Genomic DNA, 55,768 nt, shown 5'->3' with positions numbered 1-55,768 from the left:
TGAGCCCGGCGGCCCTCACCTGCCCGTCCGGCCATCTCTGCGTACAGGTCCCGGGTCAGGTCCTGCCGACGAACATCGCGCCCGGGCTGCCGTACAGCTTCAGCAAGCCGGTCGATCTCGTGACGTACACGAACAACTCCGACGCGACCTTCTGTGTCGACGCCGACCGCAACTTCGCGATCGCGCCCGGCGCATCGGGCGACGGGTCCGTTCACACGGGAGCCGTCCGTATCACCACGGTTCCCGCGGCCGACGCCTGCCCGCTCCTTCCCTGATCCCGGCTCGGAGGCCCACATGATGCGACACAAGACCGGACTGCGGATCGCAGCCGCCCTGTCCACAGCCGCCGCGCTCGGCGCCCTGACCGGCACACCGGCCGGTGCGGCGACCGACTCCGCCGAGGCCGTGCCCTGCCAGCAGGGCTATGTCTGCTACGTCGAATACGGAGAGTTCGTCAGCGAGCGGATCGCCCAGGGCGAGTCCCGTACGTTCGACCCGGCCATCACCATCACGGACATCACCAACTGGACGACGATGGGGTACTGCATCAGCGGCAACCCCAACACCGGTCTCGCGCCCGGCAGATCGCTGACGGTCACCCAGACCATCACGGCGATCCGCGCGGTCCCGGCCGGTGGGGCGTGCGCCACCTGATGAGGTGAGCCCCGGCCGCCGGTCGGGCAGTGCACGGCCCGACCGGCGGCGTACCGTGACCCGATGGACTCAGCTCACGACCAGGAACTCGTCGACGCCGCCACGGAACTGGCGGAGCGTGCGTGCAAGGGCGAGAACCACACGGTCGCGTCGGCCGCACGCACGGCCGACGGCCGGATCGTCTCGGGTGTGAACGTGTACCACTTCACCGGCGGCCCCTGCGCCGAGCTGGTCACGATCGGGGCGGCCGCGACGGCCGGGGCGTACGAGCTGACCACGATCGTCGCGGTCGGCGACGGCGGTCGCGGGGTCATCGCCCCGTGCGGCCGCTGCCGCCAGGTGCTGCTCGACTATTTCCCTCGGATCCGGGTGATCGTGCCGACCGGGCCGGGGTCCGTGGATGCCGTTCCCGTACGGGAGTTGCTGGCCCACGCGTACGTGTGGCACGACCACCAGGAGTGACCGGCCGCGAGGACGGACCCTCGCGGGGTCGGACTCGCGGGGTCGGACACTCGCGAGGTCGGACGCCAGCAAGGACACTCGCGGGGTCGGACTCGCGAGGTCGGACGCCCGCAAGGACACTCGCGAGCTCCGACACCTACGAGGTCAGACGCCCGCGCGTTCCCGTGCCGGCTCCGCCGCTTCCACCTGCTCCGCCTTCGCGCGGCGCGGCAGCAGCACCGCCACGAGGAGCGTCCCGACGCCGAGGATCACCGCGCCGACCAGGCTGGTGTGGGCCACCGCGCCCGAGAACGCCGAGCCGACGGCGTCCGCCATCTGCCCTGCTCCATGGGCGAGTTGCTCGGCCTGGGCCTTGAGCTGAGCGGCCTGCTCGGGCGTCGCGGCCTGGGCCGCCTTGCCCGCGAGGGCCCGCGCCTGCTCGCCGATGCCCTGCGCGACGCCGTAGCCCGCGCCGACCGAGTCCTGGGCGGTGGCCAGTGCGTCACCGGGGAGCTTCGTGCCCGCCGTCGCGTCGGCGAGCTGCGAGGAGTAGGTGCCCGCGAGCACCGAGCCCAGGATCGCGATGCCGAGCGAGCCGCCGAGTTCGAGCGAGGTGTCGTTGACCGCGCCGCCGACCCCCAGCTCCGCCTCGGGGAACGAGCCCATGATCGCGTCCGTGCAAGGCGAGAGCGCGAGCCCGATGGAGATGCCGAGCAGGATCAGCGGCAGCACGAACGTGCCGTACGAGGACGCGGCATCCACCTGCGTGAGCAGCGCGAGCGCCGCCGTACCGCCGACCATGCCCGCGGTCACGGTGACCCGCATACCCAGGCGCGGGGTGAGCCAGCCGGTGAGCGCCGAGCCGACGAACACCGCGCCGGCGAGCGGCAGCATGCGGATACCGGTGTCGAGCGCCCCGTATCCGAGGACGAACTGCAGGTGCTGCGTGAGGAAGTAGAAGGCGCCGAAGACCGCGAGGAAGAAGAGTGCGACGGCGAGGTTGGAGCCGGCGAAGCCGCGGTGCGCGAATCGGCGCACGTCCAACACCGGCTTGGGGTGGCGCAGTTCCCAGACGATGAAGAGGAGGAGTCCTACGGCCGCGACGATCGCCGCCGTGATCGCGTTGACGCCCCAGCCGAAGTGCGGGCCCTCGATGATCATGTAGACGAGCGCGCCGATCCAGATCACGGACAGGACGCCGCCGACGTAGTCGATACGGTCGTGGTGGTCGGCCTTGGACGGCGGTACGAGGACGAGCGCGCCGATGATCGCGAGCGCGGCGATCGGCACGTTGATCAGGAAGGTCGAGGCCCAGCCGTGGTGCTCGAGGAGCAGCCCGGCGACCAGCGGTCCGGCCGCGATCGCCACGCCCGCGGTGGCCGTCCACATCACGATGGCCTTGGCCCGCTCGCGCCTGGGGAAGGTCGCCGCGAGCAGCGAGAGCGTCGCGGGCATGATCATCGCGGCGCCGACGCCCATCACGGCACGGGCGGCGATCACTCCGGTCGAGCTGTCCACGAGCGAGCCCGCCACAGCGCCGCCGCCGAACACGACGAGGCCGAGGATCAGGGCGCCCCGGCGGCTGTACTTGTCGCCGATCGCGCCGAGCAGCAGCATCAGGGCGGCGTACGGAACGGTGTAGCCGTCGATGACCCACTGCAGATCGGCGCTGCTCAGGTGCAGGGACGTGGTCATGTCCGGGGCCGCGACGGTCAGGGCCGTGTTCGCCATGACGATGATCAGCAGGCTCAGACAGAGCACACCCAGGGCCCACCAGCGGCGGGCGTACGGCCCGCTCATCTTCTCCACGGGCTCCTTCATGACCAGCCGCATGACTCGGGCCGCCTTTCCGCTCCACCGATTTGCACAGCGCTGTGCAACTACACAGCAGTGTGCAATTTACGCCACTGCACAGGGCTGTGCAAAATGAGTACATGACCCAGGACCGCGCCAGCCGCGCCGACAGCAACCGCCGCCGCATCCTCGATGTCGCGCGCAACGAGCTGCTGCGCGATCCGGATGCCTCCATGGACCAGATCGCGCGTGCCGCGGGCGTCGTACGGCGCACGGTGTACGGGCACTTCCCGAGCCGCGAGGCGCTGATCATCGCCCTCGCGGACGGGGCGGTCGAGGCCATCGGTGAAGCCCTGGCCGCCGAGCCCCCGGGCGGCGGCGACGACCCGGCCGGCACGCTGGCCCGGCGCACGCTTGCGGTCTGGCAGGTCGCCGACCGCTACCGCCTGCTTGTCTCGCTGGCCCAGCGCAGCGGCGCGATGGAGGACATCAGGGACCGGCTCGCGCCGCACCGCGACCAGCTGACGGAGCTGCTCCGACTGGGCCTGGAAAAAGGGGTGTTCAGCTCGCCGCTGCCCGCCGCCGCACTCGCCCTCGTACAGGAGCAGGTGCTGTTCGGCCTGATGCAGGCGGTCAACGACGGGCATCTGGACGCGCGGAAGGCGGGCCCCGCCGCCGCGGTCACCAGCCTGACCGCGGCGGGAGTACCCGCCTCCGGGGCGACCGCACTGGTCGCCGGACTCTCCTCCTGAGCCGGACCGCCCCCTGGCCGGACCGCCCCCCGACCGGACCCGACTCCGGGCCGGACCCGCCTACGGGCCGAACCCCCTCCGGGCCGAACCCGCCTACGGGCCGAACCCCCTCCGGGCCGGACCCGCCTACGGGCCGAACCCCCTCCGGGCCGAACCCGCCTACGGGCCGAACCCCCTCCGCTCCGACCCTTCCTGCGTGCCGCCGCTCATGAGGAGGTCACCCGCAGCACGAGCGCCGCGACGGCGAGGAGCGCGAGCACCGCGGCCGGCGCGAACGTGTAGTCCTTGACGCGCAGATGGGCGATGACCGCCCCGATGAAGTAGAGCACCACGCCCACCGCGGCCGCCGTCCCGATGAACGGGATCGCGAGCCCCGCGAGCAGCCCGAGCGCACCGGCCGCCTTCAGGGACGCGAGCCCTGGCAGCCAGGAATCGGGTACGCCCACCTTGCCCATCGAGTCCGTGACGGCGGGGTTGCGGGCGAAGGTGAAGGTCGCGGACGCGGCCAGGACGAGGGCGAGCAGGACACCGACGATCACGTAGGCGAGAAACATGAGCACCCCAAGGTGTTCGAGCGCCCTCAACCGTAGAGGGCCCGATATCGTTGAAGGCTATCAATGATTTCTAGAGCTCCACAATAGAGCCCCTGCTACGGTGTTCGTATGGCAGCTCGAGAGGTCACCTACCGCCCCGCCTTCCTGCTCGCGTACCACGGCAACATCACCGACGGGCTGATCCGCAAAGCGGTGGCCACGGCAGGACTGAGCCCCCGGCATGTGGCCACGCTGCAGCTGCTGACCGATGGCCCGGTCTCCCAGAAGGCGCTCGTCGACGGGCTCGGTGTGGACCCGAGTGTCCTTGTCGCACTGCTCAACGGCCTGGAGAGCGATGGCCTGGTCGAGCGCAGGCGCGACCCCGCCGACCGGCGCCGGCACATCGTGGAGATCACCCCGGAAGGCACCGAGCGGCTGCGGAAGGCGGACACCGCTCTGGACACCGTGGAGCAGGAGCTGTTCGGCGGCCTGTCCGAGCGCGAACTCGCCTCGCTGCGCCGCATCCTCGACAAACTCCATACGTCACCGGAGCACTTCAGCTGCGGCGAGTAGCGGGCGGGCCGGGCCAGTTGCCGAACGCACGGAAGCCCGGGACCAGTTCAGGCCCCGGGCTTCCGTATGCGTACGGGCGCAGGCGAGCGGCTCAGGTCGCCACGCGTACGGGCGAAGGCCGGCGGATCAGACCGCCGCACCCTCCTTCTCCGAACCGCCCTTCTGCAGCGGCACGTTCGCACCCTCGGGCGCCAGCTCACCGTGCCCGTCGTCGAGCAGCGTGCGCTCGTCGAACGGTGCGCGGCCGCTCAGCACCTCGTCGACGCGGCCGCGGTCGATCTCCTTGGTCCAGGTGCCGATGAGGACGGTGGCCACCGCGTTGCCCGCGAAGTTGGTCAGGGCGCGGGCCTCGCTCATGAAGCGGTCGATGCCGACGATCAGGCCGATGCCGTCCACCAGGGCGGGCTTGTGCGACTGCAGACCGCCGGCCAGCGTCGCGAGACCGGCGCCGGTGACACCGGCGGCGCCCTTCGAGGCGACGAACAGGAAGAGGAGCAGCGGGATCTGCTCGCCGATCGACATCGGCGTCCCCATGGCGTCGGCGACGAACAGCGAGGCCATGGTCATGTAGATCATGGTGCCGTCGAGGTTGAAGGAGTAGCCGGTCGGAACGGTGATGCCGACCACGGGCTTGCTGACGCCCATGTGCTCCATCTTCGCGATGAGGCGCGGCAGCGCCGACTCGGAGGAGGAGGTGGACAGGATCAGCAGGAACTCACGGCCCAGGTACTTGAAGAGCGTCAGGATGTTGAGGCCCGCGACCATCCGCAGCAGCGCACCGAGCACCAGGAAGACGAACAGGACGCAGGTGATGTAGAAGCCGAGCATCAGGACGGCCAGGGACTTCAGCGCGTCGAGACCCGCGGAGCCCGTGACGGCGGCGATGGCGCCGAAGGCACCGATCGGGGCGGCCCACATGATCATCGCGAGGATGCGGAAGACCAGGCGCTGGATGTGCTCGACACCGCGCAGGATCGGCCGGCCCGCGTCGCCCATGGCCTGCAGCGCGAACCCGGCGAGCAGTGCGACGACCAGGGTCTGCAGGACCTCACCGCCGGTGAAGGCGGAGACGAGGGTGGTCGGGATGATGCCGAGCAGGAATTCCTCGGTGCCCTTGGCCTCGGCGTCGACCTGCTCATGGCCGGTCGCCGCCACGGAGTCGGTGACCGCGAGCCCCGTACCGGGGTCGATGATGTTGCCGACGACCAGGCCGATGGCGAGCGCCACCATCGACATGGCGGTGAAGTAGAGCAGCGCGATACCGCCGACGGCACCGACCTTGGCGGCCTTGCGCACCGAACCGATGCCGAGCACGATCGTGCAGAAGATGATCGGCGAGATCATCATCTTGATCAGGTTCACGAAGCCGGTGCCGATGGGCTTCAGCTCCACGGCGACACCCGGTGCGGCGAAGCCGACCGCGATACCGAGCACCACCGCCACGATCACGGCGATGTAGAGATAGTGAGTTTTGTCCCGCTTGCCTGTCGTCGTGGCTGCCACGGTGCCTCCCTGCACTTACGGCTCAAGTCCCGCCGGCCCGGTCCGTCCCCTGCGCGGTCCGGGCGTTCGGGGCCTTGCCCCGGCGGCGGTCGGTGTGAATATCCATCAGGCCGTGACCGGGGTCACCCTTGCGTACATTTAGTTCGCGCTTATATCCGCAGGCACACTGGGCGGCATGCCCCGGATACCGAAGCCGCGCTCGCTCGCGGGCCAGCTCTTCGCGATGCAGGTCGTGCTCGTCGCGGTCGTCGTGGCCGGGTGCGCCGTGTTCGCGTACGTCACCGCGCACCGCCAGGCGGAGAGCGCGGCCGTACGCCAGGCGACCGCGGCGGCGCGCGCGGTGGCCGACTCGCCCTCGGTGCGGGAGGCGATCAGCGGGGACCGGCCGACGATGTTCCTGCAGCCGTACGCGGAGGACGTCCGTGAGGACGCCGACGTCGACTTCGTGACGATCATGGACACCAAGGGCATCCGCTGGACGCACCCCAACACCGAGCACATCGGCGACAGGTTCCTCGGACATATCGGGCCCGCGCTCGACGGCAGGACCTTCTCCGAGACGTACACGGGAACGCTCGGCCCCTCCGTCCGGGTCGTCACACCCGTCCACGACCGGGGCCGGATCGTCGGTCTGGTCAGCGCCGGCATCAAGATCGAGGAGATCGACGACCAGGTGCAGCGCCAGCTCACCGGGTTGCTCGCGGTCGCACTCGGCGCCCTCGCGCTCGGCGGCCTCGGCACGTACGTGATCAACGCCCGGCTCCGGCGGCACACCCACGGTATGAACGCCGCCGAGCTCAGCCGTATGCACGACTACCACCAGGCCGCGCTGCACGCCGTACGCGAAGGCCTCCTCATGCTCGACGGACAGCGCAGGATCGCGCTGCTCAACGACGGCGCCCGCGAACTCCTCGGTGTGCGGGGCGAGGTGGTCGGCCTGAACATCGCCGACCTCGGTCTGCCCGCCCCGCTCACCGGCGCCCTGCTCGCCACCGAGCCGCGCGTGGACGAGGTGTATCTGACCGCGGACCGCGTGATCGTCGTCAACACCTCACCGGTCTCCGGCGGTGAGCGGCGCGGCACCGTCGCCACCCTGCGCGACCACACCGAACTGCAGGCCCTGACCGGCGAACTCGACCACGAACGCGGCTTCACACAGGCGCTGCGCTCCCAGGCGCACGAGGCCGCGAACCGGCTGCACACCGTGGTCTCCCTGATCGAGATGGGCCGCGCCGAAGAAGCCGTCGACTTCGCCACGTCCGAGCTGGAACTGGCCCAGGCGCTCACCGACCAGGTGGTCACCGCGGTCGGCGAACCGGTGCTCGCGGCGCTCCTGCTCGGCAAGGCCGCCCAGGCCAACGAGCGCGGGGTCGAACTCGAGGTCTCCCCCGACAGCCGGCTTGACGACGGGCTGCTACCGGATACGCTGCCCGCCCGTGACCTGGTCACCGTGCTCGGCAATCTGATCGACAACGCCGTGGACGCGGCGACCGGCACCCCCGGCGGCGCGGTGACCGTCACGGCGGTGGTGGTGCGCGACGAACTGCTTCTGAACGTGTCCGACAACGGGCCCGGTGTCCCCGCCGACACGGATGTGTTCGCCCGCGGCTGGTCGGGCAAGGGCCCGGGCCGCGGCCTCGGCCTCGCGCTCGTCCGGCAGACGGCGCACCGCCACGGCGGCACGGTGGCCGTGACCGAATCCCCGGACGGGGGCGCCGAGTTCACCGTCCGGCTGCCGTTGAGGAAAGAGGTACGGGTGTGACCGGTGCGGATGTGAGTCGTGCGGGCGCTCGTGTGACCCGCAAGGCTGTGAGAGGTGTACGGGTGTGAGCGAGCCGATCCGCGTGCTCGTCGTCGAGGACGACCCTGTGGTCGCCGACGCGCATGTCATGTACGTCAACCGGGTCCACGGCTTCCAGGCCGTGGCCAAGGCGCACTCCGGTGCGCAGGCCCGCCGCGTCCTCGAGCGCACCCCGGTCGACCTGCTCCTGCTCGACCTGTACCTCCCCGACGGGCACGGTCTGCAACTGGCCCGCAGCCTGCGCGCGGCCGGCCACCAGGCCGATGTGATCGCGGTGACCTCGGCCCGCGATCTGGCCGTGGTCCGCGAGGGCGTCTCGCTGGGCGTGGTGCAGTACGTGCTTAAGCCGTTCACGTTCTCGACCCTGCGCGACCGCCTCGTACGGTATGCGGAATTCCGTACGGCGGCGGGCGAGGCCTCCGGCCAGGACGAGGTCGACCGTGCGCTGGCCTCGCTGCGCGCACCCCGCCCCGCGTCGCTGCCCAAGGGGCTCAGCGCCCCCACCCTGGACCGGGTGATCACCACACTGCGTGCGGCACCCGAGGGCCTGAGCGCCGCGTCGGCCGCCGAGTCGGCGGGCCTCTCGCGGATCACGGCCCGGCGCTATCTGGAGCATCTGGTCGAGTCGGGCCGCGCGGTACGGGCTCCGCAGTACGGGCAAGTGGGGCGGCCCGAGCTGCACTATCGCTGGGTCACCCAGTAGGCCGCGCTTCCCGGGCCGCCAACTCGCCCTCGTAATAACAACGTTGTCACGGGATCGATCTCGGCGGGCGCACGGGCATTGACCCTCGATGAACAACGACCGTACGTTCACCGGACAGCCCCACCCAACGCCTTAACGCATTACGCCGTAGCGCAACCCCGCAGCCGCCCCGCAGGCTCGTAGGAGGTCGTACCGTGCGTCGTCCCAAGCGTTCCACCGCGCCCCTCGTACTCGGCGCAGCAGCCCTGTTCGCCGCCACCACGCTGACCGCCTGCGGTGATGACTCCGGGGACGACCCGGACACCCTGAAGGTCTCGTTCAAGCAGTCCATGGACAACAACGTCAAGGTCATGGACAACTTCCTCGCGGACATGAAGAAGCAGTTCGAGAAGGACAACCCGGGCAAGAAGGTCGAGCTCGTGCCGATCAAGGCCCCGGACGCCGAGTACTACACCAAGCTGCAGCAGATGCTGCGCTCCCCGAAGACCGCCCCGGACCTGGTGTACGAGGACACGTTCCTCATCAACTCCGATATCACCAGCGGGTACTTGGAGCCGCTCGACAAGTATCTGGACAAGTGGCCGGACTGGGACAAGTTCATCGACACGGCCAAGGCCGCCGCGAAAGCGGAGAACGGCAAGACCTACGGCGTACCGGACGGCACCGACACCCGTGGCCTCTGGTACAGCAAGGCGGTGTTCAAGAAGGCCGGCCTGCCCGAGCAGTGGCAGCCGAAGACCTGGGACGAGATCCTCGACGCGGCCCGCACCATCAAGGAGAAGGTGCCCGGCGTCACCCCGCTGAACGTCTACACGGGCAAGCCCGGCGGTGAGCAGTCGACCATGCAGGGCTTCGAGATGCTCCTGTACGGGACGGGCGAGGACCCGCTGTACGACAAGGGCCAGAAGAAGTGGGTGCAGGGCAGCCAGGGCTTCAAGGACTCCCTTCAGTTCGTCGAGACCGTCTACAAGGACAAGCTCGGACCCGAGGTCTCGGACGCGCTCGACCCCAACTTCGGTCCCACGGTCCGCGGTGAGCTGCTGCCGAAGGAGAAGCTCGGCATCAACCTGGACGGCTCCTGGCTCCCGCAGGACTGGAACGAGGGGGCCGGGCACGAATGGCCCACCTGGTCGAAGGAGTTGGGGCTCGCCGCCATGCCGACGCAGAACGGCCAGGCGCCGGGCAAGGTCAGCATGTCCGGCGGCTGGACCTGGGCGATTCCCAGCAAGGCGGCCAACAAGGACCTCGCCTTCGAGTTCATCAAGACGATGCAGACCAAGGAGAACGCCCAGAAGTGGTACATCTCCAACTCCGGTATCGCCGTCCGTGAGGACGTCGCCGAGGATCCGGCGTACGTGAAGGCGCAGCCCGGCCTCAAGTTCTTCACGGACCTGGTGGAGTTCACGTACTACCGGCCCGCGTACCCGGCCTATCCGAAGGTCTCGGTGGCGATCCAGGAGGCGATGGAGTCGGTCACGACCGGTGACGCCTCGGTGGACGAGGCGGCCGGTACGTACGACGAGGAACTCGCGTCCGTCACCGACAACGCCGTCGTCAAGAAGTGAGCAGCGGTACGTGAAGAGCGCTTCGACACGGGGCCCGCGTCGCAGTCTGATGCGGGCCCTGCCCGTCTCCCCCGCCGTCCTGCTGATGCTCGCCTTCCTCGCCGGGCCCATCGGCTACTGCGTCTATCTGGCCTTCACCGACCTGCAGTTGACCGGCCAGGCCTCCTCCAGCCTCATCGGCTTCGAGAACTTCCGTGAGGCGTTCACCGACGAGGACTTCCTCAACGCCGTATGGCTCACGCTGGTGTTCACCGTCCTGTCCTCGCTCGTCGGACAGAACACCCTGGGCCTGGGGCTCGCCCTGCTCATGCAGCGCGCCTCCAAGCCGCTGCGCACGCTCACCGGCGGCATCGTGGTCACCGCGTGGGTGCTGCCTGAGGTCGTCGCGGGCTTTCTGCTCTACACGTTCTTCCAGAAGCAGGGCACGCTCAACGCGATCCTCGACTTCCTCCATCTGCCCAGCCAGAACTGGCTGTTCACACTGCCGATCCTCGCGGTGTCCTTCGCCAACGTCTGGCGCGGCACGGCCTTCTCGATGCTCGTCTACTCGGCCGCGCTCAACGAGATACCCAAGGAGATCGTGGAGTCCGCGCAGGTGGACGGCGCGGGCGGCTGGCGCCGCCTGTGGCACATCACGCTGCCGATGATCCGCCGCTCCATCGGCACCAATCTGATGCTCAACACCCTTCAGACGCTCTCGGTGTTCGGGCTGATCTGGGTGATGACCCGCGGCGGCCCGGGCAACCGCAGCCAGACGCTCCCGCTGTACATGTACGAGGAGGCGTTCCAGAACAGCATGATCGGCTATGCCACGGCGGTCGCCCTGCTCCTGCTCATCGTGGGCTCGCTCTTCTCGCTCGTGTACATGCGCCTGCTGCGGACGGAGGTCTGAGATGAACCGTCGTAGGCAGCGCCGCCTCGCCGCCGATCTGGGTCTGCTCTTCGCCGCCGCGGTCTTCGTCCTGCCGCTCGCCTGGGTGGTGCTCTCCGCGCTGGATGCGGAGGCCAACCTCAAGGTGAAGGTCCCCGGCAGTCTCACCTTCGACAACTTCGACGCGGTGCTCGTCGACGACGTCACGTTCACGCCGCTGCTCAACTCCCTGATCCTGTGCGGCGGAGCGACTGCGCTCGTGGTCGTATGCGCGGCTCTCGCCGCGTACCCGCTGTCGCGCTACCGCTCGCGCTTCAACCGTCCGTTCCTGCTCACGATCCTCTTCGCGACCTGTCTGCCGATCACGGCCGTGATGGTCCCGGTCTACGCCCTGTTCGTGCAGGTCGACCTGATCGACACCATGCACGGCACGATCTTCTTCTTCGCGGCCTCGGGCCTGCCGTTCGCCATCTGGCTGATGAAGAACTTCATGGACGGTGTCCCGAAGGAGCTGGAGGAGGCCGCCTGGACGGACGGCGCCTCGTCCTTCCAGTCGCTCCTGCGCATCGTGCTGCCGCTGATGGGCCCCGGAGTCGCCGTGGTCACGGTCTTCTCCTTCGTCATGATGTGGGGCAACTTCTTCGTCCCCTTCATGCTCCTGATCGACCCGGCCCAGATGCCCGCCTCGGTCAGCATCAACGACTTCTTCGGCAACCGCGGCCAAGTGGTCTACGGCCAGCTCGCCGCCTTCTCGATCATCTACTCGACGCCGGTGATCCTGCTGTACGTGCTGATCGCGCGACGTCTGGGCGGTGGCTTCGCGCTCGGGGGCGCGGTCAAGGGATAGCGGGACCGGAAGGCGGGGGGCTGGAAGGCAGGGTGCCGCCGCAAGGCAGGGGGCCGCAAGGCAGGTGCCCGCAAGGGTCGGCGGGGCCCGGTCCTGCCGGCCGGGCCCCGCCGCCCGGCTCTCAGACCCCCACGCTCACCGTGAACCGGCGCGGGTTGCCGTCGTGCGCCGCGCCGGACACGTCGGGCTGGCCGTCGGGGCGTACGTCGTCGTACGGGAAGGCGTACCCGATGGGCGAGTTGGCGTGCACGATGCGCGACCAGTGGTTGGTGGTGGCGTCCCGGTAGTAGTCACCGGCCGTCACGCCGTTGGGCTGGTCGGGGTGCGTGAGCATGATGCTGCGGTTGAACCCGGCGGCGAGCCGGGCGAGCAGGCCCTTCTTGTCGTCGGAGTCCGAGGGGTTGTTGGTGAACGGGCCGTGGTTGCAGGTGAAGATGTCCTTCGAGGTCGGCTTGGGGAAGCTGTGCCCGCCGTTGAAGGTGAGCGTGTCCCCGCCGACCCGGCCGGTGAACACGCCCCGGCCGCCCTGCAGATCGATCCGCAGATCGGTGCTCCGGTACTTCTCCCAGACCTGGTCGATGTACCCGTTCCACACATCGCGGAACGGCATCTGGTCGGGCCGGTCGAAGTACGGGGCCATCAGGTTCTGCGGCGAGATGCAGCGAAGCACCTTGCCGCCGCCGTCCTTGATGACGAGCTGGTCCCAGGGCTGTCCGTCGCGGGCCGCCTGCGCCTGGAGGTCGGCCGCGATCTTGTCGACCGCGCCGTCGGGCAGCGGGGCGACGGTGTGGGTGGCGTCGCCTTCGAGACGCAGCCCGATGGGCAGGGCGGTCACCAGGTCGACGTAGCTGATGTTCGCGAACAACTGCACCGTGTTGAAGGTGAATTCGCAGAACGACCAGATCTTGCCGTAGTTCGCGTCGGTGGGGGTCGCGAAGGCCGGTTCGACGAGCCCTGGTCCCGGGTTGAGGAAGAAGTCCAGGGTGTCGTCGCGTACGAAGTAGACGCGCGCGCCGAACATCTGAGGCAGCGTCACGACCTTCGGTGCGGCGCCCGCCGGGTTCAGCGGGATGGCGCAGTCGACGGGCAGCGGGGTCTGGGGGGCGGAGGGCGACTCGGGCCGGTAGATGCCGCCGTCGGCCCTGAGCAGCACCCAGTTGCCGGTGGACTGCTCGTGGCCGGTCACATAGGCACGCACGGTGCCGCTCAACGACTTGTTCTCCAGGGCCAGTTCACAGGTGGCGGGGGCGGCGGCCCCGGCTGTCCAGGACGGCACGGCCAGGGACGCTGCGGCTGCGGCGGCGCTCGCTGTGGCGCCCGCGAGGAACAGTCTGCGCGATATCACGATCGACGCTCCTGTAGTGGGGGGTGTGGGGTGGGCCCACTGTTGCGAGCGGGTCGCGAGGCGTCAAGACTTCACGCAGGGAGCGCTCCCATCTTTTCCTTCCGTACAAGAGTCGAAGGTACGAGCCCCCCACCGGGCCTGGTCCGTACCTTTCCTGGTCAGCGGGTTGCCGACGGTCAGGGAGCCTTGGGCGGCCGGCAACCGTGGGACTCGGCCGAGCGCTCGGCGAAAATTTTCAGGGCGGCGCGTTCCTGGGCGAGGTCGCCGGAGACCAGCGCGGAGGTCTTGTCGTCATGGCGCCCGTACGCGACCAGGGTGAACAGGGCCGTCCCCTCAGGGCACTTGGCCGTGGTCCAGCTGACACTCTCGTCCCGGGCCCGGTGGTGCGCCGGGACACGGCCCGTGGGCAGGTCGTCCTCGTAGGACGCGCGGTTGCCCCGGAAGAAGGACTGGGCGTAGGTCCCGAAACTCGCCTCCAGGCCGTATCGGCGCAGGCGGTCCGCATCGAGGAGCCGGCACCGTTCGTACGGCGCCCCGTCGCGCGCCGTCTCGAGTACGGTGCGCACGCCGCGTAGGGGCTCGATACCGGCGCACGTACCGTCGGCCTCGTCGAGCGGCTCGTACTCGTCCTCGCGTACGGGCAGCGGCACGCTGCGCACCTTGTCGCCCAACTCGGCCTCGCAGCCCCGCACTTCGGATACCTTCCGGGCCGTGGCCTCGGCGATCCGGGTATACGCGGGACGGTTCGCGGGGTCGTCGACCGGGCGCTCGTCGAAGAGCTCGGCCCTGAGGGTGACCATGATGGTCTTCGCCTCGCCGGCCGTGCAGTGCAGCGTGAAGGCGGTCGTCACACCCTCCGTTTCGTCCTCGTCGCCGCTATCGGCACCGAAGAGACCCGACCAGCCGTTGCCGACCGGTACGGCAAGCCCGCGCTCCCTGCCGCCGAGGAAGGGCTCGAAGCCGGCGACGCCGATCGCCGTCTCGTCCGCCACCCGCACGTCGGCCTTGCCGCCGCCGTCCACGACCACCTCGCAGCGCACGTGGTGCGCGGTGCCGTCCCACTCCCGCACGCCGACCTCTCCGTCGCCGAGCACCTCACGCATCACCGCCGGGTCGAGCAGCCCGTCGCAGGCGGCGTCGAGCTTCGCCGCGTCGTCCCAGCGGCGGAAGTCGCCGTGCAGCCAGAGGTACCCGGACACCAGGACGGCGAGCGCGACCACGCCGCCCGCGCTCCGCAGCAGCAGCCGCTTCACCGCCACCCCTCCACCTCTCCGAGGATCTCGGTGTCATGGCAGCGCTGCTGCCTTGGCCAGCCGCCGGGGTCGGCGAGATAGGCGTCGAGCGCTTTGCGGGCCTGCCGCGAGAAGAGGGCGCGTTCGCGTTCGGTCAGCGTGCGGGAGTACCCGTCGCGCTCCAGTGAGACGGTGACCTGGTGCAGGGTCCGGCCGGCGGCGCACTGCCCGCCGGCCCACAGGGCGAGTTCCACCGGCTTGCCCTCTTGGAGTTCCTTGGTGCGCTCGCCCGCGCGAAACCCGTAACTGTCGCCGCTGCGTCCGTACTCGGCGTCGACGGACTCGCCCAGCGGGCCCGCCCAGCTGACGGCCGAGAGGGCTGAGACATCTCCCTCGTCCAGGTCCGGCGGATCCACCAAGGAGTCCTTGCGGTCGTACTGGGTCGCGTCGCAGACACTCAGAAGCCGCGACTCCTGCAGGTCACCGGCGACGGACCAGGTACCGGGGAACTCCTTCGCCAGGCCACGGCACTTGGCGGCGCCGAGGCCGGGAATGTCGACCCTTTCGACCTGTATGTTGCCGCCGTCGGGATCGCTCGTGACCTCGGCCTCGTAGGTGTCGATCACCTTGTCCGGCCGGACAATCGCCTCGCCGCCGCACTTCTGTGCCTTCGTCAGCGCGTTCGCCACCTCCACGGCCGTACGGAACTCCCGCAGCGCCCGCGCCTGGGCACCGAGCTTCCGCGCGCCCGCACCGAACCGGTCGACGGTCGCGGTCACATACATCGCGGACACATCACGTGCGCGGGTACCGAGGCCTGCCGGGCACTCGGCGACCAGCCAGGTGACCGCCGCCTCCCCCGAACGTCCGGTCACGCCGGGCGCCTCGTAGTCCGCGTCCACACCCGCGCTCGCCACCAGCTCCGCCGCCTCCAGCGTCACCGGTTCGGGCAGCCGGGACAGGACGGGCGCGGCGCGCACCTCGACGCGGCCCCGGTCGGGCCAGGTCACCTCGCAGCTGAGCAGAGTGCGGCTCTCCTCCCCGGGCGTGAGCTGCGTGCCATACGCCCGGACCTCGCCGCGTACGTCATCGGGCACCAGGTCCCGCAGCTCCCCGTACGGCAGCAGCCCGCCGCAGGCGCGCTTCAACTGGGCGCGATTGCGGGCGAGATGGCCGCCGTCACCCGCGTCACCGGAAGAAGAGAAGATCACCGCCCCGGCACCGACGAGCACCAGCACAAGCGCGACGATCACCGGCACCTTCAGCCGCGCAGGCAGCCGTGCCATGCGCCCTCCCCCGAGTACACAAACGGTCGATCCGAATCCGGAAACTACCAGAGCCGTAGATTCCTACGATCAGTGATCCTGGGCGAACGCACCGTAGCCACGGGCCGCACCCGGACCTAGCGTGACCGCGTGTCCCAGACCACTCCCCCGTTCAACGCCCTCGCCGCACGCCGGCTGCGCGAGGCGCTCGGCATGGCGCCCGGGCATGTGGCGTACGGCATCCGGGCCAGCTACGGGCTGCCCTATGTCACGCCGGACACCGTGCTCGCCTGGGAGCGCGGGATCGCGGCACCGACGAGCGGCGAACTGACCGCTCTGGCAGGGGCGTTGTGGTGCACCCCCGGCGAACTCCTGGGCGCGGCACGGACCTTGCGCGAGCACCGCCTCGCGCGCGGACTCGCGGCGGAGGACGTGGCGCGGGCCGTGGGGCTCGACCACCGCTCGTATCTGCAGATGGAGGAGCGCGAGGACTGGCGCGGCAACGACCGCCAGACGGCCGCGCTCGCCGAGGTCCTCGCCCTCTCGCCCCGCGCCTTCGCCACGGTCACGGGCCGCGACGCCCGCCTGACGGAGCTCTTGAAGAGTGCGGCGACGGCGCGCTGGCAGCCGTACGTCAAACCGGTCGGCAAGCTGGTCCCGGTCCCGCCCCGCCACCTGGAACGCGCCCTGGAATCCCTCCACGAGGAGTACCAGGGCCGCACCGCGGCCACCCTCGGCTGGGGTGATTCCGGCGACACCGGCGAGGGCGCACGGGAGTTCCTGAGCCGGATCCTGGACCATTTCTGGGCTCGGGTGCGGGACAACTGAGGACGAAGGTCCCGCTTACCAGCCCGTACGGCAAACTCAGCCCCTTCCAGCCCCTCCGGCGTTTGAGGAGATCCGCACGAAGTGCGGATGCGGGGTCCGGGGCGGAGCCCCGGTTTCGGGAAGGGGCGGGTAGGGGAAATCCGCCCGCCGCAGGCGCCCCACCCGCACCCTCACCCACCCGCGCCCACCAACGCAACGGGCCCCCGCCAGAAGGCGGAGGCCCGACGCAAAAGGCGGGGCTCAGAAGACCGACTCCGCCTCCGCCATCCGGTACTCCGGCACCGTCTTCAGCTCCGAAACCGCATCCGCCAACGGCACCATCTGAATATCCGTCCCCCGCAGCGCGGTGAACTTGCCGAACTCACCCCGGTGCGCGGCCTCCACCGCATGCCACCCGAACCGCGTCGCGAGCACGCGGTCGTACGCGGTCGGCGTCCCGCCACGCTGCACGTGACCGAGGATGACCGGCTTGGCCTCCTTGCCGAGCCGGTGCTCCAGCTCATGAGCCAGGGCCGTGCCGATGCCCTTGAAGCGCTCGTGACCGAACTGGTCGATGTCGCCCATGCCGTAGTCCATCGAGCCGTCGATGGGGTGCGCGCCTTCGGCCACACAGATGACGGCGAACTTCTTGCCGCGCGCGAAGCGCTCCTCGACCATCTTGACCAGGTCCGCGGGGTCGAAGGGCCGCTCCGGCAGACAGATGCCGTGCGCACCGCCGGCCATCCCGGACTCGAGCGCGATCCAGCCCGCGTGCCGGCCCATGACCTCGACGACCATCACGCGCTGGTGCGATTCGGCGGTGGTCTTGAGGCGGTCCATCGCCTCGGTGGCCACACCGACGGCCGTGTCGAAGCCGAACGTACGGTCCGTGGCATTGATGTCGTTGTCGATCGTCTTCGGTACGCCGACCACCGGCATCCCCGCGTCCGACAGCATCCGCGCCGCGGTCAGCGTGCCCTCACCGCCGATCGGGATGAGGACGTCGATGCCGAGCTTCTTGGCAAGGGCGGGCGCGTTGGCGACGGCGTCTTCGAGGCGGCCCTTCTCTAGGCGGGCCGAACCGAGGATCGTGCCGCCACGCGAGAGGATGCCGCTGACACCGGTGAGGTCGAGGGGGCGGTAGTAGCCGTCGAGCAGCCCCTTGTAGCCGTCCTCGAAACCGATGACCTGGTCCCCGTGCGCGGCGACGGCACGGTGCACGACCGACCGGATCACTGCGTTCAGGCCCGGGCAGTCGCCGCCTGCGGTCAGAACTCCGATACGCATCGTGCTGTGTCTCCTGGTCGCTAGTCGTACGCGTGAGCCCGGGTCCGATTGTTCCACGGGCCACACAGGTGTGCCCCTTTCACTTACTCCGCCGCAAAAGGACCTTCCAGGCCCTTTGTCCCACCGCTCCAGGGGCCTAGGTCCGGCGGGCGCTCTATCCATCCGCGGAGGTATTGTCAAGAGGTCAAGCCCACCATAACGGGTAATTTTGCGACCTCCGTCGCGGTGGATCACCGTACGAACGCTCGTACCCACACCGCAGGCGCGAGAACGTCTGTGCGCCGACAATCGGGACAGGCGAGAAGAGACAGTTGCCGGGCGGCTGCGGGAGCGGTCGCGGCAGAAGACAGCAGACAGATGCAGACGCGATGGAACGGAGAGCACGCGTGACGCGCAGCGTGTACGTGACCGGGATCGACCGGGGCGACGGCCGGCAGGTGGTCGAGCTGGGAGTCATGGAGCTCCTGACCCGGCAGGTCGACCGGGTGGGCGTCTTCCGCCCGCTCGTCCACGACGGCCCGGACCGTCTGTTCGACCTGTTGCGGTCGCGCTACCGCCTCACCCAGGACGCGTCGAGCGTCTACGGCATGGACTACCACGAGGCCTCCGCGCTCCAGGCCGAGAAGGGCACCGACGAGCTGGTCTCCCGGCTCGTCGAGCGTTTCCACCAGGTCTCGCGCGAGTACGAGGTGGTCCTCGTGCTCGGCACCGACTTCGCCGACACCCAGCTCCCCGACGAACTGGCGCTCAACGCCCGGCTCGCGAACGAGTTCGGCGCGTCGGTGCTGCCCGTGGTCGGCGGCAAGAACCAGTCCGCGGAGTCCGTACGCGCCGAGGCGCGCAACGCCTGCCGCGCGTACGAGGCACTCGGCTGCGATGTGCTCGCGATGGTGGTCAACCGGGTCGCGCCCGAGGACCGCGAGGTCATCGGCGAACGTCTCGAGGCCCGTCTCCAGGTGCCCTGTTACGTGCTGCCCGACGAGCCGGCGCTCGCCGCGCCGACCGTCGCCCAGATCACGCACGCCCTGGACGGCAAGGTGCTGCTCGGCGACGACGCCGGACTCGCCCGCGACGCCCTGGACTTCGTCTTCGGCGGCGCCATGCTGCCGAACTTCCTCAACGCCCTGACCCCGGGCTGCCTGGTCGTCACCCCCGGGGACCGCGCCGACCTGGTGGTGGGCGCGCTCGCCGCGCACAACGCCGGTACGCCGCCCATCGCGGGCGTGCTGCTCACGCTCAACGAGCGGCCCAGCCAGGAGATCCTGCGCCTGGCCGAGCGCCTCGCGCCCGGCACCCCGGTGATCTCCGTGGCCGGCAACTCCTTCCCGACCGCGGCCGAACTCTTCGCCCTCGAAGGCAAGTTGAACGCCGCCACCCCGCGCAAGGCGGAGACCGCGCTCGGCCTCTTCGAGCGCCACGTGGACGGCGCCGAGCTCCTGAAGCGGGTCGAGGTGTCCCGCAGCGGCAAGGTCACGCCGATGATGTTCGAGCACAAGCTCATCGAGCAGGCCCGCTCGGACAAGCGCCGTGTCGTGCTGCCGGAGGGCACGGAGGACCGCGTCCTGCGCGCCGCCGACGTGCTGCTTCGCCGCGGCGTCTGCGACCTGACACTGCTCGGCGACACGGAGGCCATCCGCAAGAAGGCCGCCGACCTGGGCATCGACCTCTCCGGAGCGCAGATCATCGACCCGGCCACCTCCGAACTGCGCGCCACGTTCGCCGAGAGTTACGCCAAGATGCGCGCCCACAAGGGCATGACGGTCGAGCTGGCCAACGACGTCGTCGTGGACGTGAACTACTTCGGCACGCTCATGGTGCAGACGGGTCTCGCCGACGGCATGGTCTCCGGTTCGGTGCACTCCACCGCGGCGACCATCCGCCCGGCCTTCGAGATCATCAAGACCAAGCCGGACGCGAAGATCGTCTCCTCGGTCTTCTTCATGTGCCTGGCCGACAAGGTCCTCGTGTACGGCGACTGCGCGGTCAACCCGGACCCCAACGCCGAGCAGCTCGCGGACATCGCGCTCCAGTCGGCCGTCACCGCCGAGCAGTTCGGCGTCGAGCCGCGGATCGCGATGCTCTCGTACTCGACCGGCACCTCCGGCAAGGGCGCCGACGTCGACAAGGTGCGCGAGGCCACCGAGCTGGCCCGTGGCCAGAACCCGGCCCTGAAGATCGAGGGCCCCATCCAGTACGACGCGGCGGTCGAGCCCTCCGTCGCGGCGACCAAGCTGCCGGACTCCGAGGTGGCGGGACAGGCCAGCGTGCTGATCTTCCCCGACCTCAACACCGGCAACAACACGTACAAGGCCGTGCAGCGTTCGGCCGGCGCGATCGCCGTCGGTCCGGTCCTGCAGGGCCTGCGCAAGCCGGTGAACGACCTGTCCCGCGGCGCCCTCGTCCAGGACATCGTCAACACGGTCGCCATCACGGCGATCCAGGCCCAGACCCCCGCCCCCACCGCCTAACCGTCCCCCCACCTAGGAAGCGTCGTTTTCGTGACTGCGACCCGCGTACTCGTCCTCAACTCCGGCTCCTCGTCGGTGAAGTACCAGCTGCTCGACATGGCCGACGCCTCGCGTCTGGCCGTCGGCCTGGTCGAGCGCATCGGTGAGGAGACCTCCCGGCTCAAGCACACCCCGCTGACCGGCGGTGGCGCGGAGGCCCGGGTCTTCGAGGGCCCGATCGCCGACCACAAGGCCGCGCTCGAAGCGGTCGCCGCCGAACTGTCCAAGGACGGTCTCGGCCTCGACTCCCCCGAGCTCGCCGCGATCGGCCACCGTGTCGTGCACGGCGGCACCAAGTTCACCCAGCCCACCGTGGTGGACGCCGATGTGCTCGCCGAGCTGGAGAACCTCGTACCGCTGGCGCCGCTGCACAACCCGGCGAACGTCACCGGTATCGAGGTGGCCCGTTCGATCCGCCCCGACCTGCCCCAGGTCGCGGTGTTCGACACGGCCTTCCACTCGACGATGCCGGAGGCCGCGTACCGCTACGCGATCGACCGCGAGACCGCCGACGCGCTCTCGATCCGGCGCTACGGCTTCCACGGCACCTCGCACGCGTACGTCTCGCGCGAGACCGCGAAGCTGCTCGGCAAGACGCCCGAGGAGACCAACGTCATCGTCCTGCACCTGGGCAACGGCGCCTCGGCGTCCGCGGTCAGGGGCGGGGTGTGCGTGGACACATCCATGGGGCTCACGCCGCTTGAGGGACTGGTGATGGGTACCCGTTCCGGTGACCTCGACCCGGCCGTGATCTTCCATCTGGCCCGGGTGGGCGGGAAGTCGGTCGACGAGATCGACGCGCTGCTCAACAAGAAGAGCGGTCTGATCGGCCTCTGCGGCGACAACGACCAGCGCGAGGTGGAGCGCCGGCGCGCCGAGGGCGACGCCTCCGCGGCGCTCGCCTTCGACGTCTACATCCACCGCCTGAAGAAGTACATCGGCGCCTACGCAGCGGTGCTCGGCCGGGTGGACGCGGTGGCGTTCACGGCCGGGGTCGGCGAGAACTCGGCGACCGTGCGCGAGGCTGCGATCAGCGGCCTGGAGGAGCTGGGCCTGGCCCTCGACGGTGAGCGCAACGCCGTGCGCGCGGACGAGCCGCGGCTCGTCTCCGCGGAGTACGCGCGGGTCGCGGTGGCCGTCGTACCGACCGATGAAGAGCTGGAGATCGCGACCCAGGCGTACGCGCTCGTCACGGGATGAAAGCCGGGGATAAATGCCGGGATAAATACCGGCATCAATTCCCCTCATCTGAGCGACAGTTCGCCCCTTTGGACTTTCCACCAGACGGAATATTCCGCGCCGAAACAAACCGATAGGATCCGCCCCATGCGCCGTTCCAAAATCGTCTGCACTCTGGGCCCCGCCGTCGACTCGTATGAGCAGCTGAAGGCTCTTATCGAGGCCGGTATGAATGTGGCCCGCTTCAACTTCAGCCATGGAACCCACGCGGAGCACCAGGAGCGGTACGACCGCGTCCGCCAGGCTGCCGCGGACACCGGCAAGGCCGTGGGTGTGCTCGCCGACCTGCAGGGGCCCAAGATCCGCCTGGAGACCTTCGCCGAGGGCCCCGTCGAGCTGGTGCGCGGTGACGAGTTCACCATCACCACCGAGGACGTCCCCGGTGACAAGTCGATCTGCGGTACGACCTACAAGGGTCTGCCCGGCGATGTCGCCAAGGGTGACCAGGTCCTTATCAACGACGGAAATGTCGAGCTCAAGGTCGTTTCGGTGGAGGGCCCGCGGGTCAAGACCGTCGTCATCGAGGGCGGTGTGATCTCGGACCACAAGGGCATCAACCTGCCCGGTGCCGCGGTCAATGTCCCGGCCCTTTCCGAGAAGGACGTCGAGGACCTGCGCTTCGCCCTGAAGATGGGCTGCGACATGGTCGCCCTGTCCTTCGTGCGCGACGCCAACGACGTCAAGGACGTCCACAAGGTCATGGACGAGGAGGGGCGTCGCGTCCCGGTCGGCGCCAAGGTCGAGAAGCCGCAGGCCGTCGCCAACATGGAGGGCGTCGTCGCCGCCTTCGACTGGATCATGGTCGCGCGCGGTGACCTGGCCGTCGAGTACCCGCTCGAGAAGGTCCCGATGGTGCAGAAGCGCCTCGTGGAGCTGTGCCGCCGCAATGCCAAGCCGGTGATCGTCGCGACCCAGATGATGGAGTCGATGATCACCAACTCCCGCCCCACGCGCGCCGAGGCCTCCGACGTGGCCAACGCGATCCTGGACGGCGCGGACGCGGTCATGCTCTCCGCCGAGTCCTCGGTGGGCGCGTACCCGATCGAGACGGTCAAGACGATGTCCCGCATCGTCGAGGCCGCCGAGGAGGAGCTGCTCTCCAAGGGGCTGCAGCCGCTCGTGCCCGGCAAGAAGCCGCGTACGCAGGGTGGTTCGGTGGCCCGCGCGGCCGCCGAGATCGCGGAGTTCCTGGACGCCAAGGCCCTCGTCGCCTTCACGCACTCCGGTGACACGGCCCGCCGACTGTCCCGCTACCGTCCCGTCCAGCCGATCGTGGCGTTCACGACGGACCAGGAAACCCGCAACCAGCTGTCGCTGAGCTGGGGTGTGAACACCCAGGTCGTGCAGCACGTCGACAACACCGACGACATGGTCGAGCTGGTCGACGCCGAGATGATGAAGATCAACGCCTGCAGCACCGGCGACACCATCATCATCACCGCGGGTTCGCCCCCCGGTGTCCCGGGCACGACCAACATGGTCCGGGTGCACCACCTCGGTGGCGGCCGCCGCGACTGACACCCCTTTTGCGCCTGAACCGGCGCCGCTCTCGCGGACCTGGTTCTCGCCGTCGCGGTTCCTCAATTGATGGTTGCGGCGGTCGCGTGTGAAAGACGAAGAGGGCGCCCTCCAAGCGGAGGGCGCCCTCTTCGTATGCGGGAGTATGCCCCTTACTCCTCGATGTAGTTCTGGAAGCCCGGCACCGTCAGCGTGCCGCCGAACTGGCCGGCCTGCATCACGGTGACGTTGGTGAAGAACGCGAACGGCACGTTCAGCGGCGGCGGCGTCTTGGGCGTGAACTCGACGGGGATCAGCCCGAAGAGGTTGCCCTTGAGCGACTCGGTGTACATGGTCACCGTGCCGCCGCGGATCTCGGACGTCGAACCCTTGGCGCCCTTGACGTGCGCGGTGGGTCCGCCCTTGGGGTCCTGCACCACCTGGTGCAGATCCTTGATGTCCACCTCGTCGGCGGTGAACTTCAGGACTGGCTTGACCGCACCGCTCGCCGTCTTCACGTTCACGACACCGTGGTAGTCGAGACCGCGCAGCGTGAGCATGCTGGTCTCCAGCTTCCACGGGTAGTCGGGCAGCGCCGGGATACCGGGCTCCAGGTCCGCGTCGGCCAGGGCCTTCGGGTCCCCCTCGGCGCACGGGAAGCGCGGCTTGCCGTCCTCGCCGAGCGGCAGGTCCTTGATCGCCTCGTCCAGGTTCTCGACCTCGGCGCCCACCTTGTCGGCGGCCTTCTCGATGTCGGCCTTGAGCTTGTCCTCGGCCTTGTCCACCTCGCCGGTGACCTTGTCGGCCACGTCCTCGGTGGGCTTGTCCGCGGTCGGCTCGTCCTTGGACGCGTCGTCCTCGGCCGGCTTCTCGGTCTCCTCGGCGGTCGGCTTCCCGCTCGGCTCCGGAGTGGGCGTCGCGGAGGGCTCGGGGGTCGCCGTCTCCTTGTCGTCCGGCGTGAAGAAGTCCTTGACGTCCTCACCGAACTGGTCGAGCTTCTCGCCGACACCCAGCGGGTCCAGCGGGTTCGTGGTCTGGGACGGGGAAGGCGTGGGCTCGGCGGCCGCCTTCGGCTCGGCGGTGTCCGCCGTGCCGTCCGCCGGGGCTTCTCCCGACGCACTCGTCGAAGGCTCCGGCGAGGGCTCCTCGGAGGGCTTCTCCTCGGGCTTCTCGGTCTCGGTGCCCGTCTCGGAGGCCGAAGGACTCGGCGTCGGCGACGCGCTCTCCTCCTGCGCCGCCTCCACGTCCTCGCGCGTCACGCACGGCCCCGACGAGAAGGGGATCTCACCGTCGTCGGCGAGCGCGGGCTTGGGCATGAGGCCCATGCCCACGAACACGGCGGTCGGCATCGCTGCCAGCGCCATGGCCCTGTTCGCGGGTATCTGAAGTTTCGTCAGCAGCGACTTACGGGGAGCCGCATGCTTGGGGCCGGTCTTCGCGCGTGTGCCGTTCAGCGGCGAGCTCGCAGCGCCGTCCGCGGCCCCGAGGGCCAGTTGCGTACCGTCACCCGGCACTGTGCCTCCCGCCGTTGGTCTCCAGTGTGTGGTCCGCGCCGCTGTCGTCGTCGGTGTGCGGTGCGGGGTCCGGCTCGGTCTGCCCGTCCGTCTTCGCCGGTTCCTGCGCGGCCGGCTCGGCCGGTGCCCACGAGATGGACAGCGCGCCGCCGATCATCGCGAGCAGGAAGCCGACCAGGAACCCGCCGAGGTTCGAGACGGGGATCGAGATCAGGGCGAGCAGAATCGCCGCGACACCTGCGAACACCCGGACGATGTGGTGGAACCACATGGTCAGGCCGAGCGTGACCAGGAGCACGCCGATGATCAGCGAACCGGCTCCGGCCGTGGTGGCCATGGCGAGCGTGACATTGCCGAGCTTGATGTCCCCGTACGGCAGATACGCGATCGGAATGCCGCCGAGGATGGTGAAGAGGCCCGCCCAGAACGGCCGGGTGCCTCGCCAGGCCCGGAACTTCCTGCGGTAGACCTTGACGAAGTGGTCGTTCTGCCCCGGTGCATCGGCGCTCATGGGACAACAGCTCCTTGGAACCGGCAGTACATGTGAATTCAGAAGGTCTGTGTGGCGGGCGGGGAGTGAAGCTCCGCGCCCGCCGGGCCAGTCGCCCGACGGCCGGCCCCGTGTCAGAGGCCCCGGCCGCAGTAACTCAGCGAGTGCCTAGTAGCACTCGACCCCCGCGCCGCTGCCCTTCTTCAAGGACAGACCGAAGCCGCTCAGCTCGAACGTGCCCGCGCTGGTCGCCCAGGCGGTCTGCTTCACGTCCTTGATGACGGCCTTGTCGGCACGCTGGGCGAAACCGTTGGGGTTCGCCTGCTCGTTGCCGCCCTTCATCGGGGGCACCTTGTCGCCGGCAGAGCCGGCGGCGACGCCGATGTCCACGTTGGAGAACGTGGCGCTGGACGAGTCCAGCTGCGCGACGTCGATGTAGATGTTCTGGGCCTTGACCGGAGTGCCCTTGCCACCGGCGGTGAGCTTCATCGTGACGTCGCCGAGCAACGGCACGTGCGTCACGATCGACTGGCACATGTTGTCGATCTCGGCCGTCTTGAAGGCGTTGATGGCCACCGGGTGGGCGGCCTTCTTGCCCTCCATGTCCACGCCGACGTCGACGCCGCCGTACTGGAGCATGTCGTAGCCGCGGAGCTCATCGGCCTTGACCTTGAACGACTGTCCCGAAACGCTGAACGATGCCGCAAGCGCACCCTGCGAGAGGGCCACGCCTATCGCGGCAGTAGCCGCGACGCTCGGCACCATGACTACGGCGAACCGCTTCCATCTGGTTCCGCCACGAGCCACGGATTCCATGACTTTCCTCCTTCTCGGACGTACATCTCCTGGCCCTGACTGCCACACAGCGGCTCAGCCGGGCAGGGATGGGAGAAGTGCTACGTCCTCGGGAAGGAGAGCGCCTGCTGTTTCCGACTGCGCAGGAACTGCGGCGCGGAACATGGGCGATCACCCCCGAGCGACAACCACGGGCCGCACCGGGGCGGCGCGACCTGTCGGACAGGCCCCACCGGATTGGTGGAGACCCCCCTGTCCAAGGCCGGCGACGTGAGGTCTCCGGCCACTCGGTGGGGACCCAGGAACCCGCTTCCCGAGCTGGCTGTCGGGCGTACGTGAATGGACCGAGCGTGGCCGATCGTGGTCCATTCGGAGCGCCCGCACAAGGGGGTTCGTTACTCGCTGGTAACGGCTCCATAACCCCGTCACGACGGCCCGACGTCGGGTGGGCACGCAGGGTGCATGCACCCCTGGGGACAGACCAGTTGATCAACTGGCGAAACCGGACAGAACCTCGGCTTCGGCTTACTCCAAGTAACAGCGGCCGCGATTACCAAGATTTGGTAAAGCGCGGCCGCCGTGTCTCTCTGACGTCAAATCTTCACAAGACCACTTGTGCGTCTCTGGTTTAACGAAAGGTCAGCCAAGCACCATCCGGACCATCCGTACGTATGGCGCGTACTGACGTGTCAGAACCGGTACTTGTGGTGTCAGAACAGCGCGCGGGCAAGGGCCGAACGGGCCTTGGCCACACGCGGGTCGTCGGATCCCACGACCTCGAAGAGGCCGAGCAGATGCACGCGTACGGCATCGCGGTCGTCGCCGAAAACCTTCTTGACCGTGTCGACGAGGCGGCCGAAGGCGTCCTCGACATGACCGCCGACGAGATCCAGGTCGGCCGCGGCGATCTGCGCCTGCGGATCGGCCGGCTTCTCGGCCGCGTCCTGGCGCACCTGCTGCGGGTCCAACCCCTGGACGCGCTGCAGGAGTTCGGCCTGCGCCAGGCCGAGCTTCGCCTCCATGTTGGCGGGGTCGTCGGCGAGCACGTTCTTGTACGCCTGCACCGCGCCGCCCAAGTCACCCGCGTCCAGGGCCTGTACGGCGGCTTCGAGCAGCGCGTCGTACGGTCCGGCCGGCTCCTCCGGTGCTTCCGCCTGGACGGGGGCGCCCTCGGCATCCGGGTCGACGAGGAGACCGGTCAGACCGAAGCGCTGCTCGCCGACCTGGATCAGCTGGTCGAGGGTCTGGCGGATCTGCGACTCGGGGGCGGCACCCTGGAAGAGGGGGAGCGCCTGGCCCGCGACGACGGCGAAGACGGCCGGGATGCCCTGGATCCCGAACTGCTGCATCAGCATCTGGTTGGCGTCGACGTCGACCTTGGCGAGCAGGAAGCGGCCGTTGTACTCCAGAGTCAGCCGCTCGAGCAGCGGGCCGAGCTGCTTGCAGGGCTCGCACCACTCGGCCCAGAAGTCGATCACGACGGGTACTTCGGTGGAGCGCTGGATGACGGCGCTCTCGAACGACGCCTCGTCGACGTCGATCACCAGGTCGGCAGGCGATACGGCACCGCCGCCGCCCTGCCGGGCCGCTTCGGCGCGGGCCTGCTCCGCCTTGGCCTTGGCCTCCTGGGCCGCCTTCACCGCGGCGAGGTCGACGACTCCGCTCATGGACATGTTCCGTGGCTGCATGCGCCCATTCTCCCCCTACGGCGGCCTCTCCCGTTAAGGGCCGCCCAAATCACTTCCAGCCCCTCTCCGCCCCTCCGGCGAACCCAGCCCCTGCGGCGCTTGAGCAACCCATCCAGCCCCTGCGGCGTGTGAGCAGATCCGAACGAAGTTCGGATCTGGGTCCGGGGCGGATCCCCGGTTTCGGGAAGGGGCGGGAAGGGGCGGGGCGGGGCGAAAAGCCCGCCGAAGGCGAAGTGCACGGACGGGCGGCGGTGCGCCGGACCCCGTCCCGGATCCGGTTTCGCCGCCACGTCCGGCGTCTGCGGGCCGCGGCCCACCCGCAGGCCCCCCGCCGGATGCGGGACGTGCGGACAGGTCACGGCCGGTGGGCCAGGTGCGATGGCCCGAGTGGCCCGAGGAAAGGACCGGGTGCGCGGGGTCCCCACCCCACGCATGTGGTTGCCGCTCGCGGTGAGAGGTTCACGTACGAGCTTTCGCTACGAGTCGTAGCGTATATCGTCTGGGGGGTTCTCGGCCCGTGATCTCCCTCACGGGGGTAAGGCGATCACGGGTCGAGGGCCGGTCCGCCGCACGTACCGCCCGGTATGGTCAGCGCCATGCACGACCACACCACCGACCGCCCCGGCAGAACCGGGCGGCCCCGCAGCGCAGAGGCCGACGCGGCGATCCTGGCGGCCACCCGCGAAGCCCTCGTGGACGTCGGCTGGTCCAAGCTGACGCTCGGGGACGTGGCCACGCGGGCCGAGGTCGCGAAGACCACGCTGTACCGGCGGTGGGCCGGGAAGAACGAACTCGTCGTGGACGCCGTCGCCGAACTCTTCGACGAGCTCGAACTCCCCGACCGCGGCAGCCTCGCCGCCGATGTCGAGGGCGTCGTGCTGCAGTTCGCCGCCCTGCTCGACCGCCCCGAGACACGGACCGCGCTGATGGCCGTCGTCGCCGAGTCGACCGGGGACGAGGCGCTGCGCACCCGTATCCGCACCTCGATCGTCGACCGCCAGAAGCGGCTCGTACTCGAAGGGCGCCAACGCGCCCAGGAGCGGGGCGAGTTGCCGGCCGAGGACGATCCCGAGAACGCCGCCCGCACCGCCGACCTCATCTTCGACGTGGTCGCCGGCGCGGTGGTGCACCGCTCCCTGGTGAGCAGCGAACCGGTCGACGCCGAGTGGGCGCGCAGCTTCACGGCCCTGTTGCTCGGGGGTCTGACCGGAGCCGCGCGCCCCTGATCCGGCAGCGCGGGCCGCGTCAGACCTGGTAGCGCGATACGTCGAACAGGCGCAGATTCGCCGCCACCCACTCCGAGGTCCGCGAAAGCCCCTCCCGCAGCGAGACCTCCGGCTGCCATGAAGCCCACTCCCGCGCCCGGGAGTTGTCGGAGAGCAGCCGCTCCACCTCGCTGGCCGCCGGCCGCAGCCGGGACGGATCGACCACGACCTCGGCCTTCGCCCCGGTGGCCGCGATGAGCTCCGTGGCCAGGTCGCCGATCGAGATCTCCCGCCCGGTGCCGAGGTTCACCACCTCGCCGAGGGCCCGGTCGCAGGCGCCCACCGCGAGGAAGCCGCGCGCCGTGTCCGTGACATAGGTGAAGTCGCGGGTCGGCGTGAGCGAGCCGAGCTTGATCTCCCGTACGCCCGCGTGCAGTTGGGCCAGGATCGTGGGGATCACCGCACGCGCCGACTGCCGCGGACCGTAGGTGTTGAAGGGGCGGACCACCGCGACCGGCAGATCGAAGGCGTTGCGGTGCGACAGCGCCATCATGTCCGCGCCGATCTTCGAGGCGGAGTACGGCGACTGCGGCTGGAGCGGGTGGTCCTCGCTGATCGGGACCGTGAGCGCCGTGCCGTACACCTCGCTGGTGGAGGTGTGGACGAGGCGGCGGACACCGTGGTGGCGGCAGGCTTCGAGGATGTTCTCGGTGCCGACGACGTTCGTCTGGACGTACGCGCCGGGCGAGTCATAGCTGTACGGGATGCCGATGAGCGCCGCGAGGTGGAAGACGGTGTCGCAGCCGGCCACCGCGTCCATCACGCGCCCGCCGTCGCGGACGTCGCCCGAGAGCATCTCGACGTCCCCGCCGCCGAGGTGGTGGGCGAGGTGGCCCTTCTCCGCGTACGGCTTGTAGTGCACCAACGCCTTGACGCGCGCGCCTTGTTCGACGAGGAGATCCACGAGCGTGGACCCGATGAACCCCTCCGCTCCGGTGACGAGGACGGTGCGGCCGGACCAGGAAAAGGCGTTCATCGGACGGTCTCCAGGTGAGGGAAGGGAACGGGACGGCCGGCGAGGCGAAGGACCTCGGCGGCGAGCAGGTCGGCGGCCCGGGCGTGCGGGCCGGGGTCGGCGGCGCGGGCCATCGCGGCGAGCCGCTCCGGCCGGTCGAGCAGCGGGCCGACGAGGTCGGCGAGGTGCTCGGCCGTGGTCTCGGCGTCGGGCAGCAGCAGCCCGGCGCCGGCGTCGGTGAGCACCCGGGCGTTGTGGGTCTGGTGGTCGCCGGGGGCGTGCGGATACGGCACGAGGACGGCGGGCACGCCGGTGGCGGCGAGTTCGGCGACGGTGGCCGAGCCCGCACGGCAGACGACCAGGTCGGCGGCGGCGTACGCGTGGTCCATCCGGTCCAGGTACGGCACCGCGCGGGCCACGGGCGAGGCGCCGAGGCGGCGCCGGGTCTCCTCGAGGGCGGCCGGTCCGGTCTTGATGAGCAACTGGACGTCGGTGCGCGAGCGCCACAGCGCGGCAAGGCCCAGGGCGGCTTCGGTGAGGCGGGCCGCGCCGAGGCTGCCGCCGTTGAAGACGATCAGCCGCGCGCCGTCCCGTACGCCCATCGCACGCCGCGCCTCGGCCCGCAGCCCGGCACGGTCGAGCCCCGCGAGCGAGGCGGCGATCGGCATGCCGACGACGCGGGCGCGCTCGCCGCCCGACAGATGCGCGCGGCTGCGGTCGAAGGCGACGGTGAGGTGCGGGGTGAGGCGGGCGGCGAACTGGTTGGCCCGCCCGGGCACGGCGTTGGACTCGTGGATGACGCTCGGCAGTCCGGCGAGCTTCGCGCCGAGGATCACGGGTGCGCTGGGGTAGCCGCCCATCCCGACCGCGACGTGCGCGCCCTGTGCTCCTTGTGCGCGCAGGATCGAGCGGACCTGGGCGCCGGACTTCAGGAGCGCCGCGGGCAGCAGGAAGCGGCGGGCCCCGAGCGAGGGGTCGAAGGGGATCATGTCGACGGTGTGCAGCCGGTAGCCGGCCCCGGGTATGAGCCGGGTCTCCAGGCCGCGGGTGGTGCCCACGAAGGAGATCAGCGCGTCGGGCACGGCGCGGCGCAGGGCGTCGGCGAGCGCGAGCCCGGGATAGATGTGACCGCCGGTGCCGCCCGCGCCGATCACTACGGAGAGAGGTGAGGTGGGTGTCAGCATGCGGCCAGGCTCACTGAGCGCGGTAAGAGGGTTCTAAGAGTCCGGTTTGGCACCCTTTACGGCATGGCAGCGAAGGCATACGGCAGCGGCGGCCCGGCTCACCGGCACGGCGGCGGCACCGCGGCACACCGTGACAGCGGCGGCACCCCGGCGGCCCCCGGCGGACCGCGCATCCTCGTGGTCGAGGACGAACCCGAGGTGCGCGTCGCCATCGAGGACGGGCTCGCGGTGGAGGGGTACGCGGTGCGCGGCGCCGGTGACGGACTCGCCGCCCTGTCCGAGATCGCGGCCTGGCAGCCGGACGCCGTCGTCACGGACGTGCTGATGCCGGTGCTCGACGGGCTCGCCCTGTGCCGGCGGCTGCGCGCGATGGGCGACCGTACGCCGGTCCTGGTCCTGACCGCGCTCGGCTCGGTGAGCGAGCGGGTGGACGGCCTCGACGCCGGCGCGGACGACTACCTGGTCAAACCCTTCGCCCTGGACGAACTGACCGCCCGCGTACGGGCGTTGCTGCGCCGCGTCGCCCCCGACGAGCCGGCCGGGGACGGCACACTGCTCACGTTCGCCGACCTCACGGCCGACCCCGTGACCCGCACCGGGACGCGGGGCGGGCGGCCCCTGGAGTTCAGCCGGACCGAGTTCGCGCTCCTCGAACAGCTGCTGCACAGCCCGCGCCAGGCCCTGCCGCGGGAGCTGCTCCTGGAGCGGGTCTGGGGACAGGACTTCGGCCCGGACTCCAACTCCCTCGCCGTATACGTGGGTTATCTGCGGCGCAAACTCGAAGCCGGCGGCGAACCACGGCTCGTGCACACCGTGCACGGCGTCGGCTACCGCCTGGATGTGTCATGAGCGACGACGGCCGCACGCCCGGCGCCCCACAGCCGGACGCTCATGGACCGGCCGACCCCGGAAAGGCCGGCCCCGGACCGGCCGGCACCGGACGAGCCACCCCACGACGGACCGACCGCCGCCTCGGCGCCCGCTGGCGGCGCCGCCGCCCGCTGCGCACCCGGCTCGCGCTGGCCTCGACGGCCGCGGTGGCGCTGGTCGCGGTCGGGATCTGCGCGGCCGCGTTCTTCGTGATCCGCTTCAAGCTCTACCAGCAGCTCGACCAGAACCTCGCCCAGTCGGCGACCCTGATCGCCCAGCAGCACAAGGGGGACGGGCCCGGTGTCTACACCGGCGAGTGCCGCTACCTCGGCGCGCCCGCCTGCGCCCAGGACGTGCCCGAGGACCCGGCCGCCGACCCTTCCGAGCCGTATCTGCTGCCGGTCTCCCGGGCGACGCGCCAGGTCGCGGGCCGTCATCTCGACCCGTACTACACGAGCTTCACCTTCGAGGGGCATCCGGCCCGGATGTACACCACGACCTTCGGGGACGGCACCGCACTGCAGGTCGCGCTGCGCGCGGACGTGGCCGACCGCGGGGTGCGCCAGGCCGCGACCCTGCTCGCTCTCGTCGGCGGCGCCGGTGTGCTGCTCGCGGCCGCGGCCGGCTACTGGGTCTCGCGCACCGCCCTCGCCCCGGTCACCCGCCTCACCGCCACCGCCGAACGCATCGCGGCCACCCGCGACCCGCGCCACCGCATCGAACTGCCGCCGGGCCCCGAAGGACGCGAGGACGAGGTGACCCGTCTGGCCGCCACGTTCAACACGATGCTCGGCGAACTGGAGCAGTCCGTCACCGCCCAGCGCCGCCTGGTCGCCGACGCCTCACACGAGCTGCGCACCCCGCTGACCGCGCTGCGCACGAACGCCGAACTCCTCGCCCGCGCCGACCGGTTGACGCCCGCCCAGCGCGACCGCGCGGCCCAGGCGCTCGGCCGGCAGCTGCGGGAGGTCAGCGGCATGGTGAACGACCTGATCGAGCTGGCGCGCGACGAGGAGCCGCAGCCGCTGCTCGAAGAGGTCCGGATGGACGCCCTGGTCACGCACGCGGTGAACGCCGCCCGCGCACACTGGCCGCAGGTCGACTTCACGCTGGACGCCGCGGAGGACGCCCACACCGTGGCCTTCCCCGGCGTCCCGGCCCGCGTGTCACGGCTCCTGACGAACCTGCTCGACAACGCCGCGAAGTTCTCACCGCCCGGCGGACCGGTCGAAGTGACCCTGACGGCAGGCGAGTTGACCGTACGGGACCACGGGCCCGGTATCGCCCCGGCCGACCTGCCGTATGTCTTCGACCGCTTCTACCGCGCCGAGTCCGCCCGCGCCCTGCCCGGCTCGGGCCTCGGCCTCGCGATGGCCCGGCAGATCGCCCGGGCCCACCACGCCGACCTCACGGCCGAGGCGGCGCCGGGCGGGGGTGCGCTGTTCCGGCTCACGTTTCCCGAAGGGGCTTAGCCAGTACGGGAGATGCGCTCGCGGCCACGGGCTCCACGGGCGTCAGTGACTCCACCGGTGTCACAGAGGGCGCGGATCTCGACAGCGAAGTCAGCGCCACCCCGCCGACGAGCAGAACGGCCGCTCCCCACCGCAGCGGGCTCACCGACTCGTCGAGCAGCAGCGCGGCCGAGGACATCCCGAAGACCGGCACGAGCAGCGAGAAGGGGGCCACCGCGGAGGCGGGATAGCGCCGCAGCAGGAAGCCCCAGACGCCGAACCCGAAGACCGTCGCACCCCACGCCACGTAGACGATCGCGCCGACGCCGCCCCAGTCGAGCGCGCGCAGCGCGGCCAGATCCGCCTCGGGCCCCTCGAAGACCAGCGACAGGGCGAGCAGCGGCAGTACGGGAACGGTGGACACCCAGACCATGAAGTTCAGCGCGTCCGGCGGTGACGCCTTGCGGGTCAGCACGTTGGAGACACCCCAGCACGCGGCGGACGCGATGACGAGCACGAACGCGAGGACCGGCCCCGACGCGCCTTCGTCCACGGCGGCGAGGACGATGCCGCCGAGTGCCACGGTCATGCCGGCGATACGGACCCGGCCCGGGCGCTCGCTCAGCAGCACCGCCGCGAAGACGGCCGTGAAGACCGCCTGGATCTGCAGGACGAGCGAGGAGAGCCCGGCGGGCATGCCCCGGTCCATCCCGATGAAGAGCAGCCCGAACTTGGCGACTCCCAGGGCGAGTCCGACCCCGATCACCCACTTCCAGGCGACCTTGGGGCGGCCCACGAAGAAGACGGCGGGCAGGGCGGCGACGAGGAAGCGCAGAGCGGAGAAGAGCAGCGGCGGAAAGTGTCCGAGTCCGAGCTCGATGACGACGAAGTTCACTCCCCAGACGGCGGTGACCAGGACGGCGAGCGCGATGTGTACGGGACGCATGGTCCGAGGATCAGCGACCCGACTCTTTAGCACCAGCGCGAATCTCTTCATGGTTGAATTGAGCGTTGCTTACGCATAGGCGGCTCGGCCCCAGGAGCCGGCTCACCCGGGAGGCGATCATGCTCGACCTCGGACGTCTGCGCGCCCTGCACGCCGTCTCCGTGCACGGCTCAGTCGCCGCCGCCGCCCTCGCGCTCGGATACACCCCGTCCGCGGTGTCGCAGCAGATCACCAAGCTGGAGCGGGAGACCCGCACCACGCTGCTCGAACGCCGGGGGCGCGGTGTCGCGCTCACCGAGGAGGCCCGCCATCTCGCCTCCACCGCACAGGAGTTGCTCGCGATCGTCGAGCGCGCGGAGACCACGCTCGAGGAACGCAGGGGGAGGCCGACCGGCCTCCTGACGATCGGCGCCTTCTCCACCGCGGCCCGCGGCCTGCTGCCGGGCGTACTCGCCGAACTCGCGCGTGAGCACCCCGGACTCGACGTACGGATGACCGAGGTCGATCCGCATCTGTCCATCGACCTGGTCGCCCGCGGCATGATCGACGTGGCGGTCGCCCACGACTGGGACATCGCTCCGCTGCCCGCACCGGAAGGCGTGGAGCAGGCGGTGATCGGTGACGACGCGTGCGACCTCCTGGTGCCCGAGGGGCACCCGCTGGCCGCGCGGGAATCCGTACGGCGCACGGACCTCGGCGGGGAGCGCTGGATCTGCCAGCCGCCGGGCACCGTCTGCCACGACTGGCTGGTGCGTACGCTGCGGGCGGCGGGCCACGAGCCGCTGCTCGCACACCAGGCGGCCGAGTACCACACCCAACTGGCCCTCGTGGCCGCCGGGTTGGGCATCGCCCTCATCCCGCGCCTGGGCCGCGGCCCGCTGCCGGACGGGGTCCACGCGCTCCCCCTGGAGCCGGCGCCTGTGCGCCGCCTGTACGCGCTGTGGCGGCCGGGGGCGGCACGCCGGCCGGCGATCACCGTGACGGTGGAGCTGCTGCGGAGGCACTGGGCCGGGGCGGCAGGAGCCGCCGCCTGAGGTGCGGGCATAGTGGTCCCCCATGGGTGAGAACAAGGACCGCATGCTGGCGGGCGACTGGTACATCGCCGACGACGAGGAGCTGCTCGCGCAGACCGTGCGCCGCGCCGGACTGTGCGCGGCGTACAACGCGGCCTCGACCGCGCCGCCCGCGGAACGCCAGGCGATCCTGGGGCAGTTGATCGGCGAGCTCGGCGAGAATGTCCGTATCCGGCCGCCCTTCCAGTGCGACTACGGCACGTACATCTCCATCGGCGCGCGGACCTTCGTCAACTTCGGCGCGGTCTTCCTGGACGCCGCCCGCATCACGATCGGCGAGGACGTCCAGATCGGGCCGAACGTCCAACTGCTCACGCCCACCCATGAGTTGGACCATGAGCGCCGCCGCGAGGGCTGGGAGAAGGGCGAGCCGATCACGATCGGCGACAATGTCTGGCTCGGCGGCGGCGTGATCGTGTGTCCGGGCGTGACGATCGGCGAGAACACGGTGGTCGGCGCGGGCTCGGTGGTCACCCGCGACCTGCCGGCGGGCGTCCTCGCGGTCGGCAATCCCGCCCGGGTGCTTCGCACCCTCTGAACCCCGGACCTACCACCCGCACCGACCACCCGACACCCGAGGGAGCGCACCATGCCCGTGCCCGCCGACCCGACCGTCCTGCACCCGATGCCCGGCCAGCCGCGTGTCGTCCAGCTCAAGCCGCTGGTGAAGTCGGAGCTGATCGAGGTCGGTGAGTACTCGTATTACGACGACCCGGACGACGCGACCGCGTTCGAGACCCGCAACGTGCTCTACCACTACGGTCCCGAGCGGCTCGTCATCGGCAAGTTCTGTGCACTCGGCACGGGCACGCGCTTCATCATGAACGGCGCCAACCACCGTATGGACGGCCCCTCCACGTTCCCCTTCCCGACCATGGGCGGCTCCTGGGCCGAACACTTCGACCTCCTGACCGGGCTGCCGAACCCCGGTGACACGGTGGTCGGCAACGATGTCTGGTTCGGCAACGGCGCGACCGTGATGCCCGGCGTACGCATCGGCCACGGCGCGATCATCGCGACCGGCGCGGTGGTCACCGCGGACGTCCCCGACTACGGAATCGTCGGCGGCAACCCGGCCCGCCTGATCCGCAAGCGCTTCAGCGAGCCGGAGATCGAGCGGCTGCTCGCGGTCGCGTGGTGGGACTGGCCGGCCGAGCACCTCACCGAGCACGTACGGACGGTGATGTCCGGCACGATCGAGGAGCTGGAGAGCGCGGCACCGTAAGGCGGCGGCCTCAGCCCTCAGCCCCCGCAAGCGCGATCCCCAACGGCGTCCGCTCGTACAGGACTTGATGCCCGTACCGCCGCGAGACCAGCAGTCCCGCGCCCTTCAGGGCCGACAGATGCGCTGATACGGAGGAGGGCGCGAGCCCGAGCCGATGGGCCAGCGCGGTGGTGCTCGCCGGGTCCGTCAGCGCGCAGAGCACATCCGCGCGGGCCCGGCCGAGCAGCCGCGCGAGCGCGTCGGGGGTGCGGTCGCCCTCGTCGCTCCACAGACCGCCGATCCCGCGCGCCGGATAGATGATCGCGGGCGCCCAGGGCTCCTCCTGGCCGCTGACCACATGGGGCCAGGTGAACACCGAGGGCATCAGGACCAGACCCTCGCCGTGCAGCGTGCGCTCGTACTCACCGAGGCTGCTCACGACGGTCAGCGTCGAGCCCTCCCAGCGCAGATTGGGGTTCAACTCCCCCAGCAGCGAACGGAATCCGACGGCCGCGAGCACCCGCGAGTGGTACGCGACATCCGCTTCGAGCAGCGCCCGCAGACGCGGCCACTCCGGGGCGATCAGCCGGTGCCAGGCCTGCTCGAGCCGGTCGGCCAGGAACTGCACGGCGGCCGCGGGATCGGCGAGCAGCCGCTGCCCGATGGGGCTCTCCAGCGCGCCCGGCTGGTCGGCGAGGGTCTCGTAGAGGTCGGTGTACGCGGCGTCGGCGGGCGTCGCCCGCACCCGCGCCAGCTCCTCCTCGAAGGTGTCGAGCGCGCTCGTCGGCGGCGGGCACCAGAAGTCCGGATTACGTCCGCGCTGCGGCATCAGGCGCAGGAGCGGGGCGAGGTCGAGCTCGGCGGCCGCGTCCTTGATCCGGCGCAGCCACGGCAGGTGATAGCCGTGGCTCGCGGGCCGCCCCAGCGTGCCGATCGCGGCCTGCGTCTCCCAGATCGGCGAGATCGCGAACCGGCAGCGCAGCAGGTCCTGTTCACTGAAGTGCAGATGGAAGGGCACCGCCCGGCTCCTCTCCCCCGGCCGTCGCAGGACCTCTAGCGTACGAAGATTCGGCCTGAGCCGAAACTCTTAGCCGTACGCGGCCACGGCGGCACGCTGCTGCACATGTCGAGACACCGCGATCGGAATTCCAAGGGAACTGCATACCGGGGTTCCAGGCGCTCCTGTTCGTCGCCCCCGGCACCCCAGGGGTACGGAGCCGTCTTCCGCGTCCGCGAGTTCCGCGCCGTGTTCGCCGCGCACCTGCTCTCCCTGCTCGGCGTCGTGGTGGCCGAGATCGCGCTGACCGTCCTCGTCTACGAGCTCACCAAGTCCCCGCTGCTCAGCGCCCTCACCTTCGCGCTCGGCATGCTGCCGTACCTCATCGGCGGCACCCTCTTCGCGGGCGTCGCCGACCGCTACCCGGCCCGCCGCGTCCTGGTCGTCTGCGATCTGATCTGCGCCGCCTGCGTAGCGGTGATGATCGTGCCGGGCACGCCGGTCGCCGCGCTGCTCGCCCTGCGCATCCTGATCGCCGCCATCGCCCCCGTCTTCACCGGTACGCGGATGGCCGCGCTCACCGACATCCTCGGCGAGGGCGACCTCTACGTACTGGGCCGCTCGATCCTGCGGATCGTCTCGCAGAGCGCCCAGCTCGCCGGGTTCGGCGTGGGAGGCGTCCTGCTCACGGTGGTCTCGCCGCGCGGCGCCATCACCCTCACCCTCGGCACGTTCCTGGCCTCGGCCCTGCTCCTTCGCTTCGGCACCAAGGCCCGCCCCGCCCGCGCCCACGGGGGCGCGGCCTTGATGCGGGAGTCCCTGTCCGGCGCCCGCAAGGTCTTCGCCGACCGCCGGATCCGCGCCCAGGTCCTGCTGTTCTGGGTGCCCACCATGTTCGTCGTCGCCCCCGAGGCCCTGGCCGCCCCGTACGCCGAGCACATCGGCGCGGGCCCCGCGGCCCTCGGTCTGCTGATGTGCGCCATGCCGGTCGGCCACATCGCGGCCGAGGTGTGGGTGGGCGCCCGGCTGAGCCCGCGCACCCGCTCGCGGATCGTGCTCCCGGTGGCCGGCGCGAGCCTGCTCCCCTTCCTCGCCTACGCGGCCGAGCCCGGCCTCGGCCTCTCCGTACTCCTGCTCGTCCTGGCCGGAGCGGGCGGCGCCTACGTGCTCGGACTCGACCAGTGGTTCGTGGCCACCGTGCCCGAGGAACTGCGCGGCCGCGCCATGACCTTGATGACCGCCGGCCTGATGACGGTCCAGGGCGCGGGCATGGCCCTTGCGGGCCTGGCCGCCGAGTTCTGGCCGGTGCACCAGGTCGTCACCGGGGCCGGCGTGATCGGCACGCTCCTCTCGCTCCTGCTCGTACGGGAAGCCCACCGGGCCGGAGCCCGCCCCGTGGAACAGGGCGCCCCTGCCGAGCAGACCGACCCTGCGGAGCAGCCCGCCCCGGCCCGGCAGACCGAACTGCGAGACGGGACTGGCCGCGATGTGACCGCCCGGTAAGGTCTGGGGCGTGCCGAAGCCGCTCAGCCTCCCCTTCGACCCCATCGCCCGAGCCGACGAACTCTGGAAGCAGCGCTGGGGAACGGTGCCCTCGATGGCCGCGATCACCTCGATCATGCGCGCCCACCAGATCCTGCTCGCCGAGGTCGACGCGGTGGTCAAGCCGTACGGACTGACCTTCGCGCGCTACGAGGCGCTGGTCCTGCTCACCTTCTCCAAGGCGGGCGAACTGCCGATGTCGAAGATCGGCGAGCGCCTGATGGTCCACCCGACCTCGGTGACGAACACGGTGGACCGCCTGGTGAAGTCGGGCCTGGTCGACAAGCGTCCCAACCCCAACGACGGCCGCGGCACCCTGGCCTCGATCACCGACAAGGGCCGCGAGGTGGTCGAGTCGGCCACCCGCGACCTGATGGCGATGGACTTCGGGCTCGGGGTGTACGACGCGGAGGAGTGCGGCGAGATCTTCGCGATGCTCCGCCCGCTCCGGGTCGCGGCCGCGGACTTCGAAGAGCGCTGAGCCCCCGCCACCGAGAGCGCCGAGCCCCCGCCGACGAGGCCCCGCACCCGCGCAAAGATCGCGCAAACCGGACGGTTACCCTCGTCCGTATGAAGAAGAGCGTCCTGACCCGCTACCGCGCCCTCGCCTACATCACGGGTGTCCTGCTCGTCCTGCTGACCCTCGGCATGATCGGCAAGTACGCCCTGGACATGGACGGCGCCGCGGACTTCACCAAGGTCGTCAGCATCGCGCACGGCTGGCTCTACGTCGTGTACCTGGTCTTCGCCTTCGACCTGGGCTCCAAGGCCCGGTGGCCCGTCGGCAAGCAGCTGTGGGTGCTGATCGCGGGCACCATCCCGACCGCCGCCTTCTTCGTCGAGCGCAAGGTCTCCCGCGAGCTGGAGCCCCACTTCACCGAGGACGGCCCCGCGGTCGCCAAGGCCTGAGGCCTTACGCAACCTCCGCGGCACCCCACCCCCGTGGCGCGCGCCACGGGGGTCGGCCATCGACATTTACTAGGACGTCCTAGTAAATTCGAAGGTATGGACGCTGACGCGATCGAAGAGGGCCGCCGCCGCTGGCAGGCCCGGTACGACAAGGCCCGCAAGCGCGACGCCGACTTCACCACGCTCTCCGGCGACCCGGTCGAGCCGGTCTACGGGCCGCGTCCGGGCGATGCCTACGAGGGCTTCGAGCGCATCGGCTGGCCCGGCGAATACCCGTACACACGCGGTCTGCACGCGACCGGCTACCGCGGCCGGACGTGGACGATCCGCCAGTTCGCGGGCTTCGGCAACGCCGAGCAGACCAACGAGCGCTACAAGATGATCCTGGCGAACGGCGGCGGCGGTCTGTCCGTCGCGTTCGACATGCCGACCCTGATGGGCCGCGACTCCGACGAAGCGCGCTCGCTCGGCGAGGTCGGGCACTGCGGTGTGGCGATCGACTCGGCCGCCGACATGGAGGTCCTGTTCAAGGACATCCCGCTCGGCGACGTCACGACCTCGATGACGATCAGCGGCCCGGCCGTCCCGGTGTTCTGCATGTACCTGGTCGCGGCCGAGCGCCAGGGCGTGGACCCGGCGGTGCTCAACGGCACGCTGCAGACGGACATCTTCAAGGAGTACATCGCGCAGAAGGAGTGGCTCTTCCAGCCGGAGCCGCATCTGCGTCTGATCGGCGACCTGATGGAGTACACCTCCGTCGGCATCCCCGCGTACAAGCCGCTCTCGGTCTCCGGCTATCACATCCGTGAGGCGGGGGCGACGGCCGCACAGGAGCTGGCGTACACCCTCGCGGACGGCTTCGGTTACGTGGAGCTCGGCCTGAGCCGCGGCCTCGACGTCGACGTCTTCGCGCCCGGCCTGTCCTTCTTCTTCGACGCGCATGTCGACTTCTTCGAGGAGATCGCCAAGTTCCGTGCGGCGCGCCGCATTTGGGCGCGCTGGATGAAGGAGGTGTACGGGGCGCAGTCCGACAAGGCGCAGTGGCTGCGGTTCCACACGCAGACGGCCGGGGTGTCGCTGACCGCGCAGCAGCCGTACAACAACGTGGTGCGTACGGCGGTCGAGGCGCTCGCCGCGGTGCTCGGCGGCACGAACTCGCTGCACACCAACGCCCTCGACGAGACCCTCGCGCTGCCGAGCGAGCAGGCCGCCGAGATCGCGCTGCGCACGCAGCAGGTCCTGATGGAGGAGACCGGCGTCGCCAACGTGGCGGACCCACTGGGCGGCTCCTGGTACATCGAGCAGCTCACGGACCGGATCGAGGCCGACGCCGAGAAGATCTTCGAGCAGATCAAGGAGCGGGGCCTGCGCGCCCACCCCGACGGTCAGCACCCGATCGGCCCGATCACCTCCGGGATTCTGCGCGGGATCGAGGACGGCTGGTTCACGGGCGAGATCGCCGAGTCCGCCTTCCAGTACCAGCGCTCGCTCGAGAAGGGCGACAAGCGGGTCGTCGGCGTGAACTGCCACACCGGCTCGGTCACCGGCGACCTGGAGATCCTGCGGGTCTCGCACGAGGTGGAGCGCGAGCAGGTGCGCATCCTCGCCGACCGCAAGGCGGGCCGTGACGACGCGCGCGTCCAGGCCGCCCTCGCCGCGATGCTCGCGTCCGCGCGGGACGGCTCCAACATGATCGTGCCGATGATCGAGGCGGTACGGGCCGAGGCCACGCTCGGCGAGATCTGCGGGGTGCTGCGGGACGAGTGGGGCGTGTACACGGAGCCGGCCGGGTTCTGAGTTCCTTTTCCTGTACGACACCGGGGGCGCTCTTCCCATACGGAGGGGCGCCCCCGGTGTCGTGACCTGCCGATACGTGCCCGTTATGTAACGATTGCCCGGTCCCATGCGACCGTCCTCAAGGGGTCCGGATGACCGCCCGCAACGCCCGCACCATCCGCGGCAGGCTGGCCATCGCCGCCGCGATCAGCGCTTCGCTCGCCCTGACCACCGCATGTTCCGGCGGCACCAAGGACGCCGGCCAGGCCTCCGACGCCCGTGAGGCCGCCCTCGTCCAATCGCCGCAGAAACCGGCCGGCACACCGTTCTGGATCGACCCGAACAGCCCGGCCGCCCAGCAGGTCGAGCAGTGGCAGCAGAGCGGCCGTGCCTCGGACGCCGAGGTGCTGCGGCGGATCGCCGACCAGCCGCTCGCCGTATGGCCCGCCGGCGACGAGCCGGGATGGCAGATCAAGGCGGCGCGCGACGGGGCCGCCAAGACCAACAGCACGATGGTCCTGGTCGCGTACAACATCCCGCACCGCGACTGCGGGCAGCACTCGGCCGGCGGTGCGCACAGCGAGGCGTTCTACCGGCAGTGGATCGGCGCCTTCGCCGACAACATCGAGGACAAGAAGGCCATCGTCATCCTGGAGCCGGACGCGCTGCCGCATGTGGCGGACGGCTGCACCCCGGCCGAGTACCACGAGCAGCGCTTCCGGCTGATCTCCGAGGCCGTCGCCCGCCTGAAGAAGCAGCCGAACACCAAGGTCTACCTGGACGCCGGCAACCCTGAGTGGATCAGGAACCCCGGCGATCTCGCTCAGCCGCTGTGGCGTTCGGGCATCGCGCAGGCCGACGGGTTCGCGCTCAATGTGTCCAATTTCCAGCCGACCGCCGAGAACATCGCGTACGGGCGCAAGCTCTCCGCCCTCGTCGGCGACAAGCACTTCGTGATCGACACCAGCCGCAACGGCAACGGTCCGCTGCCCGGCCGCGGCGGCGAGGCCTGGTGCAACCCGCCGGGCCGTGCGCTCGGTGCCGCGCCCACGACGAAGACCGGCGACAAGCTGGTGGACGCCTTCCTGTGGATCAAGCGGCCCGGTGAGTCGGACGGCGAGTGCCGGGGCGGACCGCCGGCCGGCAAGTGGTGGCCGGACTACGCGCTCGGTCTCGCCCGCAACTCCAGGTAGCGGCACAGGAAGCGGAACCCGGAGCAGCCCACGGGAAACGGCCCGTCCCCCTCTCGCCAGAGGGGACGGGCCGTTTCGTATGGGGGGTGATCCGGTGGCTACTTCTCCACGTGGATCCACTGCGCCTCGGACGGGGTGCCCTCGCCGTCCACACCGAAGACCATGTACCAGCCGGGCGGGACCAGGGTCCGGTCCTTCGGCACGGTGACCGTGACGGAGTCCTTGGTCTTGGTCATGTCCAGGGCGATGGAGCGCTGTTCGACGTCCGTGGTGTGCGTGACCGCGCTCGGCCGCATCAGCCGCGCCTTGACGATCTTGTCGGGCGCCGGTGACCTGAAGGTCGCCTTCCCCTTCGCGTCGGGCTCCCGCGGCCCGTCGGTGAGCTGCGGGCGGCTCTCCTTGTCGCGGTAGAGGTACGGCGGCGTGTAGACCTCCATCCGCTGCTCGAACTTGCCGAGCTTGGTGTTGTCCTTGTCGCCGAAGAGCGAGTCGGAGCCGAAGGTGGCCACGCGCCCGTCGGGCAGCAGGAGCGCCTCGGAGTGGTAGTTGCGGCCGACGGTGGGTTCGGCGGCCGTACGGAAGCGGTCCTCGGACGGGTCGTAGAACTGGGCCTTGAGGATGTTGGACGCGCCCCGGCCCCGGTAGTCGTACGAGCCTCCGCTGGTGAAGACGGTGTCGTCCGGCATGATCACGCTGTTCAAATAGCGTGTGCCCTGCGGGAGTTGGGGTCCGGTCTTGAAAGCGGGGTCGTCCTCCTTGAGGTCGATCACGGCGGTGCGCGCGGTCGCCTTCTCGGACTCGCCGACCCCGCCGCCGCCGAGGATCATCACCTTCTGGTCCTGCGCCGGCGGAAGGAGCAGCGAGGCGGAGGTCTCGGTCTGGTCCATGTCCTCGAGGCCCGGGACCTTCTCGAAGGTGTTCTTCTCCAGGTCCCACAGGCCGGGCTCGCGGCCCTTCTCCGCGGGTCCGTAACCGGCGTTGGAGGCCGGGTAGAAGAGCTTGCCGCCCTTGGTGAGGAAGAGCGCGGGATACGTGGGGAAGTAGCGGAAGGGGCCCTTCTTCCACTTCTTGGTCGACGGATCGTAGATCTCGTTGTCACCGGGGTCGACCACGCCGACCTCGTCGAGTCCGGAGACCGCGAGCACCTTGCCGTCCTGGAGCGTCACCAGGGTCGGGTACCAGCGGGCCTTCGCCATCGGGTCCACCGGGATGTACTTCTCGGCCACGGGATCGAATTCGTACGCGGCCCGGATGCCCTGGAAGTCCTGCTTCTCCATGTCGATCTTCTCGGTGAGGCCGTAGACGTTGTCCGCGTCCTTGCCCTCGAGCCCGACGATCTCGTACTGCGCCTGCTTCTTGGCGACCGATCCGGGCCCTTCCTGGACGGCCTCCACGAAGACCCGCTCCTCGGCGGCCTGCACCTTGGTCTTCCAGGGCTTCATCGCCCCGCTCTTGGTGTACGCGATGTCGAACTTGCGCTTCGCCTTGGGGATCTTCACGTCGAAGCGGCTGACGTACTCGGCGCCGGAGGGAGAGCGGAAGCGGGTGCCCTTCTTGAGGGTCACTTCCTTGTCGGGGCTCTCGTTCTTCACCCGCATCAGGCCGCCGGCCCGGGTGACCGCGCCGTCGAGCACCTCGTAGCGCGCGGTGCCGCCCGCCACCAGGAGCCGTCCGTCGGCGAGTTGGGTGTGGCCGGAGCAGAAGAAGTCCTCGGGGGTGGGGATCTTCTTGAAGGAGTCGTCCGCGGGGTTCCACAGAATCGTGTCGAAGGTGCCCGCGTCGAAGTTCTTCTGGCTGTTCCCGGAGCCCGCGACGATCAGCACTTTGCCGGTGTGCAGCAGCGCCGCGTGAATGGCGTTCGTCCGGTACTCCTTGGGCACGTCGACCGTGCTCCAGGAGCCGTACTGCTTCTTGTAACCGGGCTGGGAGATCTTGTAGTCGTGGTACTGCTCCTCGGCGAAACCCACGGCCGCCGGAGCGTTCAGACCGGCGAGCAGCACGACGGCCCCGGCGCCCATCACCGTCTTCTTCTGGCGTTTGGTCGGTGAGAACGGCATGGGTCAGTTGCCTCCTGTCGTGCTGCTGGAAACGGGGTTGCCGGTGGAGACACTGGCCTGGGAGAGCTGCCCGGAGCCGGTCACGGTGCTCGTGGCGAGCGCGGGCTCGACCTCGATCTCGTGCTTCCCCGCGCGCAGGGCACGCCGCCGGCGCACCTCGCCGAAGGCCCAGACCACGACCGGGGCCAGCGAGATGGCCAGGGCGAGGAAGGCCCAGGTGCGCATGGCCACATGGGTGTGGCCGAGCACGAAGGACGCGACCAGGGACGTGGCGAGGATCGCCGCCCAGAAGAGATGGATACGGAAGGTGAGCACCCGGTCCGGGGAGGCATCGCCGCCCTTGGGCGTGACGACGAAGCGGCTCGGGCGGCGCAGGACCGCCTCGCCGAGCGACTTGGCGTAGATCGGCGCGGAGAGCGCGGACATCGCCATACCGGCGAGGCCTCCGGAGCCCTCGGGTTCGTGCGGGGAGACGTTGTGGCGGCGGTTCCACAGGTACAGGCCGACCTGGAGGGCGGCCGCGTCGCTGTAGAGCATCAGCCAGATGGAGGCCGCGACCTGCGTACCGGAGGCGCCGAACCACAGGAACAGCACACAACTGAGAATGCCGAGCACCCAGTTGACGGCTGTCATGGGGTAGTAGACGAGCATCAGCGAGTAGTTGAAGAGCCGCCCCGGAGGCATCCGGAAAGGGGCCTTCCAGTACTGCTTGAACAGCGTCTCGTACGTACCGCGCGACCAGCGCATCTGCTGGGTGAAGAAGTCCGTCCAGGACTCCGGGCCCTCACCGACCGCGAGCACGTCCGGCGTGTAGACGGAGCGCCAGTAGTGGCCGGTGAGCGGGTTCTTCGTACGGTGCAGCTCGAAGCCGGTGGCCATGTCCTCGGTGATCGAGTCGTAGAGCCCGCCGACCTGCTTGACCGCGGCGATCCGTACGGCGTTGTTGGTGCCCACGAACATCGGGGCGCGGTAGCGGTTGCCCGCCCGCTGGATCAGCGCGTGGAAGAGGAACTGCTGGGATTCGGCGGCCTTGGTGACGGCCGGCTGGTAGTTGCCGTAGACCTGCGGGCCGACGACGAAGGCGATGTCCGGGTCACGGAAGTAACCGAGCATCCGCTCCAGGAAGTTGGGCATCGGCACGTGGTCGGTGTCGACCGAGGCGAAGAACTCGTAGTCCTTGCCGTGCATCGCCAGCCACGCGTTGTAGTTCCCGTGCTTGGTCTTCGCCTTGTGGACGCCCTTGTCGCGGTTCCACTCCGGGACGCCCTTGCGCGTGAAGTGCTTGACGCCCAGCTCGGCGCAGAGCGCCTTCGCCTCGGGATCGTCGCCCTCGTCGAGCAGCCAGACGTCCAGGTGCCCGTCGTGGCGCATCTGCATGGCGCCCTCGAGAGTGCCGCGCACCATGGATATGGGTTCCTTGCCGGGCACGTACGTCGTCAGAAAGGCGACGCGGGTACCGGGCTCGGCCCGTACGGGTACCGGATCGCGGGCGACCATCGTCGCGTGCGCGATGGAGACGACGTTGATCAGCATGAACAGCTCGATCAGTCCGATCGCCACGAGCATCGTGACGTCCAGATAGACCAGCCAGCGGTCGCCGCCCTCGCGCTGGGTCCAGTGCGTGGGCCAGACGAGATAGACGAGCAGGATGCCGGTGAGCACCGGCGCCAGGGTCATGAGCAGGACGGCGCGTATTCGATGCGGCTCACGCGAGAGGAGCTTCGTGTACTGCACCCGGTAGGCGGCTCCGTCCGGCTCGGTGAGCGGCCCGGCTATCCGGCTGTGGGTGTCGTAGTCGTAGCCCTCCGGCCGCACAGCGCCCTCCTCGAGATCGTTCCGATCGCTCTGATCGAACGAGCCAATAACCCCACAAAAGAGGAGAAATCCGGGCGTGTCGACCGGAGGGAGACCGGACGGGGCCGAGCGTGCGCTTTTTGATCCTGTACGGAGTCCTTGGCGGGCTTGCGAGTTGCGATCACGCGGTGCGGGTGGACCGCCGCAGCCGGTGGCGCACCGCGCGCTGGGCGAGGGGGCCGAGGTCCTCGACGGCGGCGGCGAGCACGGACAGCTGCTCCAGGGCGGCCAGGGCGCGCTCCGCGCCTTCCGGGTCGACGCCTTCGTACAGCTCGATGCCGACGAACGAGGCGCTCACGGCCCGCGCGAGCCCCACCGGATCGGCGAACTCACCGAGCGGGCTCGCGCTCAGGACCCTGACGAGGACCTTCTCGATCTCGGCGATCCACAGATCGAGCCCGGCGGAGGTGGCGGGCGCGAGCGGCCGATGGGTCTGGGCCCCGGCGAGCAGCTGGGCGAGCACCGCCACATGCCCGCCGGCCCGCTCCTGCTCATGCATCTCGCGCCCGAAGGCGATCAGTTCGGAGAGGGTGGAGATCGCGTCGAGGCGCTCGCGGTAGAGCGCGACCCGCTCCCGGGAGCCGTGCCGGCAGGCGGCCGCGAGCAGCTCGTCGACCGAGCCGAAGTGGTAGAAGACCAGCGCCTGGTTGACCCCGGCGGCGGCCGCGACGGTCCGCGCGGAGGTCTTCGCGATGCCCTGCTCGACGAGGGTCGCCAGGGCGCCCTCGATCAGCTTCTGCTTGGTCTCGGCGCTCTTGGCGGCCTTGGCCGCGGCCGCCTGGGCAGCCTTGCCGGCGGTGCCGGCGGTCCCGGCGGTCCCGGCGCGCTCGGCGGTCCCGGCGCGCTCGGCCTCGGCCGGCTTGCGGGGCGTCACGCGCGGGCCTCTTCGCGTACGGGGCGCAGCCCCGGCCGTACGCCGCCGTCGCGGACCTCCCTGTACGTGGCCGTGAAGGAACCCTCGTACCCGAAGAGGGGTCCGAAGTGCCGGTTCACGACGCGCACCCGGATCCGGAAGCGGCCGCTCTCCTCGTCGTACGACTCCCTGACCTCGGCGTCGCCGCCGATCAGGGACGGCACACGGACGTCGACCGGGCCCTCACGGAAGCGGTGGATGCCGGAGCGGATGACGAGACCGCCCTTGCCGTCCGTGGACGGATGCAGATCGGAGGCGAGGTGCTGATGCGTGCCGAGGTAGTCGAGGATGCGGTCGCCGTGCGGTCCGAGGACCATCTGGGCGTCGAAGCGGCGCGGCCCGCCGGGCAGCTGGAAGGTGCGCACGAAGCTGACGGTCTCGCGGCCGTAGGTGTCGGCGTACGGCACGTTCTCGATGGTGAACGGGATGGCGCGCCCCTCGCGCGGGACCAGGATGTTGCGGGTCGTGCCGAGCGCGAGGAAGGGCTTGACGTGCCGGCCGCCGTGCCAGATGCGGTCCATGACACCGCGTCCGGTGCAGGCCTCGCCGCTCGTCAGGCCGACGGAGAAGCGGCGCTGCAGCTGCGGGTGGAGGCGCTCGAAGTCGGCGCCCATGACGGTGCGGAAGATCGAGGTCATCACAGGTCCTTGGGGGTGGGAAGGGCGGCGAGCAGCGCGGGGGCCGTCCGCACGGAGGGGACACGGCGGCAGCGGCGGGCGGCCGGGGTGTGCGGCAGCGGCGGCATGAAGAGCAGCAGCGGGACGGCGATCAGCGGGACGAGGGCGACCCCGTAGCCGAGCCACGGCAGCGCCCACAGGATTACGGCGTACGGCAACCCGCCGAAGGCGCCGAGCAGCCCCGCGATCAGGAACACCCGCAGGAGAGCTTCGGTGAGCCAGCGCACCAGCGACCGGCGCGGAGTGATGTCCTCCTCCAGCCACAGCCGCAGCCGGTCGAAGGACCAGGCGGTGGCCCAGCCCATCAGCGGACGGAAGACGAGACGGTCGGCGACCTCGCCGAAGCGTCCCCAGCGCGGCGTGTAGTCGTAGCCGGTGAGGAAGCGGACGCCGTCGCCGTCGGGCACGTAGCGCCAGTAGCCGCTGCCGTCCTTCAGGAGCGAGAGCGGGTGCGGCGAGGAGAACCGGAGCGCGGAGGTCCGGGTGCCGTCGGGGCGGTGCTTCTCACCGGCGCTGACCCCGGTGCCGGCCACGGTCAGGAACGGCAGGACGCGCGTCGCGTACCGGAACCGCTGCGGCTCGCCCGCCGCCTTCGGCAGGTAGTCGATCGAGGTGAAGCGGAGGTCCCAGCGCCGGTGTTCGGCCGGGTCCTGGGTGCGCTCCCAGAGCTCGTCCATGTCGGCACGTATCCGGGCCTCGATGTACAGCCCCTTGGTCGCCGCCATCTCGAACCCCCTGGTGAAGTGCGTCTTGAGCGAGTGCTCAACATCAAGGTACACAGCTGTTGAGCAAGTGCTCAAACAGGGGGTACGAGAAAACCCCGGCCCATCAGGGCCGGGGTTCTCCCGAATTCCTCGCACGCGGAGCGCGCTACTGGTCCAGATACCGCTGCACCGTCTCGGCCTTCGAGGTCAGACCGTCCGTCACCCCCGGGCGGATGTCCGCCTTCATCACGACGGAGACCCGCGGCGCACGCGCCTCGACGGCGGCGACCGCGCGCTTGATCACATCCATCACCTCGTCCCAGGTCTCCCCCTCGACGGACGTGAACATCGCGTCGGTGCGGTACGGGAGGCCGGAGTCGCGGACGACACGGACGGCGTCGGCGACGTACTCCCCGACTTCCTCGCCGACACCGAGCGGCGTGACCGAGAACGCGACGATCATGCGCCGACGACCCCTTCGCGGCGGGCGCGGGAGGCCATCACCGCGGACTCGGCCTCGCGCTTGAGCTTGCGCTCGGCGTAGAAGCCGCCGAAGGGCAGCACGGAGAGCACGAAGTACAGGGCGGCGGTCTTCAGGTCCCACTTGGTGCGGTTCCAGGCGTCCAGCCAGAACAGCACGTACAGGACGAAGAGCAGGCCGTGGATCGCGCCCATCACCGGGACGGCGTTGAACTCCGTGGTGCGCTTGAGCACCGAGCAGACGAGCAGCAGCAGGAAGGACACGGCCTCCGGCGCGGAGACGAGTCGGAGACGGCTGAGCGCTGAGGCGGTCTTGATGTCCACTGGAGGGCACCTTCGAGACAGGGGTCAGGGTCCTCTCAGGGTACGGATCCGACTTCTGCCCCTGTCGGCGGGTATGCCCTGACGGCTAACGTCACCCCGTGGCAACGTTCCGACTCCAAGGCAGCAAGGTGCTCGCCGTCGACCTGTCCGGCGACGCCGTGAAGGCGAAGAACGGCGCGATGGTCGCCTACGACGGCCAGATGGCGTTCAAGAAACTCTCCGGGGGTGGCGAGGGCATACGCGGCATGGTGACGCGCCGGCTGACCGGCGAGCAGATGGTGCTGATGGAGGTGAAGGGGCACGGCACGTGCTTCTTCGCCGACCGCGCCTCCGAGATCAACCTCGTCAACCTCCACAACGACAAGCTCTACGTCGAGGCCAGCAACCTGCTGGCCACGGACGCGGGTCTGCGCACGGGCACGAGCTTCACGGGCATGCGCGGCGCGACCTCGGGCAACGGTCTTTTCACCACGACCATCGAGGGCACGGGCCAGGCGGCCCTGATGTCCGACGGACCGGCCGTGGTCCTGCGGGTCTCGCCGCAGTACCCGCTGACCGTCGACCCGGGTGCGTACATCGCGCACCAGGGCAATGTGACCCAGTCCTTCCAGTCCGGCGTGACCTTCCGCACCTTCATGGGCGAGGGCGGCGGCGAGGCCTTCCAGGTCCGCTTCGAGGGCGACGGGCTCGTGTACGTGCAGCCGAGCGAGCGGAACACCATCGGGGGCGATGTCTGATGCCGTTCCGCGAGATCAACTCCAAGATGATCGAGGCTCAGATCGGGCCCGGACAGAAGCTGTTCTCCCAGCGCGGCGCGATGCTCGCGTACAAGGGGGATGTGACCTTCACGCCCAACATCCAGGGCGGCCAGGGCGGTATCGCCTCGATGATCGGCCGGCGCGTGGCCGGCGAGGCCACCCCGCTGATGACGGTCGAGGGCAGCGGAACGGTCATGTTCGGCCACGGCGGTCATCACATCCAGGTGATCGGCCTGACCGGAGACACCCTGTACGTGGAGGCCGACCGGCTGCTCGCCTTCGACGGGACGTTGCAGCAGGGCACGATGTTCATGGGCTCGCAGGGCGGGGTCATGGGCATGGTGCGCGGCCAGGTGACCGGGCAGGGCCTGTTCACCACCACGCTCAAGGGCCACGGTGCGGTGGCCGTGATGGCGCACGGCGGGGTCATCGAGATCCCGATCACCCCGCAGCGCCCGGTCCACGTCGACCCGCAGGCCTATGTCGCCCACCACGGCGACGTACGCAACAAGCTGTCCACCGCGCTCGGCTGGCGCGACATGGTGGGCCGCGGTTCGGGTGAGGCGTTCCAGCTAGAGCTGTCCGGCAACGGTGCGGTGTACGTCCAGGCCTCGGAGGAGAAGCTGTGACCGGCCCTGTGATCCACGACCCGCAGACCTTGCCGGTCGACGACAACGTCAATGCGTACACCTTCTGCGTGGAGCTCAAGGGGAGCCAGTGGTTCCTGCAGAAGGGCAAGATGATCGCCTATTACGGGTCGATCGAGTTCAACGGCATCGGGCACGGGCGCCTGGACCGCCTGGTCCGTACGTCCTTCCACTCACCGCTGCACGCGAGCGACTGGGTGGTGGCCGAGGGCAGCGGCAAGATGCTGCTCGCGGACCGCTCCTTCGACGTGAACTCGTACGACCTGGAGAACGGCAACCTGACGATCCGCTCCGGGAACCTGCTCGCGTACCAGCCGACCCTGGCCCTGAAGCAGTCGATCGTGCCGGGCTTCCTGACACTGATCGGGACCGGCAAGTTCGTGGCCGCGTCCAACGGTCCCGTGGTCTTCATGGAGCCGCCGATCCGCGTGGATCCGCAGGCGCTCGTCGGCTGGGCGGACTGCCCCTCGCCGTGCCACCACTACGACCACGGCTATATGACCGGCGTGATGGGCGGGGTGCGGGCGCTGACCGGGATCGGCGGGTCCTCCGGCGAGGAGCACCAGTTCGAGTTCGTCGGGGCCGGGACCGTCCTGCTGCAGTCCAGCGAGGCGCTCATGGCCGAGCAGGCGACCGGGCATGTGCCGCAGCAGGCAGGCGTGCCGGGCGGGCACGGGACGCCCGGTCAGCCCGGGGTGCCCCGGCTGCCGGGGCAGCTCGGAGGTCTGCAGCGGCGGTTCGGGCTCTGAACGCGACGGTTCGGGCTCTGAACGTGAACGGTAGTCTGCGGTGTGTGACGTCGCCCCACCGATGGTTCGAATTTCAACTTTCTAGGTAGAATCGATTCATGGAGACCGACAACGCCACCCCCCGCTGGCTCACCGAGGACGAGCAGTGCGCCTGGCGCACCTATCTCGCCGTGAACCGGCTCCTCACGTACCAGATGGAAAAGGATCTGCAGCCGTTCGGCCTGACGATGAACGACTACGAGATCCTGGTCAATCTCTCCGAGTCCGAGGACCTGCGGATGCGGATGAGCGATCTGGCCACCGCGACCCTGCAGTCCAAGAGCAGGCTCTCGCACCAGATCACGCGGATGGAGAACGCCGGGCTCGTACGCCGTGAGAACTGCGAGTCCGACCGCCGCGGTCTGTACGCGGTGCTCACGGACGAGGGCATGGCGACCATGAAGAAGGTCGCCCCGCACCATGTCGCCTCGGTGCGCAAGCACTACATCGACCTGATGACGCCCGAGACCCTCGCCTCGCTGCGTGCGACGCTCAAGCCGATCGCCGAGCATCTGCGCACGCAGCGCGGCAAGCCCTAGCCCTGCCCCTGGTCCAGGGGGAGTTCGACCCGGAACAGCGCCCCGCCGTCCGCCGAGACGCCGACACTCATGCGGCCTCCGTGGCGCTGCACCACATCACGGGCGATCGCGAGCCCGAGTCCGGCGCCGCCTTCGTCGCGCGTGCGTGCGTCGTCGAGGCGCACGAAGCGCTCGAAGATCCGCGCCCGCTCGGCCTCGGGGACGCCCGCGCCGTCGTCGGCGACGGCGAGGACCGCGTCCCCGCCTTCGGTGGTGAGGGTGACGGTGATACGGGAGCGGGCGTGGCGCTGCGCGTTGTCGACCAGGTTGCCGAGCACCCTGGCCAACTGGCCGCGCGATCCGTTCACTTCGACGCTCCCGTCCGCCTCCACCCGTACGGGGACCGCGTCCGCGACCCGCTGGGAGACCTCCTCGCGCACCAGCGCCGCGAGGTCGATCCGGGCGTCCGCCGGCCGCTCCCCCGCGTCCAGGCGCGCGAGCAGCAGCAGATCGGCGGCCAGCGCCTGCAGCCGTACGGTGTCCTCCACCGCGCCGTCCAGGTCCAGCAACTCCGGGTGGGCGGCGGCCACTTCGAGCTGGGTGCGCAGGGAGGCGATCGGGCTGCGCAGCTCGTGCGAGGCGTCGGCGACGAAGCGGCGCTGCCGCTCGACGCTCGCCTCCAGGGCGGCGAGGGTCTCGTTGGTGGTCTTCGCCAGGCGCGCGATCTCGTCATGCGTCCCGGGCTCGGGCACCCTGCGGCTCAGATCCTCGGACGCGGTGATCGCGGCCATCTCCTGACGGATGCCCTCCACCGGGCGCAGCGCGCGCTGGGTGGCGAGCCAGGTGACGCCGCCGACGATGATCACCAGGGCGGGCAGACCGATCAGCATCGAGGTCAGGGCGGTGCTCGCGGCACCCTCCGTGGCGCTGAGCGGGGCGCCCGAGTACACCTCGACCGTGGTGTCGTCCCGTGTGGTCACCTCGACGGCGGCGAACTGGTACTCCCCGCTCTCGCCGTCGACGGTGGCCTTGCCCTTGCCGTACCAGACGCGGTCGGAGATCTCGCCGACCTCGGGGTCGTCCTGGTCCCGGTCGTCGTCCTCCTCGTCCTGGTCGGGCGCGAGGGACGGCCGCGGCTTGACGGCGGCGACCCCGGTCCCGCTGACCGCCTCCAGATCCTCGCTCGCGGCCCGCAGCCGGTCCTCGCGGTCGATGACCTGGACCGGGTGGTCCTCGCTGTCGGGCAGTTCGAGGTTCGCGTACGGGGTTCCGGCGGCGAGCTGAGAGGCGACGCGGCGGGCGGCGGACTCGGCGGAGGCGGAGGCCTGTTCGGTGAGGTTGGCGCGCAGCGACAGGAACACCGCGGTGCCGGCGCCGATCAGGGCGATGGCGACGACGGTGGTGGCGCCGAGGGCGGCCCTGGCCCGTACGGAGGAGAAGAAACGCCTCATCGCTCGTCGCTCTCGAGCCGGTAGCCGGCGCCGCGCACGGTCTTGATCAGCTGGGCGCCGAGCTTGCGGCGCAGGGTGCTGACGTAGACCTCGACGATGTTCGGATCGCCTTCGTAGGCGAAGTCCCACACGTGCTCGAGGATCTCGCTCTTGGAGACGACCTCGCCCGCGCGGATGGAGAGCTGTTCCAGGACCGCGAACTCCTTCGCGGTGAGGGTGATCTCCTCGTCCCCCCGGTGCACACGCCGCGCGGCGGTGTCGACCCTGAACTCCCCGAGCTCGATCACGGGCGAGGCACTCCCGCTGCTGCCGCGCCTGCGGAGCAGCGCCTTGATCCGCGCCACGAGCACGACGTACGAGAACGGCTTGGTGAGGTAGTCGTCGGCCCCGGTGTCGAGCCCCTCGGCCTCGTCGTACTCGCCGTCCTTGGCGGTGAGCATCAGGATCGGTACGTCGTTGCCGGCGGCGCGCAGCGTGGAGCACACCCGGTACCCGTTCATGCCGGGCAGCATGATGTCGAGGATCAGCAGGTCGTACGGGTTCGCGCCGGCCATGTGCAGCCCTTCGAGCCCGTCGTGCACGACGTCCACGGCGTAGCCCTCGGCGGTCAGACCCTTGGCGAGGGAGACTGCGAGACGTTTTTCGTCCTCGACGATCAGCAGGCGCATACGCCAAGGATCGCAAAGTGCGGCTGAAGAGATCTTCAGGCGCCTTCCGCCCGTGTGCGCTCTCCCGCCAGGCGGCCCACCGCGACCGCGAGCGTGTCGCGGAGGTCGAGTTCGGGGTCGATGGCGGCATGGATGATCAGGCCGTCGATGAGGGCGAGCAGGGACTCGCCGAGCACGGCGCGCTCGGCCGCGGGCAGCTCCGGCCCCACAAGAGAGCCCAGCTCGACGGCGGAAGCACGCAGGCCCTCCACGCGTCGCGCGGCCAGCTCCGGCTGCCGCGCACCGGCGACGGCGAACTCCATGCTCGCCAGCAACCAGTCGCGGTGCGCGGTCATGGCGTCGGCCAGCCACTGCCCGATCCGGGCCGGCCGCTGTGCGGGATCGGACTGCGCCGCGCCGCGCAACCGCTCCATGACCTCGGCCGTGCGCTGCTGCGCGACCGTCAGGAACAGGTCGTCCTTGCTGGGGAAGTGGGCGTAGACGGCACCTTTGGTGAAGCCGGCCCGGGCGGCGATCGCATCGATGGAAGCACGCGTGTAGCCGAGCTCGCGGAACACCTCGTCCGCGGCGTCGAGCAGGGCGACCCGGGTCTCACGCCGACGCCGGTCGCGACTGGTCTCATAGGTGCCGGTCTCAGAAGGTGCCGGTCTCAAAGGTGCAGGTCTCCGAAGGGCGGGATCCGACATGAGTGATGCGTACGCGTGGACCGACTTGCTCCAGCCGCCGGGCGGGTCGGCGCACAGCGGTCCGCGGGCGCCGCTGCCCTATGCCGAAGCCGTCGGGCGGCTGAGCGCCGCGGCGGCGGCCGCGGGTGCCGAGACCGTCAGGGCCGTCCCGCGAGGCGCCGACCCTGACGGTCTC

At 70.1% G+C, this 55,768-nt stretch carries 54 protein-coding genes (1 of these 54 cut by a window edge); 29 read left to right on the top strand and 25 right to left on the bottom strand.

Going from position 1 to position 55,768, the window contains the following annotated elements; all coding sequences use genetic code 11:
• From ABT367_RS04070 to ABT367_RS04060, 3 genes are all read left to right on the top strand, one after another.
• Nucleotides 1-275 carry the 3' portion of a hypothetical protein gene (locus ABT367_RS04070; RefSeq protein ID WP_352249333.1) on the top strand. 94 nt of this gene lie to the left of the window's left edge, so only the last 275 of its 369 coding nucleotides appear in the window; its start codon lies beyond the left edge, outside the window; its stop codon occupies nucleotides 273-275.
• A 19-nt stretch (nucleotides 276-294) separates the two neighbouring features.
• The gene (locus ABT367_RS04065; RefSeq protein ID WP_352249332.1) at nucleotides 295-654 is read left to right on the top strand and encodes a hypothetical protein; all 360 of its coding nucleotides are present in this window, start codon (nucleotides 295-297) and stop codon (nucleotides 652-654) included.
• Nucleotides 655-717: 63 nt separating this feature from the next.
• A complete protein-coding gene (locus tag ABT367_RS04060) occupies nucleotides 718-1,116 on the top strand; it encodes a cytidine deaminase family protein (protein ID WP_352249330.1) in 399 nt (132 codons plus the stop codon).
• Between the two features lie 144 nt (nucleotides 1,117-1,260).
• Here the strand turns inward: ABT367_RS04060 and ABT367_RS04055 are convergent, their stop codons facing one another.
• Nucleotides 1,261-2,928 carry an MFS transporter gene (locus ABT367_RS04055; protein ID WP_352249328.1) on the bottom strand — a complete coding sequence of 556 codons (1,668 nt, stop codon included), beginning with the start codon at nucleotides 2,926-2,928 and terminating at the stop codon, nucleotides 1,261-1,263.
• Nucleotides 2,929-3,029: 101 nt separating this feature from the next.
• Here ABT367_RS04055 and ABT367_RS04050 point away from each other — a divergent pair, with 101 nt between their 5' ends.
• Complete coding sequence (locus ABT367_RS04050; RefSeq protein WP_352249326.1) at nucleotides 3,030-3,641, top strand: TetR/AcrR family transcriptional regulator; 612 nt, start codon at nucleotides 3,030-3,032, stop codon at nucleotides 3,639-3,641.
• A 206-nt stretch (nucleotides 3,642-3,847) separates the two neighbouring features.
• On the opposite strand, the gene ABT367_RS04045 is transcribed toward ABT367_RS04050, so the two are convergent.
• Entirely contained in the window at nucleotides 3,848-4,195 is a 348-nt protein-coding gene (locus tag ABT367_RS04045; RefSeq protein ID WP_352249324.1) for a DoxX family protein, read from the bottom strand.
• 108 nt (nucleotides 4,196-4,303) lie between these two features.
• Here ABT367_RS04045 and ABT367_RS04040 point away from each other — a divergent pair, with 108 nt between their 5' ends.
• A complete protein-coding gene (locus ABT367_RS04040; protein WP_352249323.1) occupies nucleotides 4,304-4,747 on the top strand; it encodes a MarR family winged helix-turn-helix transcriptional regulator in 444 nt (147 codons plus the stop codon).
• A gap of 126 nt (nucleotides 4,748-4,873) precedes the next feature.
• Here the strand turns inward: ABT367_RS04040 and ABT367_RS04035 are convergent, their stop codons facing one another.
• On the bottom strand, nucleotides 4,874-6,250 hold the full coding sequence (locus tag ABT367_RS04035; RefSeq protein WP_352249321.1) for a cation:dicarboxylate symporter family transporter: 1,377 nt from the start codon (nucleotides 6,248-6,250) through the stop codon (nucleotides 4,874-4,876).
• Nucleotides 6,251-6,425: 175 nt separating this feature from the next.
• Between ABT367_RS04035 and ABT367_RS04030 the strand changes: the two genes are divergently transcribed.
• From ABT367_RS04030 to ABT367_RS04010, 5 genes are all read left to right on the top strand, one after another.
• The gene (locus ABT367_RS04030; RefSeq protein WP_352249320.1) at nucleotides 6,426-8,012 is read left to right on the top strand and encodes a sensor histidine kinase; all 1,587 of its coding nucleotides are present in this window, start codon (nucleotides 6,426-6,428) and stop codon (nucleotides 8,010-8,012) included.
• Between the two features lie 64 nt (nucleotides 8,013-8,076).
• Nucleotides 8,077-8,754, top strand: coding sequence for a response regulator (locus ABT367_RS04025; protein ID WP_352249318.1), 678 nt, complete (start codon nucleotides 8,077-8,079; stop codon nucleotides 8,752-8,754).
• 194 nt (nucleotides 8,755-8,948) lie between these two features.
• Nucleotides 8,949-10,319 carry an extracellular solute-binding protein gene (locus ABT367_RS04020; RefSeq protein WP_352249316.1) on the top strand — a complete coding sequence of 457 codons (1,371 nt, stop codon included), beginning with the start codon at nucleotides 8,949-8,951 and terminating at the stop codon, nucleotides 10,317-10,319.
• A 49-nt stretch (nucleotides 10,320-10,368) separates the two neighbouring features.
• Nucleotides 10,369-11,211 carry a carbohydrate ABC transporter permease gene (locus ABT367_RS04015; RefSeq protein ID WP_352249436.1) on the top strand — a complete coding sequence of 281 codons (843 nt, stop codon included), beginning with the start codon at nucleotides 10,369-10,371 and terminating at the stop codon, nucleotides 11,209-11,211.
• 1 nt (nucleotide 11,212) lies between these two features.
• Entirely contained in the window at nucleotides 11,213-12,037 is an 825-nt protein-coding gene (locus ABT367_RS04010) for a carbohydrate ABC transporter permease (protein WP_352249314.1), read from the top strand.
• 121 nt (nucleotides 12,038-12,158) lie between these two features.
• On the opposite strand, the gene ABT367_RS04005 is transcribed toward ABT367_RS04010, so the two are convergent.
• From ABT367_RS04005 to ABT367_RS03995, 3 genes are all read right to left on the bottom strand, one after another.
• Nucleotides 12,159-13,382 (bottom strand): glycoside hydrolase family 64 protein, encoded by a 1,224-nt coding sequence (locus ABT367_RS04005; protein WP_352249312.1) that lies wholly within the window; start codon nucleotides 13,380-13,382, stop codon nucleotides 12,159-12,161.
• A 176-nt stretch (nucleotides 13,383-13,558) separates the two neighbouring features.
• Complete coding sequence (locus tag ABT367_RS04000; protein WP_352249310.1) at nucleotides 13,559-14,641, bottom strand: hypothetical protein; 1,083 nt, start codon at nucleotides 14,639-14,641, stop codon at nucleotides 13,559-13,561.
• A complete protein-coding gene (locus ABT367_RS03995; protein WP_352249308.1) occupies nucleotides 14,632-15,900 on the bottom strand; it encodes a hypothetical protein in 1,269 nt (422 codons plus the stop codon). Before ABT367_RS03995 ends, ABT367_RS04000 begins: the two co-directional genes overlap by 10 nt.
• A 129-nt stretch (nucleotides 15,901-16,029) precedes the next feature.
• On the opposite strand from ABT367_RS03995, the gene ABT367_RS03990 reads away from it, so the two are divergent.
• On the top strand, nucleotides 16,030-16,707 hold the full coding sequence (locus ABT367_RS03990) for a helix-turn-helix domain-containing protein (RefSeq protein WP_352249306.1): 678 nt from the start codon (nucleotides 16,030-16,032) through the stop codon (nucleotides 16,705-16,707).
• Nucleotides 16,708-16,947: 240 nt separating this feature from the next.
• On the opposite strand, the gene ABT367_RS03985 is transcribed toward ABT367_RS03990, so the two are convergent.
• Nucleotides 16,948-17,973 (bottom strand): ATP-dependent 6-phosphofructokinase, encoded by a 1,026-nt coding sequence (locus ABT367_RS03985; protein WP_165331666.1) that lies wholly within the window; start codon nucleotides 17,971-17,973, stop codon nucleotides 16,948-16,950.
• A 386-nt stretch (nucleotides 17,974-18,359) separates the two neighbouring features.
• Between ABT367_RS03985 and pta the strand changes: the two genes are divergently transcribed.
• From pta to pyk, 3 genes are all read left to right on the top strand, one after another.
• On the top strand, nucleotides 18,360-20,441 hold the full coding sequence (pta, locus tag ABT367_RS03980; protein ID WP_352249304.1) for a phosphate acetyltransferase: 2,082 nt from the start codon (nucleotides 18,360-18,362) through the stop codon (nucleotides 20,439-20,441).
• A gap of 30 nt (nucleotides 20,442-20,471) precedes the next feature.
• Nucleotides 20,472-21,680, top strand: coding sequence for an acetate kinase (locus ABT367_RS03975; protein WP_352249302.1), 1,209 nt, complete (start codon nucleotides 20,472-20,474; stop codon nucleotides 21,678-21,680).
• Nucleotides 21,681-21,806: 126 nt separating this feature from the next.
• On the top strand, nucleotides 21,807-23,237 hold the full coding sequence (gene pyk / locus ABT367_RS03970; RefSeq protein ID WP_352249300.1) for a pyruvate kinase: 1,431 nt from the start codon (nucleotides 21,807-21,809) through the stop codon (nucleotides 23,235-23,237).
• 152 nt (nucleotides 23,238-23,389) lie between these two features.
• Here pyk and ABT367_RS03965 read toward each other — a convergent pair whose 3' ends face one another.
• The 4 genes from ABT367_RS03965 to ABT367_RS03950 all read right to left on the bottom strand — a co-directional run bounded on the left by ABT367_RS03965 (nucleotide 23,390) and on the right by ABT367_RS03950 (nucleotide 27,703).
• A complete protein-coding gene (locus ABT367_RS03965; RefSeq protein WP_352249298.1) occupies nucleotides 23,390-24,730 on the bottom strand; it encodes a hypothetical protein in 1,341 nt (446 codons plus the stop codon).
• Complete coding sequence (locus tag ABT367_RS03960; RefSeq protein WP_352249296.1) at nucleotides 24,720-25,241, bottom strand: DUF6114 domain-containing protein; 522 nt, start codon at nucleotides 25,239-25,241, stop codon at nucleotides 24,720-24,722. Before ABT367_RS03960 ends, ABT367_RS03965 begins: the two co-directional genes overlap by 11 nt.
• A 147-nt stretch (nucleotides 25,242-25,388) precedes the next feature.
• Entirely contained in the window at nucleotides 25,389-26,036 is a 648-nt protein-coding gene (locus ABT367_RS03955; RefSeq protein WP_352249294.1) for a DUF6230 family protein, read from the bottom strand.
• A gap of 689 nt (nucleotides 26,037-26,725) precedes the next feature.
• Nucleotides 26,726-27,703 carry a tetratricopeptide repeat protein gene (locus tag ABT367_RS03950; RefSeq protein WP_352249292.1) on the bottom strand — a complete coding sequence of 326 codons (978 nt, stop codon included), beginning with the start codon at nucleotides 27,701-27,703 and terminating at the stop codon, nucleotides 26,726-26,728.
• Nucleotides 27,704-28,299: 596 nt separating this feature from the next.
• On the opposite strand from ABT367_RS03950, the gene ABT367_RS03945 reads away from it, so the two are divergent.
• Entirely contained in the window at nucleotides 28,300-28,929 is a 630-nt protein-coding gene (locus tag ABT367_RS03945) for a TetR/AcrR family transcriptional regulator (protein WP_352249290.1), read from the top strand.
• A gap of 19 nt (nucleotides 28,930-28,948) precedes the next feature.
• On the opposite strand, the gene ABT367_RS03940 is transcribed toward ABT367_RS03945, so the two are convergent.
• Nucleotides 28,949-29,944: a GDP-mannose 4,6-dehydratase gene (locus tag ABT367_RS03940; RefSeq protein WP_352249288.1), complete on the bottom strand. Its 996-nt coding sequence runs from the start codon at nucleotides 29,942-29,944 to the stop codon at nucleotides 28,949-28,951.
• Nucleotides 29,941-31,107, bottom strand: a complete 1,167-nt coding sequence (locus tag ABT367_RS03935; protein WP_352249286.1) for a UDP-N-acetylglucosamine--N-acetylmuramyl-(pentapeptide) pyrophosphoryl-undecaprenol N-acetylglucosamine transferase — start codon at nucleotides 31,105-31,107, stop codon at nucleotides 29,941-29,943. Before ABT367_RS03935 ends, ABT367_RS03940 begins: the two co-directional genes overlap by 4 nt.
• A 177-nt stretch (nucleotides 31,108-31,284) precedes the next feature.
• Here ABT367_RS03935 and ABT367_RS03930 point away from each other — a divergent pair, with 177 nt between their 5' ends.
• Together ABT367_RS03930 and ABT367_RS03925 are read left to right on the top strand one after the other, a co-directional pair.
• A complete protein-coding gene (locus ABT367_RS03930) occupies nucleotides 31,285-31,956 on the top strand; it encodes a response regulator transcription factor (RefSeq protein WP_352249434.1) in 672 nt (223 codons plus the stop codon).
• On the top strand, nucleotides 31,953-33,449 hold the full coding sequence (locus tag ABT367_RS03925) for a sensor histidine kinase (protein ID WP_352249284.1): 1,497 nt from the start codon (nucleotides 31,953-31,955) through the stop codon (nucleotides 33,447-33,449). Before ABT367_RS03930 ends, ABT367_RS03925 begins: the two co-directional genes overlap by 4 nt.
• Here ABT367_RS03925 and ABT367_RS03920 read toward each other — a convergent pair.
• Complete coding sequence (locus ABT367_RS03920) at nucleotides 33,427-34,374, bottom strand: EamA family transporter (protein ID WP_352249282.1); 948 nt, start codon at nucleotides 34,372-34,374, stop codon at nucleotides 33,427-33,429. The genes ABT367_RS03925 and ABT367_RS03920 overlap by 23 nt on opposite strands.
• 119 nt (nucleotides 34,375-34,493) lie before the next feature.
• Between ABT367_RS03920 and ABT367_RS03915 the strand changes: the two genes are divergently transcribed.
• From ABT367_RS03915 to ABT367_RS03905, 3 genes are read left to right on the top strand one after another with little or no spacing between them, the layout of a single operon-like run.
• Nucleotides 34,494-35,408, top strand: coding sequence for a LysR family transcriptional regulator (locus tag ABT367_RS03915; RefSeq protein WP_352249280.1), 915 nt, complete (start codon nucleotides 34,494-34,496; stop codon nucleotides 35,406-35,408).
• Nucleotides 35,409-35,430: 22 nt separating this feature from the next.
• Entirely contained in the window at nucleotides 35,431-35,985 is a 555-nt protein-coding gene (locus ABT367_RS03910; protein ID WP_352249278.1) for a sugar O-acetyltransferase, read from the top strand.
• Between the two features lie 51 nt (nucleotides 35,986-36,036).
• Entirely contained in the window at nucleotides 36,037-36,672 is a 636-nt protein-coding gene (locus ABT367_RS03905) for a CatB-related O-acetyltransferase (RefSeq protein ID WP_352249276.1), read from the top strand.
• Nucleotides 36,673-36,682: 10 nt separating this feature from the next.
• Here the strand turns inward: ABT367_RS03905 and ABT367_RS03900 are convergent, their stop codons facing one another.
• Nucleotides 36,683-37,669, bottom strand: a complete 987-nt coding sequence (locus ABT367_RS03900; RefSeq protein ID WP_352249274.1) for an ArsR/SmtB family transcription factor — start codon at nucleotides 37,667-37,669, stop codon at nucleotides 36,683-36,685.
• A gap of 105 nt (nucleotides 37,670-37,774) precedes the next feature.
• Here ABT367_RS03900 and ABT367_RS03895 point away from each other — a divergent pair, with 105 nt between their 5' ends.
• From ABT367_RS03895 to ABT367_RS03875, 5 genes are all read left to right on the top strand, one after another.
• Complete coding sequence (locus ABT367_RS03895; protein WP_352249272.1) at nucleotides 37,775-39,151, top strand: MFS transporter; 1,377 nt, start codon at nucleotides 37,775-37,777, stop codon at nucleotides 39,149-39,151.
• 10 nt (nucleotides 39,152-39,161) lie between these two features.
• A complete protein-coding gene (locus tag ABT367_RS03890) occupies nucleotides 39,162-39,671 on the top strand; it encodes a MarR family winged helix-turn-helix transcriptional regulator (protein ID WP_352249270.1) in 510 nt (169 codons plus the stop codon).
• A gap of 89 nt (nucleotides 39,672-39,760) precedes the next feature.
• Entirely contained in the window at nucleotides 39,761-40,099 is a 339-nt protein-coding gene (locus ABT367_RS03885) for a DUF3817 domain-containing protein (RefSeq protein WP_352249268.1), read from the top strand.
• A 96-nt stretch (nucleotides 40,100-40,195) separates the two neighbouring features.
• Complete coding sequence (locus ABT367_RS03880) at nucleotides 40,196-41,896, top strand: acyl-CoA mutase large subunit family protein (RefSeq protein ID WP_352249266.1); 1,701 nt, start codon at nucleotides 40,196-40,198, stop codon at nucleotides 41,894-41,896.
• A gap of 131 nt (nucleotides 41,897-42,027) precedes the next feature.
• Nucleotides 42,028-43,068, top strand: a complete 1,041-nt coding sequence (locus ABT367_RS03875) for a glycoside hydrolase family 6 protein (RefSeq protein WP_352249264.1) — start codon at nucleotides 42,028-42,030, stop codon at nucleotides 43,066-43,068.
• Nucleotides 43,069-43,166: 98 nt separating this feature from the next.
• On the opposite strand, the gene ABT367_RS03870 is transcribed toward ABT367_RS03875, so the two are convergent.
• The 7 genes from ABT367_RS03870 to ABT367_RS03840 all read right to left on the bottom strand — a co-directional run bounded on the left by ABT367_RS03870 (nucleotide 43,167) and on the right by ABT367_RS03840 (nucleotide 50,077).
• Nucleotides 43,167-45,125: a kelch motif-containing protein gene (locus ABT367_RS03870; RefSeq protein ID WP_352249263.1), complete on the bottom strand. Its 1,959-nt coding sequence runs from the start codon at nucleotides 45,123-45,125 to the stop codon at nucleotides 43,167-43,169.
• Nucleotides 45,126-45,128: 3 nt separating this feature from the next.
• Nucleotides 45,129-46,940, bottom strand: coding sequence for a glycosyltransferase family 2 protein (locus tag ABT367_RS03865; RefSeq protein ID WP_352249261.1), 1,812 nt, complete (start codon nucleotides 46,938-46,940; stop codon nucleotides 45,129-45,131).
• A 160-nt stretch (nucleotides 46,941-47,100) separates the two neighbouring features.
• On the bottom strand, nucleotides 47,101-47,712 hold the full coding sequence (locus ABT367_RS03860) for a TetR/AcrR family transcriptional regulator (RefSeq protein ID WP_352249432.1): 612 nt from the start codon (nucleotides 47,710-47,712) through the stop codon (nucleotides 47,101-47,103).
• A gap of 137 nt (nucleotides 47,713-47,849) precedes the next feature.
• Entirely contained in the window at nucleotides 47,850-48,530 is a 681-nt protein-coding gene (locus ABT367_RS03855; RefSeq protein ID WP_352249259.1) for a DUF4166 domain-containing protein, read from the bottom strand.
• Nucleotides 48,530-49,294 (bottom strand): hypothetical protein, encoded by a 765-nt coding sequence (locus tag ABT367_RS03850; protein WP_352249257.1) that lies wholly within the window; start codon nucleotides 49,292-49,294, stop codon nucleotides 48,530-48,532. Before ABT367_RS03850 ends, ABT367_RS03855 begins: the two co-directional genes overlap by 1 nt.
• A gap of 145 nt (nucleotides 49,295-49,439) precedes the next feature.
• Nucleotides 49,440-49,736 (bottom strand): MTH1187 family thiamine-binding protein, encoded by a 297-nt coding sequence (locus tag ABT367_RS03845; RefSeq protein ID WP_352249255.1) that lies wholly within the window; start codon nucleotides 49,734-49,736, stop codon nucleotides 49,440-49,442.
• Entirely contained in the window at nucleotides 49,733-50,077 is a 345-nt protein-coding gene (locus tag ABT367_RS03840; protein ID WP_352249254.1) for a DUF3817 domain-containing protein, read from the bottom strand. The genes ABT367_RS03845 and ABT367_RS03840 overlap by 4 nt, the downstream gene beginning before the upstream one ends.
• 98 nt (nucleotides 50,078-50,175) lie before the next feature.
• On the opposite strand from ABT367_RS03840, the gene ABT367_RS03835 reads away from it, so the two are divergent.
• The 4 genes from ABT367_RS03835 to ABT367_RS03820 all read left to right on the top strand — a co-directional run bounded on the left by ABT367_RS03835 (nucleotide 50,176) and on the right by ABT367_RS03820 (nucleotide 52,809).
• On the top strand, nucleotides 50,176-50,814 hold the full coding sequence (locus ABT367_RS03835) for an AIM24 family protein (protein WP_352249252.1): 639 nt from the start codon (nucleotides 50,176-50,178) through the stop codon (nucleotides 50,812-50,814).
• Nucleotides 50,814-51,464 carry an AIM24 family protein gene (locus tag ABT367_RS03830; protein WP_352249250.1) on the top strand — a complete coding sequence of 217 codons (651 nt, stop codon included), beginning with the start codon at nucleotides 50,814-50,816 and terminating at the stop codon, nucleotides 51,462-51,464. Before ABT367_RS03835 ends, ABT367_RS03830 begins: the two co-directional genes overlap by 1 nt.
• The gene (locus tag ABT367_RS03825) at nucleotides 51,461-52,231 is read left to right on the top strand and encodes an AIM24 family protein (protein ID WP_352249249.1); all 771 of its coding nucleotides are present in this window, start codon (nucleotides 51,461-51,463) and stop codon (nucleotides 52,229-52,231) included. The genes ABT367_RS03830 and ABT367_RS03825 overlap by 4 nt, the downstream gene beginning before the upstream one ends.
• A gap of 98 nt (nucleotides 52,232-52,329) precedes the next feature.
• Entirely contained in the window at nucleotides 52,330-52,809 is a 480-nt protein-coding gene (locus ABT367_RS03820; protein WP_352249248.1) for a MarR family winged helix-turn-helix transcriptional regulator, read from the top strand.
• On the opposite strand, the gene ABT367_RS03815 is transcribed toward ABT367_RS03820, so the two are convergent.
• Genes ABT367_RS03815 through ABT367_RS03805 form a run of 3 tightly spaced genes read right to left on the bottom strand, consistent with a single transcriptional unit; the run spans nucleotide 52,806 to nucleotide 55,560 of the window.
• On the bottom strand, nucleotides 52,806-54,239 hold the full coding sequence (locus ABT367_RS03815) for a sensor histidine kinase (protein ID WP_352249246.1): 1,434 nt from the start codon (nucleotides 54,237-54,239) through the stop codon (nucleotides 52,806-52,808). The genes ABT367_RS03820 and ABT367_RS03815 overlap by 4 nt on opposite strands.
• The gene (locus ABT367_RS03810; RefSeq protein WP_352249244.1) at nucleotides 54,236-54,907 is read right to left on the bottom strand and encodes a response regulator transcription factor; all 672 of its coding nucleotides are present in this window, start codon (nucleotides 54,905-54,907) and stop codon (nucleotides 54,236-54,238) included. The genes ABT367_RS03815 and ABT367_RS03810 overlap by 4 nt, the downstream gene beginning before the upstream one ends.
• Nucleotides 54,908-54,942: 35 nt before the next feature.
• Entirely contained in the window at nucleotides 54,943-55,560 is a 618-nt protein-coding gene (locus tag ABT367_RS03805; RefSeq protein ID WP_352249242.1) for a TetR/AcrR family transcriptional regulator, read from the bottom strand.
• Nucleotides 55,561-55,768: the final 208 nt, after the last annotated feature.

This window comes from Streptomyces mesophilus, from assembly GCF_040300965.1.
Taxonomy (GTDB): Bacteria; Actinomycetota; Actinomycetes; order Streptomycetales; family Streptomycetaceae; genus Streptomyces; species Streptomyces mesophilus_A.
The sequence above is the reverse complement of the archived record's forward strand: the minus strand, read 5'-3'. Positions and strand labels throughout refer to the sequence as shown.

What these genes read in the sequence shown, in the direction of transcription:
- ABT367_RS04065 (WP_352249332.1), top strand. Translation starts at nt 295, where the DNA reads ATGATGCGACACAAGACCGGACTGCGGATCGCAGCCGCCCTGTCCACA.
- ABT367_RS04060 (WP_352249330.1), top strand. Translation starts at nt 718, where the DNA reads ATGGACTCAGCTCACGACCAGGAACTCGTCGACGCCGCCACGGAACTG.
- ABT367_RS04055 (WP_352249328.1), bottom strand. Translation starts at nt 2,928, where the DNA reads ATGCGGCTGGTCATGAAGGAGCCCGTGGAGAAGATGAGCGGGCCGTAC.
- ABT367_RS04050 (WP_352249326.1), top strand. Translation starts at nt 3,030, where the DNA reads ATGACCCAGGACCGCGCCAGCCGCGCCGACAGCAACCGCCGCCGCATC.
- ABT367_RS04045 (WP_352249324.1), bottom strand. Translation starts at nt 4,195, where the DNA reads ATGTTTCTCGCCTACGTGATCGTCGGTGTCCTGCTCGCCCTCGTCCTG.
- ABT367_RS04040 (WP_352249323.1), top strand. Translation starts at nt 4,304, where the DNA reads ATGGCAGCTCGAGAGGTCACCTACCGCCCCGCCTTCCTGCTCGCGTAC.
- ABT367_RS04030 (WP_352249320.1), top strand. Translation starts at nt 6,426, where the DNA reads ATGCCCCGGATACCGAAGCCGCGCTCGCTCGCGGGCCAGCTCTTCGCG.
- ABT367_RS04015 (WP_352249436.1), top strand. Translation starts at nt 10,369, where the DNA reads ATGCGGGCCCTGCCCGTCTCCCCCGCCGTCCTGCTGATGCTCGCCTTC.
- ABT367_RS04010 (WP_352249314.1), top strand. Translation starts at nt 11,213, where the DNA reads ATGAACCGTCGTAGGCAGCGCCGCCTCGCCGCCGATCTGGGTCTGCTC.
- ABT367_RS03995 (WP_352249308.1), bottom strand. Translation starts at nt 15,900, where the DNA reads ATGGCACGGCTGCCTGCGCGGCTGAAGGTGCCGGTGATCGTCGCGCTT.
- ABT367_RS03985 (WP_165331666.1), bottom strand. Translation starts at nt 17,973, where the DNA reads ATGCGTATCGGAGTTCTGACCGCAGGCGGCGACTGCCCGGGCCTGAAC.
- pyk (WP_352249300.1), top strand. Translation starts at nt 21,807, where the DNA reads ATGCGCCGTTCCAAAATCGTCTGCACTCTGGGCCCCGCCGTCGACTCG.
- ABT367_RS03960 (WP_352249296.1), bottom strand. Translation starts at nt 25,241, where the DNA reads ATGAGCGCCGATGCACCGGGGCAGAACGACCACTTCGTCAAGGTCTAC.
- ABT367_RS03955 (WP_352249294.1), bottom strand. Translation starts at nt 26,036, where the DNA reads ATGGAATCCGTGGCTCGTGGCGGAACCAGATGGAAGCGGTTCGCCGTA.
- ABT367_RS03950 (WP_352249292.1), bottom strand. Translation starts at nt 27,703, where the DNA reads ATGCAGCCACGGAACATGTCCATGAGCGGAGTCGTCGACCTCGCCGCG.
- ABT367_RS03945 (WP_352249290.1), top strand. Translation starts at nt 28,300, where the DNA reads ATGCACGACCACACCACCGACCGCCCCGGCAGAACCGGGCGGCCCCGC.
- ABT367_RS03940 (WP_352249288.1), bottom strand. Translation starts at nt 29,944, where the DNA reads ATGAACGCCTTTTCCTGGTCCGGCCGCACCGTCCTCGTCACCGGAGCG.
- ABT367_RS03935 (WP_352249286.1), bottom strand. Translation starts at nt 31,107, where the DNA reads ATGCTGACACCCACCTCACCTCTCTCCGTAGTGATCGGCGCGGGCGGC.
- ABT367_RS03925 (WP_352249284.1), top strand. Translation starts at nt 31,953, where the DNA reads ATGAGCGACGACGGCCGCACGCCCGGCGCCCCACAGCCGGACGCTCAT.
- ABT367_RS03920 (WP_352249282.1), bottom strand. Translation starts at nt 34,374, where the DNA reads ATGCGTCCCGTACACATCGCGCTCGCCGTCCTGGTCACCGCCGTCTGG.
- ABT367_RS03915 (WP_352249280.1), top strand. Translation starts at nt 34,494, where the DNA reads ATGCTCGACCTCGGACGTCTGCGCGCCCTGCACGCCGTCTCCGTGCAC.
- ABT367_RS03910 (WP_352249278.1), top strand. Translation starts at nt 35,431, where the DNA reads ATGGGTGAGAACAAGGACCGCATGCTGGCGGGCGACTGGTACATCGCC.
- ABT367_RS03905 (WP_352249276.1), top strand. Translation starts at nt 36,037, where the DNA reads ATGCCCGTGCCCGCCGACCCGACCGTCCTGCACCCGATGCCCGGCCAG.
- ABT367_RS03895 (WP_352249272.1), top strand. Translation starts at nt 37,775, where the DNA reads ATGTCGAGACACCGCGATCGGAATTCCAAGGGAACTGCATACCGGGGT.
- ABT367_RS03885 (WP_352249268.1), top strand. Translation starts at nt 39,761, where the DNA reads ATGAAGAAGAGCGTCCTGACCCGCTACCGCGCCCTCGCCTACATCACG.
- ABT367_RS03880 (WP_352249266.1), top strand. Translation starts at nt 40,196, where the DNA reads ATGGACGCTGACGCGATCGAAGAGGGCCGCCGCCGCTGGCAGGCCCGG.
- ABT367_RS03875 (WP_352249264.1), top strand. Translation starts at nt 42,028, where the DNA reads ATGACCGCCCGCAACGCCCGCACCATCCGCGGCAGGCTGGCCATCGCC.
- ABT367_RS03870 (WP_352249263.1), bottom strand. Translation starts at nt 45,125, where the DNA reads ATGCCGTTCTCACCGACCAAACGCCAGAAGAAGACGGTGATGGGCGCC.
- ABT367_RS03855 (WP_352249259.1), bottom strand. Translation starts at nt 48,530, where the DNA reads ATGACCTCGATCTTCCGCACCGTCATGGGCGCCGACTTCGAGCGCCTC.
- ABT367_RS03850 (WP_352249257.1), bottom strand. Translation starts at nt 49,294, where the DNA reads ATGGCGGCGACCAAGGGGCTGTACATCGAGGCCCGGATACGTGCCGAC.
- ABT367_RS03845 (WP_352249255.1), bottom strand. Translation starts at nt 49,736, where the DNA reads ATGATCGTCGCGTTCTCGGTCACGCCGCTCGGTGTCGGCGAGGAAGTC.
- ABT367_RS03830 (WP_352249250.1), top strand. Translation starts at nt 50,814, where the DNA reads ATGCCGTTCCGCGAGATCAACTCCAAGATGATCGAGGCTCAGATCGGG.
- ABT367_RS03820 (WP_352249248.1), top strand. Translation starts at nt 52,330, where the DNA reads ATGGAGACCGACAACGCCACCCCCCGCTGGCTCACCGAGGACGAGCAG.
- ABT367_RS03815 (WP_352249246.1), bottom strand. Translation starts at nt 54,239, where the DNA reads ATGAGGCGTTTCTTCTCCTCCGTACGGGCCAGGGCCGCCCTCGGCGCC.
- ABT367_RS03810 (WP_352249244.1), bottom strand. Translation starts at nt 54,907, where the DNA reads ATGCGCCTGCTGATCGTCGAGGACGAAAAACGTCTCGCAGTCTCCCTC.